Source organism: Streptomyces sp. SID8352 (assembly GCF_009862265.1).
In the GTDB taxonomy this organism is placed as follows: domain Bacteria; phylum Actinomycetota; class Actinomycetes; order Streptomycetales; family Streptomycetaceae; genus Streptomyces.
In genome coordinates this window covers 1-54,678 of record NZ_WWGX01000007.1, presented here as the reverse complement: position 1 = coordinate 54,678, position 54,678 = coordinate 1, and the positions used below count along the sequence as shown (strand labels likewise).

General features: G+C 74.7%; 44 protein-coding genes, 1 rRNA gene and 4 pseudogenes. 40 read left to right on the top strand and 9 right to left on the bottom strand.

Translation table 11 applies throughout. The features are described from left to right. Nucleotides 1-27 precede the first annotated feature (27 nt). The 10 genes and pseudogenes from rrf to GTY84_RS03005 all read left to right on the top strand — a co-directional run bounded on the left by rrf (nucleotide 28) and on the right by GTY84_RS03005 (nucleotide 8,277). Nucleotides 28-144, top strand: a 5S ribosomal RNA gene (gene rrf / locus GTY84_RS03050). Nucleotides 145-220: 76 nt separating this feature from the next. Then, entirely contained in the window at nucleotides 221-874 is a 654-nt protein-coding gene (locus GTY84_RS03045) for an HAD family hydrolase (protein WP_161224519.1), read from the top strand. A 93-nt stretch (nucleotides 875-967) separates the two neighbouring features. Beyond that, nucleotides 968-1,441, top strand: a pseudogene (locus GTY84_RS03040) (VC0807 family protein); the annotation flags it as partial. Nucleotides 1,442-1,464: 23 nt separating this feature from the next. Then, entirely contained in the window at nucleotides 1,465-2,820 is a 1,356-nt protein-coding gene (locus GTY84_RS03035; RefSeq protein ID WP_202549046.1) for an MFS transporter, read from the top strand. Beyond that, entirely contained in the window at nucleotides 2,771-3,943 is a 1,173-nt protein-coding gene (locus tag GTY84_RS03030; protein WP_161224518.1) for an acetoin utilization protein AcuC, read from the top strand. The genes GTY84_RS03035 and GTY84_RS03030 overlap by 50 nt, the downstream gene beginning before the upstream one ends. Before the next feature lie 528 nt (nucleotides 3,944-4,471). Next, nucleotides 4,472-5,278 (top strand): annotated as a pseudogene (locus tag GTY84_RS03025) (phosphatase); the annotation flags it as partial. Between the two features lie 137 nt (nucleotides 5,279-5,415). Continuing rightward, nucleotides 5,416-5,625, top strand: coding sequence for a helix-turn-helix domain-containing protein (locus GTY84_RS03020; protein ID WP_161224516.1), 210 nt, complete (start codon nucleotides 5,416-5,418; stop codon nucleotides 5,623-5,625). A gap of 111 nt (nucleotides 5,626-5,736) precedes the next feature. Next, nucleotides 5,737-5,835 (top strand): AURKAIP1/COX24 domain-containing protein, encoded by a 99-nt coding sequence (locus GTY84_RS03015; protein WP_003948845.1) that lies wholly within the window; start codon nucleotides 5,737-5,739, stop codon nucleotides 5,833-5,835. Between the two features lie 229 nt (nucleotides 5,836-6,064). Then, on the top strand, nucleotides 6,065-7,126 hold the full coding sequence (locus GTY84_RS03010; protein ID WP_161224515.1) for an NAD-dependent epimerase/dehydratase family protein: 1,062 nt from the start codon (nucleotides 6,065-6,067) through the stop codon (nucleotides 7,124-7,126). 14 nt (nucleotides 7,127-7,140) lie between these two features. Next, a complete protein-coding gene (locus tag GTY84_RS03005) occupies nucleotides 7,141-8,277 on the top strand; it encodes a lysophospholipid acyltransferase family protein (protein WP_161224514.1) in 1,137 nt (378 codons plus the stop codon). Between the two features lie 187 nt (nucleotides 8,278-8,464). Here the strand turns inward: GTY84_RS03005 and GTY84_RS03000 are convergent, their stop codons facing one another. From GTY84_RS03000 to GTY84_RS02990, 3 genes are all read right to left on the bottom strand, one after another. Beyond that, nucleotides 8,465-9,748, bottom strand: a complete 1,284-nt coding sequence (locus tag GTY84_RS03000) for a DUF5667 domain-containing protein (protein ID WP_161224513.1) — start codon at nucleotides 9,746-9,748, stop codon at nucleotides 8,465-8,467. Between the two features lie 373 nt (nucleotides 9,749-10,121). Continuing rightward, nucleotides 10,122-10,937, bottom strand: a complete 816-nt coding sequence (locus tag GTY84_RS02995) for an ECF subfamily RNA polymerase sigma factor, BldN family (protein WP_161224512.1) — start codon at nucleotides 10,935-10,937, stop codon at nucleotides 10,122-10,124. Between the two features lie 481 nt (nucleotides 10,938-11,418). Beyond that, nucleotides 11,419-12,375 carry an HAD-IB family hydrolase gene (locus GTY84_RS02990; protein ID WP_161224511.1) on the bottom strand — a complete coding sequence of 319 codons (957 nt, stop codon included), beginning with the start codon at nucleotides 12,373-12,375 and terminating at the stop codon, nucleotides 11,419-11,421. A gap of 75 nt (nucleotides 12,376-12,450) precedes the next feature. Between GTY84_RS02990 and GTY84_RS02985 the strand changes: the two genes are divergently transcribed. The 5 genes from GTY84_RS02985 (at nucleotide 12,451) to GTY84_RS02965 (ending at nucleotide 18,289) form a co-directional block, all read left to right on the top strand. Then, entirely contained in the window at nucleotides 12,451-12,801 is a 351-nt protein-coding gene (locus GTY84_RS02985; protein ID WP_161224510.1) for a glutaredoxin family protein, read from the top strand. 274 nt (nucleotides 12,802-13,075) lie between these two features. Next, entirely contained in the window at nucleotides 13,076-13,834 is a 759-nt protein-coding gene (locus GTY84_RS02980; protein ID WP_161224509.1) for a redox-sensing transcriptional repressor Rex, read from the top strand. Next, a complete protein-coding gene (locus tag GTY84_RS02975) occupies nucleotides 13,831-15,636 on the top strand; it encodes a glutamyl-tRNA reductase (RefSeq protein WP_161224508.1) in 1,806 nt (601 codons plus the stop codon). The genes GTY84_RS02980 and GTY84_RS02975 overlap by 4 nt, the downstream gene beginning before the upstream one ends. Next, the gene (gene hemC, locus GTY84_RS02970; protein WP_161224507.1) at nucleotides 15,633-16,592 is read left to right on the top strand and encodes a hydroxymethylbilane synthase; all 960 of its coding nucleotides are present in this window, start codon (nucleotides 15,633-15,635) and stop codon (nucleotides 16,590-16,592) included. The genes GTY84_RS02975 and hemC overlap by 4 nt, the downstream gene beginning before the upstream one ends. Then, nucleotides 16,589-18,289 carry a bifunctional uroporphyrinogen-III C-methyltransferase/uroporphyrinogen-III synthase gene (locus tag GTY84_RS02965; RefSeq protein ID WP_161224506.1) on the top strand — a complete coding sequence of 567 codons (1,701 nt, stop codon included), beginning with the start codon at nucleotides 16,589-16,591 and terminating at the stop codon, nucleotides 18,287-18,289. Before hemC ends, GTY84_RS02965 begins: the two co-directional genes overlap by 4 nt. Nucleotides 18,290-18,372: 83 nt before the next feature. Here GTY84_RS02965 and GTY84_RS02960 read toward each other — a convergent pair whose 3' ends face one another. Further along, nucleotides 18,373-18,618: a DUF397 domain-containing protein gene (locus GTY84_RS02960; protein ID WP_161224505.1), complete on the bottom strand. Its 246-nt coding sequence runs from the start codon at nucleotides 18,616-18,618 to the stop codon at nucleotides 18,373-18,375. Beyond that, nucleotides 18,615-19,448, bottom strand: a complete 834-nt coding sequence (locus GTY84_RS02955; RefSeq protein WP_161224504.1) for a helix-turn-helix transcriptional regulator — start codon at nucleotides 19,446-19,448, stop codon at nucleotides 18,615-18,617. The genes GTY84_RS02960 and GTY84_RS02955 overlap by 4 nt, the downstream gene beginning before the upstream one ends. Before the next feature lie 166 nt (nucleotides 19,449-19,614). On the opposite strand from GTY84_RS02955, the gene GTY84_RS02950 reads away from it, so the two are divergent. Next, on the top strand, nucleotides 19,615-20,070 hold the full coding sequence (locus tag GTY84_RS02950; protein ID WP_161224503.1) for an ATP-binding protein: 456 nt from the start codon (nucleotides 19,615-19,617) through the stop codon (nucleotides 20,068-20,070). Nucleotides 20,071-20,187: 117 nt separating this feature from the next. Here GTY84_RS02950 and GTY84_RS34480 read toward each other — a convergent pair whose 3' ends face one another. Both GTY84_RS34480 and GTY84_RS02940 read right to left on the bottom strand, forming a co-directional pair. Beyond that, nucleotides 20,188-20,979 carry a 4'-phosphopantetheinyl transferase superfamily protein gene (locus GTY84_RS34480; protein WP_161224502.1) on the bottom strand — a complete coding sequence of 264 codons (792 nt, stop codon included), beginning with the start codon at nucleotides 20,977-20,979 and terminating at the stop codon, nucleotides 20,188-20,190. Next, a complete protein-coding gene (locus GTY84_RS02940; protein WP_345943326.1) occupies nucleotides 20,976-21,755 on the bottom strand; it encodes an NAD(P)H-binding protein in 780 nt (259 codons plus the stop codon). Before GTY84_RS02940 ends, GTY84_RS34480 begins: the two co-directional genes overlap by 4 nt. A gap of 454 nt (nucleotides 21,756-22,209) precedes the next feature. Between GTY84_RS02940 and GTY84_RS02935 the strand changes: the two genes are divergently transcribed. The 16 genes and pseudogenes from GTY84_RS02935 (at nucleotide 22,210) to GTY84_RS02870 (ending at nucleotide 40,736) form a co-directional block, all read left to right on the top strand. Then, on the top strand, nucleotides 22,210-23,076 hold the full coding sequence (locus GTY84_RS02935; RefSeq protein ID WP_161224501.1) for an alpha/beta hydrolase: 867 nt from the start codon (nucleotides 22,210-22,212) through the stop codon (nucleotides 23,074-23,076). 323 nt (nucleotides 23,077-23,399) lie between these two features. Further along, nucleotides 23,400-24,290 carry an alpha/beta hydrolase gene (locus tag GTY84_RS02930; RefSeq protein ID WP_161224500.1) on the top strand — a complete coding sequence of 297 codons (891 nt, stop codon included), beginning with the start codon at nucleotides 23,400-23,402 and terminating at the stop codon, nucleotides 24,288-24,290. Nucleotides 24,291-24,324: 34 nt separating this feature from the next. Then, a complete protein-coding gene (locus tag GTY84_RS02925; RefSeq protein ID WP_161224499.1) occupies nucleotides 24,325-25,473 on the top strand; it encodes an SDR family oxidoreductase in 1,149 nt (382 codons plus the stop codon). Between the two features lie 22 nt (nucleotides 25,474-25,495). Beyond that, nucleotides 25,496-25,780 (top strand): phosphopantetheine-binding protein, encoded by a 285-nt coding sequence (locus GTY84_RS02920; protein WP_161224498.1) that lies wholly within the window; start codon nucleotides 25,496-25,498, stop codon nucleotides 25,778-25,780. Further along, nucleotides 25,780-27,426: a class I adenylate-forming enzyme family protein gene (locus GTY84_RS02915; RefSeq protein ID WP_161224497.1), complete on the top strand. Its 1,647-nt coding sequence runs from the start codon at nucleotides 25,780-25,782 to the stop codon at nucleotides 27,424-27,426. The genes GTY84_RS02920 and GTY84_RS02915 overlap by 1 nt, the downstream gene beginning before the upstream one ends. Further along, on the top strand, nucleotides 27,398-28,435 hold the full coding sequence (locus GTY84_RS34475) for a transglutaminase domain-containing protein (protein ID WP_161224496.1): 1,038 nt from the start codon (nucleotides 27,398-27,400) through the stop codon (nucleotides 28,433-28,435). Before GTY84_RS02915 ends, GTY84_RS34475 begins: the two co-directional genes overlap by 29 nt. A 155-nt stretch (nucleotides 28,436-28,590) precedes the next feature. Continuing rightward, nucleotides 28,591-30,891 carry an MMPL family transporter gene (locus GTY84_RS02905; RefSeq protein WP_161224495.1) on the top strand — a complete coding sequence of 767 codons (2,301 nt, stop codon included), beginning with the start codon at nucleotides 28,591-28,593 and terminating at the stop codon, nucleotides 30,889-30,891. A 35-nt stretch (nucleotides 30,892-30,926) separates the two neighbouring features. Continuing rightward, complete coding sequence (locus GTY84_RS02900) at nucleotides 30,927-31,184, top strand: phosphopantetheine-binding protein (protein ID WP_161224494.1); 258 nt, start codon at nucleotides 30,927-30,929, stop codon at nucleotides 31,182-31,184. Next, nucleotides 31,184-32,776, top strand: a complete 1,593-nt coding sequence (locus tag GTY84_RS02895) for an AMP-binding protein (protein ID WP_161224493.1) — start codon at nucleotides 31,184-31,186, stop codon at nucleotides 32,774-32,776. Before GTY84_RS02900 ends, GTY84_RS02895 begins: the two co-directional genes overlap by 1 nt. 5 nt (nucleotides 32,777-32,781) lie before the next feature. Continuing rightward, nucleotides 32,782-34,356, top strand: coding sequence for an FAD-dependent monooxygenase (locus tag GTY84_RS02890; protein WP_161224492.1), 1,575 nt, complete (start codon nucleotides 32,782-32,784; stop codon nucleotides 34,354-34,356). 514 nt (nucleotides 34,357-34,870) lie between these two features. Further along, entirely contained in the window at nucleotides 34,871-35,518 is a 648-nt protein-coding gene (locus GTY84_RS02885; protein ID WP_265295124.1) for a thermostable hemolysin, read from the top strand. Beyond that, nucleotides 35,508-36,266: pseudogene (locus tag GTY84_RS34470) on the top strand (AMP-binding protein); the annotation flags it as partial. The gene GTY84_RS02885 and the pseudogene GTY84_RS34470, both read left to right, overlap by 11 nt. 169 nt (nucleotides 36,267-36,435) lie before the next feature. Next, nucleotides 36,436-37,251 carry an AMP-binding protein gene (locus GTY84_RS34465; RefSeq protein ID WP_272919149.1) on the top strand — a complete coding sequence of 272 codons (816 nt, stop codon included), beginning with the start codon at nucleotides 36,436-36,438 and terminating at the stop codon, nucleotides 37,249-37,251. Beyond that, nucleotides 37,248-38,174 carry a TauD/TfdA family dioxygenase gene (locus GTY84_RS33345; protein ID WP_237532000.1) on the top strand — a complete coding sequence of 309 codons (927 nt, stop codon included), beginning with the start codon at nucleotides 37,248-37,250 and terminating at the stop codon, nucleotides 38,172-38,174. Before GTY84_RS34465 ends, GTY84_RS33345 begins: the two co-directional genes overlap by 4 nt. 532 nt (nucleotides 38,175-38,706) lie before the next feature. Next, nucleotides 38,707-40,185 (top strand): MFS transporter, encoded by a 1,479-nt coding sequence (locus GTY84_RS02875; protein ID WP_161224490.1) that lies wholly within the window; start codon nucleotides 38,707-38,709, stop codon nucleotides 40,183-40,185. Beyond that, nucleotides 40,185-40,736 (top strand): cupin domain-containing protein, encoded by a 552-nt coding sequence (locus GTY84_RS02870; RefSeq protein WP_161224489.1) that lies wholly within the window; start codon nucleotides 40,185-40,187, stop codon nucleotides 40,734-40,736. Before GTY84_RS02875 ends, GTY84_RS02870 begins: the two co-directional genes overlap by 1 nt. Nucleotides 40,737-40,998: 262 nt before the next feature. Here GTY84_RS02870 and GTY84_RS02865 read toward each other — a convergent pair whose 3' ends face one another. Continuing rightward, the gene (locus GTY84_RS02865; RefSeq protein WP_161224488.1) at nucleotides 40,999-41,649 is read right to left on the bottom strand and encodes a TetR/AcrR family transcriptional regulator; all 651 of its coding nucleotides are present in this window, start codon (nucleotides 41,647-41,649) and stop codon (nucleotides 40,999-41,001) included. 263 nt (nucleotides 41,650-41,912) lie between these two features. Here GTY84_RS02865 and GTY84_RS02860 point away from each other — a divergent pair, with 263 nt between their 5' ends. Continuing rightward, the gene (locus GTY84_RS02860) at nucleotides 41,913-43,067 is read left to right on the top strand and encodes a transposase (RefSeq protein ID WP_345943325.1); all 1,155 of its coding nucleotides are present in this window, start codon (nucleotides 41,913-41,915) and stop codon (nucleotides 43,065-43,067) included. A 335-nt stretch (nucleotides 43,068-43,402) separates the two neighbouring features. Here the strand turns inward: GTY84_RS02860 and GTY84_RS02855 are convergent. Continuing rightward, a pseudogene (locus GTY84_RS02855) lies at nucleotides 43,403-44,014 on the bottom strand (ScbR family autoregulator-binding transcription factor); the annotation flags it as partial. Between the two features lie 283 nt (nucleotides 44,015-44,297). Between GTY84_RS02855 and GTY84_RS02850 the strand changes: the two are divergent. The 7 genes from GTY84_RS02850 to GTY84_RS02820 all read left to right on the top strand — a co-directional run bounded on the left by GTY84_RS02850 (nucleotide 44,298) and on the right by GTY84_RS02820 (nucleotide 54,098). After that, nucleotides 44,298-45,275: a ScbA/BarX family gamma-butyrolactone biosynthesis protein gene (locus GTY84_RS02850; protein WP_161224486.1), complete on the top strand. Its 978-nt coding sequence runs from the start codon at nucleotides 44,298-44,300 to the stop codon at nucleotides 45,273-45,275. Continuing rightward, nucleotides 45,272-46,285 (top strand): NAD-dependent epimerase/dehydratase family protein, encoded by a 1,014-nt coding sequence (locus GTY84_RS02845; protein WP_345943324.1) that lies wholly within the window; start codon nucleotides 45,272-45,274, stop codon nucleotides 46,283-46,285. The genes GTY84_RS02850 and GTY84_RS02845 overlap by 4 nt, the downstream gene beginning before the upstream one ends. Before the next feature lie 552 nt (nucleotides 46,286-46,837). After that, complete coding sequence (locus GTY84_RS02840) at nucleotides 46,838-47,815, top strand: zinc-binding dehydrogenase (RefSeq protein WP_161224485.1); 978 nt, start codon at nucleotides 46,838-46,840, stop codon at nucleotides 47,813-47,815. Between the two features lie 527 nt (nucleotides 47,816-48,342). After that, the gene (locus tag GTY84_RS02835) at nucleotides 48,343-48,951 is read left to right on the top strand and encodes an SRPBCC family protein (RefSeq protein WP_161224484.1); all 609 of its coding nucleotides are present in this window, start codon (nucleotides 48,343-48,345) and stop codon (nucleotides 48,949-48,951) included. A 94-nt stretch (nucleotides 48,952-49,045) separates the two neighbouring features. Beyond that, nucleotides 49,046-50,674, top strand: coding sequence for an AMP-binding protein (locus GTY84_RS02830; protein ID WP_161224483.1), 1,629 nt, complete (start codon nucleotides 49,046-49,048; stop codon nucleotides 50,672-50,674). Further along, a complete protein-coding gene (locus GTY84_RS02825; protein WP_161224482.1) occupies nucleotides 50,671-52,653 on the top strand; it encodes an FAD/NAD(P)-binding protein in 1,983 nt (660 codons plus the stop codon). The genes GTY84_RS02830 and GTY84_RS02825 overlap by 4 nt, the downstream gene beginning before the upstream one ends. Then, nucleotides 52,650-54,098 (top strand): lyase family protein, encoded by a 1,449-nt coding sequence (locus GTY84_RS02820; protein WP_161224481.1) that lies wholly within the window; start codon nucleotides 52,650-52,652, stop codon nucleotides 54,096-54,098. Before GTY84_RS02825 ends, GTY84_RS02820 begins: the two co-directional genes overlap by 4 nt. The last annotated feature ends 580 nt before the right edge of the window (nucleotides 54,099-54,678 follow it).

Sequence of the window (54,678 nt, the reverse complement as noted above, 5' to 3'; positions counted from 1 at the left end):
GGGGTTGCGGGTTGTGTTTCATAGTGTTTCGGTGGTCATAGCGTAGGGGAAACGCCCGGTTACATTCCGAACCCGGAAGCTAAGCTCTACAGCGCCGATGGTACTGCAGGGGGGACCCTGTGGGAGAGTAGGACGCCGCCGAACAATTGTTGGGGAAAGCCCCGCACCTCATGGTGCGGGGCTTTTCTGCGTTCCAGGGGCAACCCATAGGGTCAAAGGCATGCGCTATGACCTGGTCATCTTCGACAACGACGGTGTGCTCGTCGACAGCGAGCCGATCTCCAACCGGCTCCTCGCCGGCTTCCTGACCGAGCTGGGACACCCCACGACCTACGAGGACTCGCTGCGGGACTACATGGGTGCCGCGCTGCACCGGGTGCACGACCTCGTCCTGGAGCGGACCGGGCGGCGGCTGCCCGAGGACTTCGACGACGCCTTCCACCAGCGGGTGTTCGCCGCCTTCGAACGGGACCTGGAGCCCGTCCCCGGAGCCGCCGAGGTGCTGGGGAAGCTGGCCGCGGACGGGGTGGCGTACTGCGTGGCCTCCTCCGGCAGCCACGAGCGGATCAGGGTGGGCCACCGCCGCACCGGGCTCGACCGGTGGTTCGACGACGGGCGGATCTTCAGTGCCGAGGACGTCGGCCGGGGCAAGCCCGCGCCGGATCTCTTCCTGCACGCCGCCGCGCGGATGGGCGTCGCCCCGGACCGGTGCGCCGTCGTCGAGGACAGCGCGCTCGGCGTCCGGGCCGCCGTCGCCGCCGGGATGGACGTGTTCGGGTTCACCGCCATGACCCCGCCCGCCGTACTGGACGGCGCCTCCCGCCTCTTCGCCGACATGGGGGAGCTGACCGGCCTGCTGGCCGGGGCCCGTTGACGGCGCGGTACCCGGCCCGACCTGACATCCGTCATGCCCGGCACCGGACGATCGTTCCTACCGGGCTGAGGGGCCCCGGCCGCGAAGCTGGAGACCGGTGACGCCCGGCTGATGCTGGTCAAGGACAGCGCCCTCAGCGGCGTCGTCGGGATCGTGCTGCTGGTCTCCGCCGCCCTGGGGCGGCCGATGATGACGGCGTCGCTCAAGCCCTGGCTGGTCAAGGGCGATCCGGGCCGGGACGCTGCCTGGGCCCGGCTGCGGCGGGAGTCGTCCGCCTTCCGGGCGGCGGAGCGGAGGTTCACCGTGGTGTGGGGGACGGCGTTCGTCGCGGAGTGCGCGGTGCGGACCGCGGGGGCGTACTCCGTGCCGGTCGACACCATGGTGTGGCTGGGCTCCGTCGTCCTGGTCGCCACGATGGTGCTCGGCTTCATGGTGAGCGGTGCCCTCGGAGCCGTCCCCATGGCGCACATGGTGGCCGCCGCCGCGGCGGCGGACCGGGCGGTGCCGGAGACCGACGTGCACACGACTGCGGGGAATCCGGTGCCGGCCGGATCTACCCACCGGTAGGTCGGGGCCCTACGCTCGCCGCCATGACCGATGTGCTGCGGCGCGGCAGGGCCTCGCTCGCCTTCTGCTTCTTCGCCCAGGGCGTCGCCTTCGCCCTGCTGGTCACGCGCATCCCGGCCGTCCAGAACCGGTACGGCATCTCCGACGCGCTGCTGCCGGTCTTCCTGGCCGCGGTGCCCGTCCTGGCCGGTGCCGGGAGCGTGGCCACCGAGCGGCTGGTGCGGCGGACGCCCCCGAGCCGGGTGCTGCGCTGGTCGCAGCCGCTGGCCCTGCTGGCGCTGCTGGGCGTCGGGGCCGGTGACCGGATGGCCCAGGTCGCCGTCGCGCTCGCGGTGTTCGGGGTGGCCGTCGGCGCGCTGGACGCGGCGATGAACATGCTCGGGGTGAGCCTGCAACGGGCGTACGGGCGGAGCATCATGCTCGGCTTCCACGCCGCGTACAGCCTGGGCGGCATCCTCGGGGCGTCGCTGGCGTGGGCGGGGGCGCACTGGGGGCCGGCGCTCTGGGTGTCGTATCTGCCGGTGGTGGGGGTGCTGGTGCCGGCGGTGCTGGTGGGGAGCCGCTGGTACGTCGACGCGCGGGACCGGGAGCGGGACGGGACCCCGGAGGCCGCCGGGGACACCGGAGCCGTCGGGACGGCGGGGGCCGTCGGGGGCGCCGGAGCCGTCGAGGATGCCGGAGCCGGAGCGGTAGCCGGAGCAGCGAGCGCGGTCGGCGCCGGGGACGCGGGGAAGGACGCGGCCGGCGGCATCGGCTTCCGGATGCTGCTGCCGCTGTGCCTGGTGATGACGTTCGCGTACATCGGGGACTCCACGGTCTCCAACTGGAGCGCGAAGTACGTCCAGGACGTGCTGGGCGGCTCCGAGCAGATGGCGACCGTGCCCTACAACGTCTACATGGTGACGACGCTGGTGGGCCGGGCCCTGGGGGACCACGGGGTGCGGCGGTTCGGTGCCGCGGCGGTGGTGCGGACCGGGGCGGTGACGGCGGCGGCCGGTTTCGCGGTGGTCGCGGCGGCACCGGGGGCGTGGGCGGGGATGCTCGGGTTCACGCTGCTGGGGCTCGGGCTGTGCGTGCTGGTGCCGCAGACCTTCGCGGCGGCGGGGCGGCTGGCCCACGAGCGGTACGGGCCCGGGGCGTCGGACGCGGCGGTGGCCCGGCTCAACGTCTTCAACTACGTCGGATTCCTGATCGGTTCGCCCCTGGTGGGGGCGCTCGGGGACGCCTGGAGCCACCGGGGGGCGATGCTCGTGCCGATGGCGCTGGTCCTGGTGACCCTGGTGCACGCCCGGTCGTTCGGGACCGGCGCGGACCGATACGGTGACCGTCATGAGCGGTCGCGCACGGTTGATGTGGGACGAGGCGGTCACGGGCTATGACTTCGGCCCGGACCACCCGATGGACCCGGTACGGCTCGCCCTGACGCGGCGGCTGGTCACGGCCCTGGGGCTCGACGCCGGGCTGGAGATCGTGGCCGCGAAGCCCGCCGGGGAGTCGACGCTGCGGCTGGTGCACCGCGAGGACTACATCGACGCCGTGCGGGCCGCCTCCGCCGATCCTGCGGCGGCGGACCCGTCGTACGGGCTGGGGACGGTCGACGACCCGGCCTTCGCGGGGATGCACGAGGTGTCGGCGCTGATCGCCGGGCAGTCGGTGGCCGCCGCGGAGGCCGTGTGGCAGGGGGAGGTGCTGCACGCGGTGAACTTCGCGGGCGGGCTGCACCATGCCATGCCGGGCGGCGCGGCCGGGTTCTGCGTCTACAACGACGCGGCGCTGGCCATCGCCCGGCTGCTGGAGCTGGGCGCCGAGCGGGTCGTCTACATCGATGTGGACGTGCACCACGGCGACGGGGTGCAGGCGGCGTTCTGGGAGGACCCGAGGGTCCTGACGATCTCGCTGCACGAGCATCCGCGGACGCTGTTCCCGCAGACCGGCTGGCCGCAGGAGACCGGCGCGGGCGGCGCGGAGGGGTCGGCCGCGAACATCGCGCTGCCGGCCGGGACGGGGGACGCGGGCTGGGTGCGGGCCTTCCACGCGGTGGTGCCCGAGCTGGTCGCCGACTTCCGGCCGCAGGTGCTGGTGACGCAGCACGGCGCCGACACGCACTTCGAGGACCCGCTCGCCCACCTCGCGGTGTCGCTGGACGCGCAGCGGGCGGTGCAGGAGGCGTGCCACGAGCTGGCGCACGAGTACGCCGACGGACGGTGGGTGGCGCTGGGCGGCGGCGGTTACGCCGTGGTCGAGGTGGTGCCGCGGTCGTGGACGCATCTGGTGGGCATCGCGGCGGGGCGTCCGGTGGCGCCGGAGACGGTGATCCCGGAGGGGTGGCGCCAGGAGGTGTTCGCCCGGACGCGGCAACTGGGGCCGATGCGGATGACCGACGGGCGGTCGCCGGTGGGGTGGTCGGAGTGGGACGCGGGGTACGACCCGGCGGACCGGCTGGACCAGGCCGTCCTGGCGGCGCGGCGGGCGGTGTTCCCGCTGCGCGGGCTGCTGGCGTAGCACCCGGGGCGGGGCCCCACCCCGGTGAACGGGTCCGGGGCACGGGCGCCCGGTCGCCCCGCCCGGGGTGCGGGTGCGGACGTCTCGCCGGGGCCCCGGAACGTGCCGCCGGGGGTCCGGAAAGTCCCGCCGGGGCCCCGGAGCATCCCGCCGGGGCCCCGGAGCATCCCGCCGCGGCTCCGGAGCATCCCGCCGGGGCACGGGTCCGGGGATGCACTGGGCCGGTGGTCGGCGGTGGCCGCCGCCGGTGGCGCCCGAGGCCCGATGGGGTCCGGTCCGTGGTTCGGCCCCCCGGCCGTGCGGTGCCCGGCGGCGGGAGCCGTATCCGGCCCTTCTGGACGTGGCCGTCCGGTCCGCCCCGGGCGGAGCCGTCCCGCTTCCACCGCCGGAGCCGTTCCGGACCGCTCCGGTGGAGCCGCCCCGCCCCCCGGCCGCCTCCCCCGCCCCGGAGCCTTTTCGGCCACTCGTCGGAGGGGCGGTCCGGGTGTTCTGCCGTGATCCGGGGGCGGGGTGCGGGAGGATCGGCGCGTGGTGGATCACGCGGGGCTTCGGGAGTATCTGGTGGCCGCCCGGCTGGCCGGGGTGGTGGGGACGAGCCGGGAGGCGGGTCTGCGCAGCTACCGGTTGTTCGCCGCGCGCGATCCCCGGGCGCTGATCGGTATCGACCCCCGGCGGGACTGGACGCAGCCGGAGCTGCTGCGGCTGATGGCCGACCGGTGCGGCGTCCCGGCCGACCCCCGGCACACCTCGGGACCGGACACGATCGACCCCGACCGCACGGTGGCCGCCCTGGACGCCTTCGCCGTCCGGCTCGCCGTCGCCGCCGAGCGCCGCGCCCCCGTCCTGCTCGGCACCGGCCACCCCGGTCCGCTGCTCGGTTTCTACGCCGCCGTGGCCGGGGCCCTGTCGGCGGCGGGATGTGCCGTCCTCACCCCGGCGCATGGTCGCCGTATCGACATATTGACCCGGTTCGGTCTACGCACCCATGTCCTGGAGTACGTCCGCGGTGTGGCGTCGGTGCGTGTGCCCGGTACGGAACGCTCCGGTGGTGAGCCGGGCGCGCACGCGCACTCGCCGCTGCCCGTGCGGACCGCGCTGGACGCGGCGGCGGAGGCCGGGGGGCCGCTCCCGGAGCTGGTGATCGGTGACCACGGCTGGGTCTGCGGCGCAGGTCAGCTCGGGTTCGAGGCGATGGGCCCGGCCGACACGGACGATCCGGCGCTGTTCGTCGGGGAGGAGGAGGGCGCGGTGGCCGTCGCCGTACCCCTGGAGGACGGGGCGCCGCCCGAGTGCTACCGGCCGCTGGCCCGGTATGTGCTCGCCCGCGCCGGGCTGCCGGTCGGGGACGGTCATGGGTGCACCTCTTCCCCATTCGCATCACCCGCCCCTACATTGGGGAGTGAGCACGCAGCGACGAAGAGTGACCGGAGGGGAAGCCGGTGCCCGTCGAGTGCGGAAGGTTCAGGTGTGTCATGGCTGCTGGCGAAAGGCCTCTGAACGAGGTCCAGTTCCTTACCGTGGCGGAGGTCGCCGCGGTGATGCGCGTGTCCAAGATGACCGTGTACCGGCTGGTGCACAGCGGTCATCTGCCCGCCATCCGCGTGGGGCGGTCCTTCCGTGTCCCGGAACAGGCGGTTCACGAGTACCTGCGGGAGAGCTACGTGGGGGTGGAAACGGCCTGACGCCGCCTCGATTACGACCTCGGCGCTCGGGCGGGTAGGCTGGCCCCTCGTAGGTCGTGTGGGCCCATGGCGCCCAAACAACCGAGTGATGAGAAGTGAGCGAGGGTAGTCGTGGGCTCTGTTATCAAGAAGCGGCGCAAGCGGATGGCCAAGAAGAAGCACCGCAAGCTGCTCAAGCGCACGCGCGTCCAGCGTCGCAACAAGAAGTAGGCGACGGGACGGCGCGAGAGCGTGGTCTGCGGCCCCCCACCGGAACCGGTGGGGGGCCGCAGTCGTTCCTCGGGGGCGGGCGCGGCGGCCGGCCTGCTGCATCCGGTGCGACCGGAGGGCGACACCGGCAGGCTGGGTTGGCGCCACCGGGGGGAAGACGGCAAGGTACGGCAGAGGCACGGGCGCGCGGCGGGCGCGGCCGGGGCAGTGCGGAAGGAAGGCGCTGATCTTGGGCAAGGTCGTGCTGGTGACCGGTGCGGCCCGGCGGCTCGGGGGCCGGTTCGTCCGGCGTCTGCTGCGGGAGCCGGGGGTGGACGGGGTCGTCGCGGTGGACGCGGTGGAGCCGGAGCACCGGCTGGGCGGCGCCGAGTTCGTCCGGGCCGACATCCGGCAGCCGGCCATCGGGCGGGTGCTGGCGGAGACGGGCGCGGACACGGTCGTCCACCTGGACGTGACGGGCATGCCGCTGGGCGGCGGGAGCCGGGCGTCGGTCAAGGAGACCAATGTCATCGGCACCATGCAACTGCTGGGCGCCTGCCAGAAGTCGCCGTCGGTGAAGCGGCTGGTGGTGAAGTCCAGCACCAGCGTCTACGGTTCCGCGCCGCGCGATCCGGCGGTCTGCGTGGAGACCACGCCGCCGAGGTCGCTGCCCACCGGTGGGTTCGCCAAGGACGCGGTGGAGGTCGAGGGCTATGTGCGCGGCTTCGCGCGGCGCCGGCCCGATGTCGCCGTCTGCGTGCTGCGGTTCGCCAACATCCTGGGCCCGAACGCGGAGACCCCGCTCACCTCGTACTTCGCGCTGCCGCTGCTGCCGACGGTGTTCGGCTACGATCCGCGGCTCCAGTTCGTGCACGAGGACGACGTGGTCGAGGTGCTGGGGATCGCCTCGCGCGAGCCGCGCCGGGGCACCCTCAACAGCGGCACCTTCAACGTCGCGGGGGACGGGGTGCTGCTGCTGTCCCAGTGCTCCCGGCGGCTGGGCCGCCCCACCGTGCCGCTGCCGCTGCCCGCGGTCACCTGGGCCGGATCGCTGGTGCGTACGCTGGGGGTGACGGACTTCTCACCGGAGCAGATCCGGCTGCTGACCCACGGCAGGGTGGTGGACACCCGGCAGATGCGGGAGACCCTCGGGTTCCGCCCGGTGTACTCGACGGCCGGGGCCTTCGCGGACTTCGCGCGGTCCCGCGGGCCGGGGCTGCTGCCGCCGGAGGCCCTGGCGGGGGCCGTCGACCGGATCGCCGCGCTGTCCCCGGGGGACGGCGGCCACCTCCCGACGCAGAGCGCCAACTGAGGAGCGCAGCAACGATGGCGGACGCCAAGGTCATTCCCTTCGACGACGACCGGTCGCGGGGCTCCGGCGCGCCCCGCCGCCGGAACGGACGCCGCCTGGACGCGGAGCCCGGGGGGCCGGGCGCGGTGCAGCCGCTGCCGGTGCGCGGCGGGGCCCGGGACGACGGCCCGGCGGACGGGACGGGGGAGCCGGTCCCGCCGTCCGCGGACTCGGCACCCGGCCCGGAGCCCGCGGAACCGGCCGGGTCCCCGGGACAGCCCGGGGCCGCGGGGCCGGCCGGGTCACCGGGCCCGGAGGGTGCGGGTGGGGCGGGCGGACTGGAGCGGCGCGTCGCGGGCGGGCTGGCCTTCCTGCGGCGGCGGCTGACCGGGGAGTACGAGGTCGACGACTTCGGCTACGACGCCGAGCTGACCGACCAGGTGCTGATGTCGCTGCTGCGCCCGCTGTACGAGAAGTACTTCCGGGTCGAGGTGAGGGGGGTGGAGAACATCCCCGCCGAGGGCGGGGCGCTGATCGTCGCCAACCACTCCGGGACGCTGCCGCTGGACGGGCTGATGGCGCAGGTCGCGGTGCACGACCACCATCCGGCGGGGCGGCACCTGCGGCTGCTGGCGGCGGATCTGGTCTTCGTGCTGCCGGTGGTGAACGAGCTGGCCCGCAAGCTGGGCCACACCCTGGCCTGCGCGGAGGACGCCGAACGGCTGCTGGCCCGGGGCGAGCTGGTCGGGGTGATGCCGGAGGGGTTCAAGGGGATCGGGAAGCCGTTCGGCGAGCGGTACAAGCTCCAGCGCTTCGGGCGCGGCGGGTTCGTGTCGACGGCGCTGCGGCAGCGGGTGCCGATCGTCCCGTGCTCGATCGTCGGCGCGGAGGAGATCTATCCGATGCTCGGCAACTCGCGCACGCTGGCGCGGGTGCTGGGCCTTCCGTACTTCCCGCTGACCCCGACGTTCCCCTGGCTGGGGCCGCTGGGGGCGGTGCCGCTGCCGACGAAGTGGACGATCCAGTTCGGTGAGCCGATCCGGACCGACGGCCATCCGCCGGAGGCGGCCGACGATCCGATGCTGATGTTCAACCTGACGGACCAGGTGCGGGAGCAGATCCAGCACACCCTGTACAAGCTGCTGGTCCAACGCCGGTCGGTCTTCTTCTGACGGTCTTCTTCCGACGGGGCGACCGGTCTTCGACGGGCTGGTGACGGGCCGACCGGCCTTCCTCCGGCACGGCGCCCCCCGCGCGCGGAGGGCCCCCGTCCGGTCGCTCCGCGCGCGGCACGGCGAGGGGGCGCCCCGTGCGGGAGCGCCCCCTCGCCGTGTCCACGGACCCGGGGGGACGGGTGGGTCAGCCGGTGTCCTTGGCGTCCTTGCCCTCGATGCCCAGGCCGGGCAGGAGACCCGGGAGCAGGGGCGGGAGGGTGACGTCGGGGGCGGCCGGCGGGGTGGGGCCGGTGGACGGCGCGGCGGGTCCGGCGGTGTCCGCGGGCGGGTCGAGCAGGCCGCCGGTGCCGCCGCCGAGCAGGCCCTCGCCCTCGTGGCCGAGGCCGGTGGACTCGCTGGGCCCGCTGCTGTGGCCCGGCCCCTCTTCGGTGGAGCCGTCGCCGGAGGTGCCGGTGCGGTCGCCGGGGGGCGCCGGGTGGCTGGCGCCCGGGGTGCCGGGGGCGGCCGGTCGGGAGGAGCCGGGGCGGCTGCCGGGGGTGGTGGAGCCGCTGTCGGCCGGGGGCCGGGGGAGCAGGGAGCGCAGCGGGGCGACGTCGTCCTCTATGGCGTCGAAGACCGAGGTCACCTCCTCGCTGACGTCCCCGAGCTGCATGGGCAGCCGGTCCCGCAGGGCTCCCCAGGCCTCCGCGTGGGAGCGGGAGAAGGAGGAGAGGGCCTGCATGGGGCCGAGGGAGTCGGGGTCGCGCGCGTAGACGGCGCTGAGCAGGCGGTGGCCCTCGGAGGCGTCGTGCCGCATGCCGGACAGGGCGCGGCGGATCTCGCCCAGCGATTCGTGGTCGAGGGGGCCGCTGCGCCCGCGCTCCATCAGCCGCCGGGCCTCGTTGAGCCGGGTGGAGGCCAGGTCCAGATAGGCGCGACCGCGTTCGTCGTCGCCGTCCGCGAGGCCGAGCCGGAAGTCCTCGATGCCGCGTTTGAGCCCGTAGAGCGAGTCGCCGGGCAGGGCGTCGGAACTGGCGGCGGCCACTCCGCCGAGGGCTCCGGCGGCGACGCCGACGCTGAGGCCGCCCGCGGTGAGGGTCTTGGCCAGCCGGGTGCGGGGCCGGAACCTCTTCAGCGGGGCGGCCCGGTGGGCGCCGCGGCCCTGGCGCTGCTCGGGCACGGTCGGGCCCGCCGCGGCACCCCTCGCCGTGCCCTCCTGGAGCATGGACTCGAACGCGGCCACGAGCCGGGCCCGCTGCACGGTCTTGACCTCGGGGTCCAGCACGGGCCGGGGCAGCGCCTCCAGACCGGCGGCGAGGGCCGGCAGCCCCCTCCGCTCGGACGCCCCGGCCTGCCCGGGCGGTTCCCCCGGGGGACCGGCGGCCGCCGGACCTCCGGACTCCTCGGCCGCCGCCCCGGGATCGGTCTGCTCCTCCAGAGCCTGGGCGAAGGCGTTCGCCCGCCGGTGCGCCGATACGTTCGCGATCACTGGCGGCACCTCCTCTCGTCATGACGGTCGACTCCCCAGGGGGTCCTGAGGGTTGCCCGCCCGGTCCGGGGCCACACGATCGTGTGAGCCGCGGGCGCCGGGGAGCGACCACAGGGAGCCTGCATCCCGCACAACGAATGGCGCGGCACTTGGGTTACGGACGACGGATGATCGGGCCGCCGTCCCAACGGAATCTCACCGATGGTGACTTGGGGATCGCGGTGGGTGGTGGCGGACGGTGCGGGATCGGCGCCGGGCTTCCGGGGTGCCGGGACGGCCGCGGGGGCGCGGGCGCGGGCGCGGGGTGTCGCGGGTGCGGGGGCGCCCGGGGTCCCGGCTGCTCGGGCTCCCGGGGCGGCGGGCCGTCGGGCGCTCAGCGGGCGTCGTCCGGCAGCAGCCGGGCCAGGGTGCGTACGGCGCGGTACTGGAGGGTCTTGATGGCCCCTTCGTTCTTGCCCATGACGCGGGCGGTCTCGGCGACCGAGAGGCCCTGGAGGAAGCGGAGGGTGACGCACTCCTGCTGCTGCGGGTTGAGCCGCCGCACGGCCTCCAGCAGGGTGGCGTTGGAGAGGGACTCCAGGACGGAGTCCTCGGGGGAGCGCTCGACCTCGTTGGCGTCGAGCATCTCGCCGGTGGTCACCTCCAGCCGGAAGCGGCTGGACTTGAAGTGGTCCGCGACGAGGTTGCGGGCGATGGTCACCAGCCAGGCGCCGAAGTCGCGGCCCTGCCAGGTGAAGGTGCCGATGCGGCGCAGGGCGCGCAGAAAGGTCTCGCTGGTGAGGTCCTCGGCGGTCGCCTTGCCGCCCACCCGGTAGTAGATGTAGCGGTAGACGGTGTCGCTGTACTGGTCGTAGAGCCTCCCGAAGGCTTCGGCCTCGCCGGCCTGGGCCCGCTCGACGAGGTCCATCATCCGGGCGCTGTCACTGTCGGCCGCGGGACGGCGGTGGGTGGTGGCGGCGCCGGACGAGCGGGCCCGTCTGCCGACGGCGGCGCCGCCGTCGGCCAGCGCGTAGCACGGACCGGCGGGGGCGGTCGCGGTGGCGAGGGCGTGGTGCGGGCCGGCGGCGGTGGCGAGGGCGGGGACGGCGTACGCGGTGGGGACGAAGCCGCGCAAGAGGTCTCGGGCCGATTTGACCGTTGCGCGCAGCGTAGCCAGGCCCGAGGCGTCAACCCCGACGTGTGGGTACACGGGACTCCCAGAGGCAGAGCTTCCATCACGTGCAGTACGGAACCTTTCACCCGTCGTAGCGACGGTGGTTACCGGAATGCGTCTGAGGAGAATAACGCTTCGTACTGGTGCTGCTACGCCCAGTTGCTCAAATCATCGATTACGTCGCTTCCGTGCCCGATTGACGGTCGTTCGCCCGCGACAGACTGATCGTTTGGTGACCGGATGGGTTCGGGTTCCGGATAAGTGCGGTGCGTCTTGTGCTCGATGTGGGAGAGGCGCGCGTGCGGGGGACTGGGGCGGGCGCGGTGCGGGTACGTCACCTGGATTGGCCCCCGCCCGGCGCGGGCGGGGCACTGGTGCGGAAGGGCGGGCCCGGGGCGCGGGGCCGGGCGCCGGCCCGGCGGGCGCCCGGCCCCGCGACCGCTCCGGTCCCGGCCGCGTCCCCCCACCCGCGGGGTCCGGTCGCGGGGTCCGGTCGCGGCCGCGCGGGCGGCGCGGGTCAGCGCCTGCGGCGGTGGAGGGCGATGGCGGCGGCGGTGCCGCCCGCGACCGCGCCGACGCCGGCGGCGGCCGGGATGCCGACCTTGGCGGCCTTGCGGCCGGTGCGGTAGTCGCGCAGCCGCCAGTCCCGCTCGCGGGCGTGCCGGCGCAGCTTGGCGTCCGGGTTGATCGCGTAGGGGTGGCCGACGAGCGAGAGCATCGGGATGTCGTTGTGGGAGTCGCTGTACGCGGCGCAGCGGGTGAGGTCCAGGCGCTCGGCGGCGGCCAGGGCCCGGACCGCCTCGGCCTTGGCGGGGCCGTGCAGCGGTTCGCCGACCAGGCGGCCGGTGTAGACGCCGGCGACGGACTCGGCGACGGTGCCGAGCGCGCCGGTCAGGCCCAGGCGGCGGGCGATGACCTGGGCGATCTCCACCGGTGCCGCCGTGACCAGCCAGACCTTCTGCCCGGCGTCCAGGTGGGCCTGGGCGAGCGCGCGGGTGCCGGGCCAGATGCGGCCGGCCATGTACTCGTCGTAGATCTCCTCGCCGATGGACCTCAGCTCGGAGACGCGGTGGCCCTTGACGATGGAGAGCGCCGAGTCGCGGGCGTCGCGCATGTGCTCGGGGTCCTCGGTGCCGGCCAGCCGGAACCACGCCTGCTGCCAGGCGAAGCGGGCCAGGTCGCGGGTCTCGAAGAACTGCCGCTTGTACAGCCCGCGGCCGAAGTGGAAGAGGGCGGCGCCCTGCATCACGGTGTTGTCGAGGTCGAAGAAGGCGGCGGCCCGGTCGTCGCCCCGGACCGGGAAGTCCGGGGTCCCGTTCCCGTCCTTCTCCTTCTTCCCGCTCCGGTCGTCGCGGTCCTGGTCCGTCGCGTCGCCGCCCGCCTTGCGGGCGGCCTCCGCCGAGGCCTCGCCCGCCAGCACGCTCCGCGCCGTGGCGGGGCGGCGGCGGGGGGTGAGCCATCCGAAAGCGGCCATGCCCGTGAGCATAGCCAGTCCGTCCGGAAGTTCCGGTGCCACGAGGTTGCGCCGCCGTGAACAGGGCGGGCGAGAATGGCCGCCATGAGTCCGCTGTTCGGCAGAAAGACCCCGCGGTCCCCGCGGCCCTCCGGGGCCCCGCAGGCGGGGTCGCCGCCCCCGCCCTCCGCGCGCCCGGAGGACCACCTCGTCACCCTCGTCCGCAAACCCGGCTGCCACCTGTGCGACGACGCGCAGCTCGTCGTCGAGAAGGTCTGCGGCGAGCTCGGCGTTCCCTGGGAGCAGAAGGACATCACCGAGGACGCGCGCCTCCACGACCAGTACTGGGAGCAGATCCCCGTGGTCCTCGTCGACGGGCGGCAGCACACCTTCTGGCGGGTGAACGAGGAGCGTCTGCGAAGGGCGCTGACCGATCGGTGCGCGTAATCCGGACGGTCGCCTAGGATCGATGGCGGCGGGGTCTCGGGGGCGTCGATCATGAGGAGTGTGTGCGGCTTTGCCCTCGAAGGGAGTGGAACGCGAGTGCGGGTGCGCCGGTTCCCTGTTCGAGCGCCGTGGTTGCGTGAGCCCGGTCACGTTCGATGGGCAAATCGGACACCATCTTTGTGCACGCGTTCACAAAGACATAGCCTGCATTCGACGGGGCGGTCATGTAGGGACGTATGACCGCCTACAGCCCCGCTCTACCCGCAGGAGCACCGTGGCAACTGGCCGAACACACCGACCGGCGACCCGCAGCCGAGGGATTCCCGAGGCCACCGTCGCCCGTCTTCCGCTGTACCTCCGAGCCCTGACCGCGCTGTCGGAGCGCTCGGTGCCCACGGTCTCCTCCGAGGAGCTGGCCGCGGCGGCGGGGGTCAATTCCGCGAAGCTGCGCAAGGACTTCTCCTACCTCGGCTCCTACGGGACCCGTGGCGTCGGCTACGACGTCGAGTACCTCGTCTACCAGATCTCCCGTGAGCTGGGCCTCACCCAGGACTGGCCGGTCGTCATCGTCGGCATCGGCAACCTGGGGGCCGCGCTCGCCAACTACGGCGGCTTCGCCTCGCGCGGTTTCCGGGTCGCGGCGCTCATCGACGCCGATCCCCAGATGGCCGGAAAGCCCGTGGCCGGCATCCCGGTGCAGCACTCCGACGAGCTGGAGGCGATCATCCGGGACAACGGCGTCTCCATCGGCGTCATCGCGACCCCGGCCGGAGCCGCCCAGCCCGTCTGCGACCGCCTCGTGGCCGCCGGCGTCACCTCCATCCTGAACTTCGCGCCGACGGTGCTGACCGTCCCCGACGGTGTCGACGTGCGCAAGGTCGACCTCTCCATCGAGCTCCAGATCCTCGCCTTCCACGAGCAGCGCAAGGCGGGCGAGGAGTCCGCGTCCGGCTCCGCCGCGCCCGCCGCCGCGGAGGAGCCCGGCGCCGGGCAGGGGCCCGACGGGGACGTCTCCGCGGTGATGCCCGCATGAGCCTTCTCGTCGTCGGGCTGAGCCACCGCAGCGCGCCGGTCAGCGTGCTGGAACGGGCCTCGCTGAACGCGGACGCCCAGTCGAAGCTGCTCCAGGACACGGTCGCCGCCGAACCGGCCACCGAGGCCGCGGTGCTGGCCACCTGCAACCGCATCGAGCTCTACGCCGACGTGGACAAGTTCCACGCCGGTGTCGCCGAGCTGTCCACCCTGCTCGCCCAGCACAGCGGCGTCGGGCTGGAGGAGCTGACGCCCCACCTCTACGTGCACTACGAGGACCGGGCCGTCCACCATCTGTTCTCGGTGGCGTGCGGGCTGGACTCGATGGTCGTCGGCGAGGGGCAGATCCTCGGCCAGATCAAGGACTCGCTGGCCCGCGCGCAGGACCTGCACAGCGCGGGCCGGCTGCTGAACGACCTGTTCCAGCAGTCGCTCCGGGTCGGCAAGCGCGCCCACTCCGAGACCGGCATCGACCGCGCCGGGCAGTCCCTGGTCACCTTCGGCCTGGAGCAGTTGGCCGGGGGCGAGGAGGTGCGCGGCTGGGCCGGCGGCCGGACGGCGCTGGTCATCGGCGCCGGGTCGATGTCCTCGCTGGCCGCCGCCACGCTCGCGCGGGCCGGGGTGACGGAGGTCGTCGTCGCCAACCGGACCTTGGAGCGGGCCGAGCGGCTCGCCCGCCTGCTGACCGAGAGCGGCGAGACGGACGTACGGGCCCGGGCCGTCCCGATGGACGCGGTGCCCGCCGAACTGACACGTGCCGACGTGGCCGTCTCCTGTACCGGCGCGACGGGGCTCGTCCTCACGGCGGAGGCCGTGGCCAGGACGCTGGAGGGCCGCGTCGCGACCCCCGCCGCCGCGCCCTCCGCGGTCGCCGTCTCCGCCCCGGCCGCCGCCGAAGGGGCCCGGCGGGGCCGTGCGGAAACGCCACTGCACCCGGTGGGCGGCACCGCCGGGACGTCCGGCGCCGCCGTGGCCACGGGCGCGGTCGGTGCCACCGGAGCCGCCGGTGAGGAGAGCTGTCCGCTCGACCTGTCCGCCGTGCCGTCCGGCTTCTCCGTCATGGGCGACGCCGCCGTGGCCGGGATGGACGCCGCGACGCTGGAGCAGCACGGTGCCTGGGCCGCCCCCGGCACCACCGCGGCCGACCGCGCCGCCGCCGACCGCCGCGAGGACCTCCGTACCGGGCCCGGCGCCGACCCCGAACTGATCACCGCGCTGGCCGCCACGGCCGCCACCGCCGGGCGCGTCCCCGAGCGGCGCCGCCCGGAGCCGGTGGCCCGGGTGCCGCGCCCCCGTCCGGCGCTGTTCCTGCTGGACCTCGCTATGCCGAGGGACATCGACGCCGCCGTGCACCGGCTGGCCGGGGTGCGCCTGGTCGACATCGAGTCGCTGGCCGAGGCCTCCGCGGACGCCCCGATGGCCGCCGACGTGGACCGGGTCCGCGGGATCGTCGCGGACGAGGTGGCCGCCTTCGGCGCCGCCCAGCGGGCCGCGCGCATCACGCCCACCGTGGTCGCGCTGCGCAGCATGGCCGCCGACGTCGTGGCCGGCGAGATCGCCCGGCTGGAAGGGCGGCTGCCCGCGCTGGACGCCAGGCACCGCGCCGAGATCACCCAGACCGTCAAGCGCGTCGTCGACAAGCTGCTGCACGCGCCGACGGTGCGGGTCAAGCAGCTCGCGGCCGAACCCGGCGGCGCCGGGTACGCGGACGCGCTGCGCACCCTGTTCGACCTCGACCCCGAGACGGTGGCCTCCGTCTCCCGCGCCGAGAACAGCACTGAGAAGAACCGAGGGCCGGCATGACTGAGAAGGCACTGAGGCTCGGGACCAGGCGGAGCAGGCTCGCCATGGCCCAGTCCGGGCAGGTGGCGGACGCCGTGAGCCAGGTGACCGGACGGCCTGTTGAGCTCGTCGAGATCACCACGTTCGGCGACACGTCCCGCGAGCACCTGGCACAGATCGGCGGCACGGGAGTGTTCGTGGCCGCGCTGCGCGAGGCGCTGCTGCGGGGTGAGGTGGACTTCGCGGTTCACTCGCTCAAGGACCTCCCCACCACACCGCACGAGGGGCTGGTCCTGGCCGCCGTACCGGTGCGCGAGGACCCGCGGGACGTGATGGTCGCCCGCGACGCGCTCAAGTTCACCGACCTGCCCCGCGGGGCGCGCGTCGGCACCGGGGCGCCGCGCCGCATGGCGCAGCTCAACGCGTACGCCCGTGCCCACGGGCTGGCGATCGAGACGGTCCCGATCCGGGGCAACGTCGACACCCGCATCGGGTACGTCCGCAGCGGGGAGCTGGACGCCGTCGTCCTGGCCGCCGCCGGGATGAACCGGGTGGGCCGCATCGACGAGGTGACCGACTTCCTGTCGGTCGACACGATTCTTCCGGCCCCCGGCCAGGGGGCCCTGGCGGTCGAATGCCCCACGCACGACGTGGAGCTGACCGCCGCGCTCGCCGAACTCGACGACCCCTTCACCCGGGTCGCCGTGACGGCCGAGCGGTCGTTGCTCGCCGCGCTGGAAGCCGGTTGCAGCGCCCCCGTGGGCGCGCTGGCCGACCTGCTGCCCGGTGAGCGCAATGTCAAGGAAATGCGCCTGCGCGGCGTCGTCGGCACGACCGACGGCGCGTCGCTGGTGCAGCTGTCCACCACCGGTCCCGTGCCCCTCACGCACGAGGCGGCGCTGGCATTCGGTCGCGAACTCGCCACCGAGATGCTCGCCCAGGGCGCGGCCGGTCTGATGGGGGAGCGAGCACAGTGAGCCCCACCGCCTTTTCCGCCGGTCCGGAGCACGGGCACGTCACCTTCCTCGGTGCCGGACCCGGGGATCCGGGATTGCTGACTCTGCGCGCCGTGGAGGCGCTGGCGCACGCGGACGTCCTCGTCGCCGAGCACGAGGTGCTCGACGTCGTACGTCCGCACGCGCGGCAGGGTGCGGCCGAGGTGCCGACGGATTCCGACGGGTCGGATCCGGGACCGGGCACACCCCAACTCACGGTCGTCGACGGCTCGTCGGCGCCCGCAGGGGTCCCCGTCGTGCGGGATGCCGCACATCTTGTCATGGAGGCAGCGAGGGCTGGCAGGCGGGTGGTGCGTGCGGTGACGGGCGACCCCGGCCTCGACACCTACGCCGCCGAGGAGATGCTGGCCTGCGCCTCGGCCGGGGTGCCGTTCGAGGTGGTCCCGGGCATCGCCAACGCGGTCGGGGTCCCGGCGTACGCCGGTGTCCCGCTGCGTGACGCCGAGGGCACCGACGTGCGGTTCGTGGACGCCCGTACCGCCTCCGAGCGCTGCTGGACCGAGGTGGGCGCCTCCGACGGCACGGTGGTGGTGTCGACGACGCTGGACTCGGTGGCCGCGGCTGCCGGGGAACTGGTGTCGGCGGGCCGCAAGCCGGACACCCCGCTGACGGTGACGGTGGCGGGGACGACGACCCGGCAGCGGACCTGGACGGCGACGCTGGGCACCGTCGCGCAGACGCTGAAGCAGGCGAAGGTGCTGCCGTCGCCGGAGGGCGGCCGGCCGGTGATAGCCGTGGTCGGTGAGCGCTCCGCCGCGGCCGCCCGGCGCGACCAGCTGTCCTGGTTCGAGTCCAAGCCGCTGTTCGGCTGGAAGGTCCTCGTGCCGCGGACGAAGGAGCAGGCGGCGTCGCTCTCCGACCGGTTGCGTTCCTACGGCGCGGTGCCGCACGAGGTGCCGACCATCGCCGTGGAGCCGCCGCGCACCCCGCAGCAGATGGAGCGGGCGGTCAAGGGCCTGGTGACGGGCCGCTACGAGTGGATCGCGTTCACATCGGTCAACGCGGTGAAGGCGGTCCGGGAGAAGTTCGAGGAGTACGGGCTGGACGCCCGCGCCTTCGCGGGCATCAAGGTCGCCGCGGTCGGTGAGCAGACCGCCCAGGCGCTGATCGCCTTCGGCGTGAAGCCGGACCTGGTGCCCAGCGGCGAGCAGTCGGCGGCGGGCCTGCTGGACGACTGGCCGCCGTACGACCCGGTCTTCGACCCGATCGACCGGGTGTTCCTGCCGCGGGCCGACATCGCCACCGAGACGCTGGTGGCGGGGCTGATCGAGCTGGGCTGGGAGGTCGACGACGTCACCGCGTACCGCACGGTGCGCGCCTCGCCGCCGCCGGCCGCGACGCGGGAGGCGATCAAGGGCGGCGGCTTCGACGCGGTCATGTTCACCTCGTCCTCGACGGTCCGCAATCTGGTCGGCATCGCGGGCAAGCCGCACAACGTGACGGTCATCGCCTGCATCGGCCCGGCCACCGCCAAGACGGCGGAGGAGCACGGGCTGCGGGTCGACGTGATGGCCCCGGAGCCGTCGGTGCTGAAGCTGGCGGAGGCGCTGGCGGACTTCGGCGCGCGGCGCCGGCTGGCGGCGCTGGAGGCGGGCGACCCGGTCACCCGCCCGAGCGAGCGGCGCCCGGGCGCGCGGAGACGCCGCTCGACGACCTGACCGGGTCCGGCGGCGTCCTCCCGGGACCTGTACGGCGGCGGAGCGTGCTCACGGGCACGCTCCGTCGCCGTGTGTCCGGACGATCAGTTCCCGGAGGCGTAGGGGAGGAAGGCCGTCCAGGTGGCGGGGGTGACGGCGAGGCGGGGGCCGCGGGGGTTCTTGGAGTCCCGTACGAGGATGTGCTCCGGCACGGCCGCGACCTCCACGCAGTCGGGGCCGTCACTGGTGCTGTAGCTGCTCTTGGTCCAGGCGACCTCCACGCAGTCGGGGCCCTGGGCCGTGCTGTGGCTGCTCTTGGTCCAGGTCGAGCTGTGCGGCTTGAGGGTCATGTCTCTCCCAGTACCTTCCTGATGAGGGCGGTCGACTCCCGTGGGCTGAGAGCCTGCGCCCGGATAATCCCATAGCGGATGTCGAGGAGTTGGGCCTCTTTCGGGTCGGCGATGACCCGGCTGGTGTGCTGGACCTCGACGTGGCCCACCGTGGACCCGTCCTTGAGCCTGAGCAACCTGAACGAGCCGTCCAGTCCGGAGTTCTCCTCCCTGCTCAGCGGGAGGATCTGGAGGTCGACATTGCCGAACTCCGCGACCTTCAAGAGGTGTTCGAGTTGTTCGCGCAGAACCATTGTGCCCCCGATGAGGCGGCGGAGCGTCGACTCGCACTGGACGAAGCTGAAGACCGGGCGCCCTCTCGGGGCGTCGATGATGGCCTGACGTGCCACACGGGCCACCAGCCGCTGCTCCTGCTCCTCGGCGGTGAAGGGTGGCCTCCGCTGGCTCAGGACAGCCCGCGCGTACCCCTTCGTCTGCAACAACCCGTGAATCACCGAGTTGTTGTAGGCGCACAGCTCCACCGCCTCCGCTTCCAGCTTCTTCAGGTCCCGCACCTTCTTCGGGTAGCGGACCTCCTCGACGTCCGCCTTCATCGCCGCGATGCGCCCGCCCGCCGACAGGACCTCGTCGGCCCGGTCCAGGTATTCGGGACGGGGGATGCGGCGGCCCCGCTCCACGGAGGAGACCTGTTCCTCGCCGTAGCCGATGGCGGAGCCCAGCTCGGCCTGGGTGAGGCCCTGAGCCTGACGCCACAGCCTCAACTGCCGCACCACCGTGCGCATCACGGCGCCGGCTTCCTCGTCGTCCGATCCCGCTTCCCACTCGCTCATGTCCTCGCCGGCCCTTCCGCCGTCTGCCCTTCCGGCTTCAACCTCCGGTGCCCCGGGTCCGTCACCCCGGGCAACCCGGACGGAACCCGGACGTCCCACGGACAGCCCCCGAACGCCCGGGCCGCCGTGCTTCACAGGGTAGGGAGCGTTCGCGACGCTGAGTAACATGAATCAGGAAATCGAGCCCATCGAGGTACCGGTGTCCGCCGTACCGGCACGCGGTCCCGTGGTCCTGCGCCAGTACGCGGTGCCGCTCTCCTCCACCCGCCGCGGTGCGCGACTGGCGCGGTTGCTCGCCGCGGAGCGTCTGGAGGACTGGGGGCTGCCGCTGGACCCGGCCCGGCTGATCGTGGCGGAGCTGGCGACGAACGCCGCCGTGCACGGGCGGGTCCCGGGGCGGAGCTTCCGGCTGGCGCTGTTCCTCACCGCGCCGCGCGTGCTGCGGATCGAGGTGACGGACACACGGGGGGACCGCCTGCCCGTACGCGGAAAGGAGGCCCGTCCGCTCGCCGAGTCGGGGTACGGGCTGGAACTGGTGGGGGAGTTGGCGGCGCGCTGGGGCGTGCGGGGCGGGCCGGTGCCGTGCAAGACCGTCTGGGCGGAACTGGACCTCGGCGCGTGACGCGGACCGGTGTACGGAGGCGGGCCCGGGCCGCGGCCGGTGGCTTCCGCGCGCACGGGCCCGGCGCGCCGGTGGTCCTCCGTACGCCCGCGCGGACCGTCACGACGGCCGGTTGGGTCAGGACCGGTCCGGCAGGGGCAGGAGCGCGGCGGAGAGGACGTGGCCGGGGGTGTGGACGGTGGTGACGCGGAGGGCCGGGGGGAGGCCCTCGGAGGCGTGGAAGCGGACCGTGGGGCCGGCGGCCGGGTCCCAGGCGAGGGCCGTGCCGCGGAAGGTCAGACGGGGCTGGAGGGCCGCGGGGGCGGCCTTGTACGCGGCCTCCTTCGCCGAGAAAAGGCGCAGCGCGGCCCGCTCCGCCCCGCCGGCCGGGGCCGCCGCGATGCGGGCCAGCTCCGGCGGGCGGGCGATCAGGTGCCGGGCGCGGTGCAGTCCCGGCGCGGAGGACAGGGGCTCCGCGTCCAGGCCGAGGCGCGCCCGGCAGCCGTCGGTGAGGGCGGCCACGCAGACGGCCGCCGTGGGGCTGTGCGTCAGCGAACCGCGGGTCCCCGGCGGCCAGCCGGGCGCGCCGGAGGCGGCGCGGCCGACCCAGTGGCCCCGGCCGGTCAGCTCCTCCAGCGCCCGGTACGCCGCCACCCGTCCCGCCGTGTACTCCGCCACCCGGCGGTCCGCCGCCCCCGACAGCCGCAGCGCGGGCGGGAGTTCACCCGGATGGTGCTCGCCCACCCGCACGACGGCGACGACGACGGGGAAGGGGGCGTAGAGCGCGGCCAGGCGGGCCGGGTCCCAGGGGTCCGACGGGGCCGCCGGGTCGGCCGGGGGCCAGGGACGCGACAGGGGTGCCGGGTCCGGCCGAGCCGCCGTGCCGTCCCGTGGTGTGCCGCCGCGGTGGGCCGGGCCGGGTCCGGTCACCGGGCGGCGGTGGCCTTCTCCGCGAGGTAGTCCTCGAAGGTGCCCTTGCCGACCGCGTGCGAGGCGGTCAGGTGGCCGCCGTCGCGGAAGGCGCGGAAGGTCTTGCCGGGCAGGCGCAGCGCGACCACCTTCTTGCTGCGACCCTGGGCCCGGAGGTAGACGCGGGCCATCTCGGTGGCCTCGCGGACCTCGGGGCCGCCCATGTCCGCGACCCGTCCGGCGGGGGCGCCGATGGCCAGCTCGGCCAGCCGCCCGGCCACCTCGGCGGCGGAGATGGTCTGGTAGCGGAAGCCGGGCGCGAGCATCAGCGGCAGCTTGGAGGTGCCGTCGAAGATGGCGCGGACGAAGTCGTGGAACTGCGTGGCCCTCAGGATCGTGTACGGGACGCCGCTCTCCTCCAGGAGCCGCTCCGACGCCTCCTTGCCCTTGAAGTAGCTGAACGGCACCTGGTCGCAGCCGACGATGGAGATGTACACGAGGTGCCGGGTGCCGGCCTCCTTCGCCGCCGCCAGCAGCTTCGCCATGGCGGCGACGTCCTTCTTGCCGTTGCTGGCGGTCGCGCAGTGCACCACCGTGCCCGCGCCGCGCAGCGCCTCGGCGACGCCGGTGCCGGCCTCCAGGTCGCCCACGGCCCACTGGCGGGTGTCCGGGGCGGTGTCCGACGGGGGCGCGTGCCGGCTCAGCACGCGTACCGTCCGGCCCGCGTCGAGCAGGCGCGCGACCACGAAGCGTCCGAGCGTGCCGGTTCCGCCGGTCACCAGAATCGGTTCGTCCACTTGAATCCCCTTAGTCGTGCCCGTGTGTTCGTACCCGCCGTAAGACGCGCGACCGCACAGCGCGGCCACAGTGGAATCCTGCCGTGGGAGGGGCGGCCGGACCAGGGAGGAAAAGGGAGTCTGTCAGGTCAGGTGGCCTGTTTCCGCCGTTCGTCCGGGGTTTCCCGGGCCTTCCGCGCCGTCCTCTCCGCGGCCCGCCCGGCTTTCTCTGTCATCTTCTCCGTCACCTTCTCCGTCAGGTCGTCCGGTGGGCCGTACCCCACCTTCGGTGGCGGCCCCCGGGGGGTGCCGTTACCCGGGTGCAATGGGGTGGGCGGGGTGTTCCCGGAGTGCTTCCGGCGGGACCTGACACACTCCCTCCCGACATGCGGCATTGTCGCGATCTGTGGCACACCATCATTCCCGTCGGCTGCCGATCGAGGGCGGCTCACGACGCGGGAGATTGGTGGCCAACATGTCGCGCACAAAATCCATCCCCACCAAAGTCGGGGACCTTTTCGTGGAAATAGCCGGAAGCGGCCCCCCGGTCCTGCTGTGGCACAGCATGCTGGTGGACCGGTTCCAGTGGCAGCGCATGTCCGGTCCGCTCGCCGGTGAGCGCACCCTCGTCCTGATCGACGGCCCGGGCCACGGCCGCAGCGGACGCCCGCCCGCCGGGTACACCCTGGAGGACTGCGCGGACGCCGCCGCCGAGGTGCTCACCGAGCTGGGCATCGGCTCCGTCGACTGGCTCGGCAGCGCGTGGGGCGGCCACATCGGCCTGGTCTTCGCCGCCCGGCACCCGGAGCGGTGCCGCAGCGTCGTCACCATCGCCACCCCGATCGCCCCGCTGGAGACCGCCGAACGCCTCCAGACCCGCCTGCTGGCCGGGGTCTACGGGCGGTTCGGGCCCATCGCGCCGCTGTCGAACGGGGTCGCCGACGCCCTGCTCACCACGCGGTCCAAGCGCACCGACCCCGAGGCCCGCCGGATCGTGCGGGACGGCCTCGCCACCGCCGACCGGGTCGGGATGCACCGCTCGATGCACGCCATGATGCTGCGCCGCCCGGACATCAGCGGCCTGCTGCCGGGCATCACCGCGCCGGTCCTGGTCATCGCCGGCAGCGAGGACGCGATGTGGCTCCCCGGGCCCGCCCGGCGCTCCGCCGACACCATCCCGCGGGGGCGCTGCGCCGTCGTCGAGGGCGCCCACCGGCTGCCCGCGCTGGAGCGGCCCGAGGCGGTCCTCACCCATGTCCGCGCCTTCTGGCGGCAGAACGCGGACGGGGCGGAGCCCTCCGCGGGGGCCGGCGCCGCGCGGGCCGCCGGTTCCGCCGGGTAGCCGGTCCCGCACCGGGCCGGCCGCCCTTCCGCCGGCCGTGCCCGCTCCGGCGCTTCCCCTTCCGCACGGAATCCGGTGGCCGGCCGCCGCCACCGGGCGGCGGGAATTCCGGCCCGCCGGGCGAAAGGAAAAGGGAACCCGGTGAACGTGCCACGGGACGCCCGGTCCGGAACACCGGAATCCACTCGGTTCCCCGAATTCCGGTTCCAGTGGTTCCGGTCCCGTCCCCGGTTCCCGGAATTCCGCCGTCCGGCGCCGTGTTCCGGCCCGCTATCCGTACGCCCCCCCATTTCGACCCGCACGCAACGACAGGGAGAACGGTCATGTCCAACACTTTCGGTGTCCTCGACGTCCGCTACAAGAACCACGAGGCCATCGCCCTTCCCGACGGCGGCGAGCTGTACTACGAGGACAGCGGCGAGGGCGCTCCGCTGACCTTCATCAACAACTTCTACATCCTGAGCCCCGTCTGGGGGAACTTCACCCAGGACCTGGCCAAGGAATTCCGCCTGATCAACTACGACCTGCGCAACCAGGGCGCCTCCTCCCCCGGCCCGAACCCGACCACCTTCGACGACCACGTCGAGGACCTGCGGCGGCTGCTGGACCACCGGGGCATCGAGAAGACCTACCTCGTCGCCACCTCCATCTCCACGCTGATCGCCCGGGAGTTCACCTACAAGTACCCCGAGCGCGTGGCCGGCCTGGTCCTCATCGGCCCGGCGTTCTCCCCGAACGGCACGCTGCGCCGCATCCTGCTGAGCAAGCACTGGCTGGCGACGCTGGAGCACGGCGGCACCACCGCCCTGTTCGACATGCTCTACCCGCTGGTCTTCCCGGACCAGCTCGTGCACGCCGGCGGCAAGCCCGCCTACCTGGCGCTGCGCGACAACTTCATGTCCCTGCTGTCGAAGACCGGCATCGCGGACAGCCTGAAGGCGTCCCTGGACGTCGACGACGACCCCGAGAAGCTGTCCACCCTCACCCAGCCCACGCTGCTGATCAACGGCGACGGCGACTTCGCCTGGAGCCGCTCCGTCATCGAGGACGCCCTGCAGCGCATCCCCAACAGCCAGGAAGTCACCCTCGCCCGCGCCGGGCACGTGCCGTTCTTCGACGACCCGGACGGTTTCCAGAAGGCCACCGCCGAGTTCGTCCGCGGCTGCGAGGCCGCCAGGTCCGAGGACGGCGCCCGCGAGCCGGCCGCCGCGTGATCCGCGCGGAGCGAGGACCAAGGGAGGGAACACCATGACCACACGTCTGCTCACCGGTGCCACCGGTTTCGTCGGCGGCGCCGTCGTCCTGGAACTCCTCGACCGCACCGAGGGCGAGATCTACGCCCTGGTCCGCGGCGAGGACTCCGCGGACGCCCGGCGGCGGCTGCACGAGGCCCTGATCGGCATGGCCCGCGGATACGGCCGCGCCGATCTGGAGACGGCCATCGTCACCCGCACCAGGGCGATCCGCGGCGACATGGCGCGGCCCGGCTGCGGGGTCGACCCGGCCGAGCTGCCGGCCGTCGACGAGCTGTGGCACGCCGCCGCCTCGCTGCGCTTCGAGGAGGAGTACCGCGAGGAGATCGAGGCGCTCAACGTCGGCGGCACCCGCAACGTGCTGGAGCTGGCCCGCCGGACGGGGGCCCGCACCTTCAACTACGTGAGCACCGCCTACGTCGCCGGATCGCGGAAGGGCGACATCGCGGAGGGGCCCGCCGTGGACCCGTCCGTCGCCAACAACTGCTACGAGGAGACCAAGGTCCACGCCGAGGCCCTGGTGAGCGGCGCCGCCGACGGCTTCGACCGGGTCCGGATCATGCGGCCCACCATCGTCATCGGGCACAGCCTGACCCGGCACGGCCTCAACTGGTCGGGGATGTACGGCTTCGCGCGCCAGATGATGACGATCGAGAAGCTCGCCCGCCGCAAGCTGGGCACCCTCCTCGCGCACGCCCGGCTGAACCTGATCGCCGACCCGCACTGCCCGGTGAACCTGGTGCCGGTCGACATCGTGGCCCGCAACGCGGTCAGCATCGCGCTCTCCGACTCCGAGGAGACCTACTTCCACCTCGGCAACTCCGCCACCGTGCCGGTGCACGTGGCCCTCGACCGGATCATGGAACTGGTCGGGCTGCGGCCCCCGCACTACGTCACCGACCCCGACTGCTTCACCGCCCTGGACGAACAGCTCGACAAGGGCATGGTCTTCTACGGCTCGTACCTCAAGAACCCCAAGCGGTTCGACCTCACCCACACCGAGGCCGTGTGCGGCACCGGCTCCTGCCACGCCCCGCTCGACCTCGACGAGGTCACCGAGTACGTCCTCTACTACCTGCGCCGCCAGCGCGCGTACGTCGAGAAGTCGGGCCCCATCCGCACCCTGCACCCGGTCGTGGCCTGACCGCGACCGCGACGGAGGAATCATGCACGACAACGACGCGGTGCGAGCCGCCCTGACCGACGTGTGGAACCGGGTCACCGGGGAGGAACTGCCCTCCGGCCCGGAGGCGCGCACCACCTCGCTGTGGAGCCTCGGGCTGACCTCGGCCGGCTTCATCCAGCTCCTCGCCGCCGTCGAGGACGACTTCGGCTTCGAGTGGGACCTGGACGACGAGTCGGCCGAGGCCATCTCGTCCTTCGACAACCTGACCGCCTACGTCGTGGCCCACGCCACGCGGCTGCCGGCCGCGCTGCCCGGGGGCCGGTGATGGCCGGCGGCCGCATCCGCGAGGAGCTGGCGCTGCCCTCGGCGCCCGCTCTGGCCGCCCGCCGGCACGGGCGGGTGCCGATCCACCTGGACGTGCCGCTCGACCTGTTCCCCGAGGCGGGAACGGAGCTGGACTACGTCACCTTCGCGGACCTGGTGGACCGCGCGGCCCGGCTGCTCGTCTCGGCGGGCGCCGGGCCGGGCCACCGGGTGATGGTCGTCAAGCGGCCCAACTTCGACATCCCGCTGCTGGCCTTCGCCTGCGCCCGGATCGGCGCCGTGCCGGTGCTGGTCCACCCGACGGTGGGGGCGGCGAACCTGCCGGTGCTGGTGGCGCGGGCCCGGCCGGCGGTGCTGGTCACCGACGCCCACGCGGCCTCCCTCGGGGTGCTGGAGGGGCTGGACGCGGCCGGGGAGGGGCCCGCGCGCTGGTACACCGGGTCCGCCCCGGTGGCCGGGGCCCGGCCGCTGCTCGGGGCGCCCCCCGCCGAGCTGCCCGAACGGCCCGTGCCCGGCCCGGGGGACGAGCAGTTGGTCACCCACACCTCCGGCACGACCGGGGTGCCCAAGCTGGTGCTCCAGACGGCCCTCACCTTCGCCGGGCAGGCCCGTCCCCAGACGGTCGTCGGGCGGCTGCTGCGGGTCCGCGACCCGTACCTGGTCTGCATCTCCCCGGTGCACGTGCGGACCGTGGCGGCGATCGTGTCGACGCTCGCGGTGGGGCTGCCGCTGGGCTTCATGACGGAGCCGGACCCGCACAACGCGGCGCTGATGCTGCGCCGGGTGCGGCCCGGGGTCGTGGAGACGGTGCCGAACGCGTTCATCCGCTGGGAGGAGATCGCTGATGAGCAGCCCCGACTGCTGGCCTCCGTACGGCTGTTCGTCAGCACCTTCGACGCGGCGCATCCGCGGACCATTCGGACGCTGCTGCGCGCGGGCCGTCGTGGCGCACGGTACGTCCAGGTGTACGGCCAGTCGGAGACCGGGCCGGTGGCGATGAAGTTCTACCGGCGCGAGCCGGGCCGCCGCTGCGCCGACGGGCGCTGCGTGGGCCGTCCGCTGATCGGCCACTCCAAGGTGCGCATCGGCGGCCTGGAGGGCGGGGCGGGCGCGGTGGGGCGCGGGACGACCGGCGCCATCATGACCCGCACCTCGGCGGTCACCCCGACCTACCTCGGCACGCCCGACCAGCGGGTGGACGGCTGGTGGGCGATGGGCGACGTGGGTGTCGTCACCGGCCGCGGGTGCCTGCACCTGTTCGACCGGATCGTCGACCGGCGGCCGGGCACGGAGAGCCTGCTGGCGCTGGAGGACACGATCCTGGAGCGCGTGCCGGAGCTGACCGAGGCGGTGCTCGTCCCGATGGAGGACGGCCGCCCGCCCGTGCCGCTGATCTGCACCCGGGGCGACCGCCCGCTGCCCGGGCGGGCCTGGGAGGCGGCCGTCGCCGGTCTGCCGCCCGTCGCCCCGCCGGTCCACCTGACCTGGGACGAGATCCCGCACACCGCCACCTGGAAGGTGCGCCGCCCCGAGGCGGCCCTGCTCCTCGGTTCCTTCGCCGGGGGTCCGCCGCCGAACGCGGCCGGTGCCGTACGGCCGCACGAGAGGAAGACCAGCGATGACACCCCTGTCCCCGCCCACCGCTGAGGCGGCCGGAGCACCCGCGCGGGCCGCCTCGGCCCCGGCCGGGACCCGCGCCCCCGCTCCCGGCGCGCTGCCGGACGCCTGGCGGGACGGGCTGGCCCGGCTGCGGAAGGTGCCCGGGGAGTTCTTCCGGGGGACCCTCGGCGTGGACGAGGCCGCCCGGCAGCTCGGTACCGACGCCGGGACCGTGGCGGCGCTGGTCGAGGCGGGGCTGCCCGCGGAGCGGGGCGAGGACGGGCCCCTGCTGGACTACCACGACGTCGCCAACCTCGGGCTCGCCGCGCGGCAGGGCCGCTCGCTGGCCGAGCTGGCCGAGGCGCGGATGCTGCGGATGGCGGCGGGGCCGCGCGAGGGCTGGCTCAAGGAGCGCACCTGGCACGTCCGCCTCGCCGCCCCCTGCGACGCCCCCGGCTGCCCCGGCGAGGTGCCGCCCGTCCCCGCGCCGGACCTGCTCGGCGGGACCCTGGTGGACGTCCGCCCGGCCGCCGGTCCCGGGGGCGAGACGACCGCCACCGTGGTCACCCGGGGCACCGCCGCCGAGCCCCGCACGGAGGCGGTGCGCGCCGTCTACGACGGGCTGCTCGCCGCCCTCGACGACGGCTCCCACCAGTTCGGCTGGCTGCCGGACCGGCTGCGGGCCGACCCCGCGCGGGCCGCCGAACTCCGCATGGTGGACTGCCAGGTGGCCGCCTGGATCATGGCGCGGGACGCCCGCGGGGCCGGCCTCGCGGCCCGCACCCGCAAGGGGTACGTCCTCGGCATGGTGGGCGTGGAGCACGCCTGGACCGAGGTCCTGGAGGACGGCCGCTGGCTGGTCCTCGACCCCGTCCTCGCCTTCCTGGCCCGCCGCCACAGGGCCAGCAACCCCGAGTTCACCGACTTCTGCCGGGGCTCGGTGCACAACCGGCTGCTGGCCTGGCCGGCCGCCTCCGAGGAGCCGGTCGTCGCGCACGACTGCGACCGCGGCGGCCGGTGCGCCCTGTCCTGCAACCAGGTCCTCGGGGGCGCCTGACCCCGCCCGCGAGCCCGCCGCACCACGGCTCCCGCCCGCACCACGGCTCCCGGGCACCGCCCGGTCCGCCGCCCGCCGATCCGCCCGACCCGTCTCCCGCCGGCCGCCCGCAGCCCCCGGGAGCCCCCTGCCATCCCGACCCTGGAAGGGTTCCCATGCTTGAGAAGCTCGCCGCCCTGGCCGCGGGCCGCCGCAAACTCGTCCTCGTCCTGACGCTGCTGTTCTGCGTCGTCGGCGGGGCCCTGGGCGGCGGCGTCAACGACAAACTGTCCGCCGGCGGCTACGAGGTGCCCGACTCCGCGTCCAGCGCCGCGCAGAAGGCGCTGTCCAAGGAGTTCCGCGCGGGCTCCCCGAACCTCGTCATCCTCGTCGAGACCCCCGACGGGGTGGACGACCCCGGCACCACCCGGGCCGGACTGGCGCTGACCCGCGCCCTCGCCGACGAACCCGGCGTCAGCCAGGCCCTGTCGTACTGGACGCAGGACCGCGCCCCGCTGCTGCACAGCGAGAAGGGCGACTCGGCGCTGGTCATGGCGCACCTCACCGGTGACGAGGACGAGGTCGCCGAGCACCTGAAGAAGCTGCTGCCGCACTACCAGGACGGCTACCAGGGGCTCGACCTGAAGTTCGGCGGCCTGGCCGAGGCCAACCGCGAGCTGACCGAGCAGACCCAGAAGGACCTGGCGCTGGCCGAGGCCGTGGTGCTGCCGCTGACGCTGATCCTGCTGGTCTTCGTCTTCCGCGGGGTGATCGCCGCACTGCTGCCGCTGGCCCTCGGCGTCGTCGCCGTGATGGGCGCGCTGGCGGTGCTGCGGGTACTGGTGGTCTTCACCGACGTGTCCGTCTTCGCGATGAACATCTCGACGGCACTGGGGCTCGGACTCGGCATCGACTACGCCCTGTTCGTGGTGAGCAGATTCAGGGAGGAGCTGCGCAAGGGCGCCACCGTCGAGCAGGCGGTCGGCATCACCCTGCGCACGGCCGGCCGCACCGTGCTCTTCTCCGCCCTCACCGTCGGCCTGTCGCTGTCCGCGCTGCTGATCTTCCCGATGTACTTCCTGCGGTCCTTCGCCTACGCCGGGATCGCCGTCGTCGCCTTCGCGGTGGTGGCCGCCCTGGTGGTGCTGCCCGCGCTGCTCGCGGTCCTCGGCCACCGGGTCAACAAGTGGTCCTTCGGACGGCACCGCGAGAAGCCGGCCGACACCGGCTTCTGGCACCGGCTGTCCCTCCTGGTGATGCGCAGGCCGCTGCCGCTGGCCACCGGCGTGGTGGTGCTGATGGCGCTGCTGCTCACCCCGTTCCTCGGGGTCCGCTTCGGCCTCTCCGACGAGCGCGCCCTGCCCCAGCACGCGCAGGCCCACGAGGTCGGCACCCGCATCGCCGAGGACTACCCGGCCCGTGCCATGTCCCCGCTGCTGGTGGTGGCCGACGGCACCGGTGACCCGAGGTCCCGCACCACCGACATCGCGGAGTACTCGCAGCGCCTGTCCGAACTGCCGGACGTGGCCCGGGTCGACGGACTCGCCGGCTCCTACACCGACGGACAGCGGGTCGCGAAGCCGGGCAGGCTGTACGAGCAGTTCGCCGGGGAGAACGGCACCTGGCTGATGGTGGTGCCCGAGGTCGACCCGTACACCGACGAGGGCCAGGACCTGGTGACCGAGGTGCGGGAGATGTCCGCGCCGTTCCCGGTCCAGGTGGGCGGCACCGCGGCCTCGTTCAAGGACACCATGGCCTCGCTGGGCGACCGGCTGCCGTACGGGCTGCTGATCATCGCCGCCAGCATCTTCGTCCTGCTGTTCCTGCTCAGCGGCAGCGTGCTGATGCCGGTCAAGGCGCTGGTGCTCAACCTGTTCAGCCTGACCGCCACCTTCGGCTCCATGGTGTGGGTGTTCCAGGACGGCCACCTCAAGTGGCTGGTGGGCGACTTCACCACCACCGGGATGACGGTGGCCACCAACCCGATCATGATGTTCTGCGTGGCCTTCGGGCTCTCCATGGACTACGAGGTCTTCCTGCTCTCCCGCATCAAGGAGGAGTACGACCGCACCGGCGACAACAGGCTCTCCGTCGCCCGCGGCCTGGAGCGCACCGGCGGCATCGTCACCGCGGCGGCGCTGCTGATGGCCCTGGTGTTCCTCTCCTTCCTCCTGTCCGGCATCACCCACATGAAGATGCTCGGCTTCGGGCTGGCCCTCGCCGTCCTGATGGACGCCACCCTGGTCCGCGGCATCCTCGTACCGGCCTTCATGCGGATGGCCGGCCGCTTCAACTGGTGGGCGCCCGCCCCGCTGGCCCGTCTGCACCGGCGGATCGGCCTGCGCGACGGCGACGACGACCCCGCCCCCGCCGCGGGACCGGCGGCCCCCGCGGAGGCCGCCCCGGCCGCCTCCGCCGCCCCCGGCCCCTCCGACCCGTCCGCCGGCGAGCGCAGCCCCGCGAAGGTCGGCCGCTGACCCCGTCGCACGCCGACACCCGAAAGGAAACCGCCATGAGCGACGCCACCACCGCCACCTCGCCCGGCCGGCGACTGCTGCTGGAACTCGTCGATGTGCCCGGTCTGTTCGACGACCTGGCCGACGACGCCGACCTGCTGACCGTCGGCATCAACTCCGGGGAGCTGATCCGGCTCGCCCTCGCCATCGAGGAGCGCACCGGAGTCCCCCTGGAGGACGAGGAGATGGCCACCCTCTACACCATCGACGGCATCGACCGCGTCCTGGCCGCGGCCCCGGAGGTGAACGCCTGATGTGGCTCGCCCACGCCGTCCGGCGGCGGCGCCTGCTCGCCCCCGGCGCACCGGCCCTGGCCGACGAGACCCGCACCCTGACCTGGCGCGAGCTGGACGACCGCACCGACGCCCTGGCCTGCGGACTGCTCGGCCGGGGCCTGGTCCCCGGGGACCGGTTCGCCCTGCTCTCCCGCAACCGCCTGGAGGTCATCGAGCTGTACGTGGCCGCCGCCAAGGCCGGCCTCGTCGTCTGCCCCGTCAACCCGACCTTCCCGGCCCCCGAGGTCGAGCACATCGTCGCCAACGTCTCCCCGGCCTGTGTGATCGCGGACGCGGCGGCGGCCCGGCGGCTCGGCGACGCGCTGGGCGGGGGCACGCGGATCGCCCTGGACTCCCCGGAGTTCGAGGAGCTGTACGCCGCCGCGCCGCGCCCGCTGCCGCTGCCGGACCGGGACGACGTGTTCGCCGTGGTGCACACCTCCGCGACCTCCGGCCGGGCCAAGGGCGTCGCCCTCACCCACCGGGCCATCGCGGCGGGCTACACGGCGACCGTCGCGGACTTCGGCTTCACCGCCGACGACGTGATGCTCTACCCCTGCCCCCTCTTCCACGGCAGCATGGTGGTGAGCCTGGCGCTGCTCGCCGCGGGCGGGACCCTGGTCGTCCAGGGCGACTTCACCCCGCAGCGGTTCCTCGCCTGCGTGGAGCGGTTCGGGGTCACGACGACCTTCATGGTCCCGTCCATGATCCGCTTCACCCTCCAGGCCAAGGCGTTCGGCACCACGGACCTGTCCAGCCTGCGGGAGATCGTCTTCGGCGGCTCCCCGATGCCGGAGCCCCTGCTGCGCGAGACGGTGCGCCGCTTCGGCGTCCCGGTCCGCAACTCCTACGGACTGTCCGAGGGCGGCCCCATCGGCACCGCCCTCTACACCGCCGACGGCGGGGACCCCGTCTCCTCCTCCGGGCGCATGCTGCCCGGCTGCCACATCGAGATCCTCGACGAGCGCGGCGAACGCCTGCCGTACGGCGAGACCGGCGAGGTGTGCGTCCGGGGCGACGGCACCATGCGCGGCTACTGGAACGACCCGGAGGCCACCACCCGCTCCCTGCGCGACGGCTGGCTGCGCACCGGCGACCTCGGCCGCATGACCGAGGACGGGCTGATCCACCTGGTCGACCGGGTCGGGGACGTCATCATCCGGGGCGGGCAGAACGTCTACCCCGCGGAGATCGAGCGGGTCCTCGCCACCGTCCCCGGCGTCCGGGACGTGGCCGTCGTCGCCGCGCCCTCCGAGGAGTGGGGCCAGGTGCCGGTGGCGTTCGTCGTCGCCGACCCGGAGCGGACCCCGACCCTGCCCGAGCTGATCTCCGCCTGCGCCGCCCAGCTCGGCAGCTACAAGCGGCCCGCCGCGGTGCGCTTCACCGAGGAGATCCCGCGCAACGCGGCCGGCAAGATCCTGCGCCGCGTCCTCAAGGAGCTGCTGCCGGGCGCCGGTCCCGCCCACCCGGCGCCCGCGGACCCGGCGTCCGAGGACCGGGCGGCCGCGGACCCGGCGTCCGCGGACCGGGTGCCCGCCGCCGCGCGGCCGGTCGCCGCGGCCGGGGTGTGAGGGCGATGAGGGTCGCGTGCGTCGGCGGCGGACCCGCCGGACTCTTCTTCGCGCTCCTGATGCGCCGGGCCGGCGACCACCGGGTCGACGTCTTCGAACGCAGCGCCCCGGACGCCACGTTCGGCTTCGGCGTGGTCTTCTCCCGGCTCAGCCTGATGCGGCTGCGCCGCACCGCCCCCGAGGTCGTCACCGGCATCCTGGACGGCGGCGCCCGCTGGGAGCAGGTCGAGGTCCGGCGCGGCGGCGAGTCCTTGAGCACCTCCGGCCACGGCTTCGCCGCGGTGGAGCGCCGGGAGATGCTGGCCATGCTGCGCCGGCACGCCGAGGAGGCCGGGGTCGGGCTGCACTACCGCACCGAGGCCGACGCCGCCTCCCTGCTCGACCGCTACGACGTGGTGGTCGCCGCCGACGGCGCGGGCAGCCGCAGCCGGGGCGCCTTCCCGGACGGGTTCGGCGCGAGGGTCACCCCGGGCGGCAGCCGGTACGCCTGGTTCGCCTCCGACCGGGTCTTCGAGGACATGACCTTCCTCTTCGAGGACAGCCCCCACGGGCCGGTCGCCGCCCACGCCTACCCGTACTCCCGGGACCGCTGCACCTTCCTGGTGGAGATGGACGGCGGGAGCTGGGAGCGCGCCGGGTTCACCGACGGGCACACCCGGGGCGCCGACTGGACCGACGAACGGGCCATGGCCTTCGCGAGCGAGGTCTTCGCCGGCCATCTGCGCGGCGGTCGGCTGCACGGCAACGGCTCGCGCTGGCTGCGCTTCCCGCAGGTCTCGGCCGAGCACTGGCACCACAAGAACCTCGTCGGCATCGGCGACGCCGTTCACACCGCCCACTTCTCCATGGGCTCCGGCACCACCCTGGCCCTGGAGGACGCCGCCGAACTGGTGCGCGCCCTGACCGCCGGGGACGTCCTCGACGTACCGGCCGCGCTCGCCGCGTACGAGGAGGTGCGCCGTCCCGTGGTGGCGGGCGTCCAGGAGTCCGCGTGGGCCAGCCGGAGGCTCTGGGAGGCCCCCGAGGGGCACCGGGACGCCTCCCTCAGGGAGCTGACGCTGCGCCTGCTGACCCGGGCCGGACAGCTCTCGGTGCGCCAGATGCAGCGCCTGGACCGGGACTTCGAGCGGACCGCAGGAAGCGGCTTCACCGCCCTGCCCGGGGCGCCGGTGCGGGACCTGGCCGAGCTGGACGGCTCGCTGGTGGAGGTCGCCGCGCCCGGTGGCGGGGCGCAGGACGCCGCGGTCCTCGTCGAACGGGTGCGCGCGCTGCGGCGCGCCCGCCCGGAGGCTGAGGTCGGCCTGGTGGTCCCGGCGCCCGCCGCCGACGGCGCCGCGGTGCGGCACCTCGCGGAGCTGGTCGCGGAGGTGGTGTGCCGGGCACCGGTGGACATCGTGCTGGCCGCCCCGCGCCCGGACGACACCGGCGCGGGCCGGGTCGCCCAGATGGTGCTCGCCGAGGAACTGCGCCTGCGCACGGGCACCCGCACCGGGTACGCCTGCCGGCCGCAGGAGCTGGAGCACGGCTGGACCCATGTCCAGGCGGGCCGGGTCGACGAGGTGTGGACGACCGGGGCGTGAGCCCGGTCGGCCCGGCGGACCCGCCGCCGCGCGGCCTGCGGCGACTCTCCCGGGGGACGCCGGGACGCCGGGGACGCCGGGGGACCGGCGCTCCTGATACGCCCCGGGGCCCGACGGCCTCCGTAGCCCCCGAGCGCCCGAGCACCGTAGCCCCGGAGGGCCCGGCGCCGGGCCCTCGGCCTCTCGGCGCTCCCGGGGCCGAACCGGCGCGGCACGGCGGTGGGGGAGCCGGGACGGACACGGAGGGGACGGGCCCGGAAAGGGTGCGGAAACCCCCGGACACCATGGTGGCCGGGGGTTTCCGCTTTTCCTCGGGGGCTGTTTTGGGGATGCGTTCCTGGTGGCGTGAACATTCCTTCCGGACGCTTTTCCCGAATTCTCGGCGGACCTGACGGAGAACATGACGGACGCCGCTCCATTCCATTGTCCCGGAGGATCGTCCGGCGAATGATGAGGGAACGCAGACATGTGAACGGCACGCAAGAATCCCGGAACGGACGAAGGGGCGCCATACGTGCGGATATCACTTGCCGAGCGGGGGACGCCGGGCTGGAGGGAATCCGCGGCCATGGTCAGCATGGTCTTCGCGGAATCCTTCGGCGCCGAAGTGTCGCCCGACCCGGACCTGTTCATCCGGTACATCGAACACGACGCGACGGGTCGCGAGGAGATCCAGGCATGTGCCGGGATCTCCTACCCGGAGAACGGCGAGGTATTTCTGGAGCAGTATCTCGACGCGCCCGTCGAGGAAATCCTGTCGGCGCATGCGGGTGAATTCGTGGACCGCCGCGACATTCTCCAGGTCAGCAGCATCGCCTCCGTCAGGCCCAGCGCCGGAATGGAATTGATCCAGGCTTTCCCCCTGGTGTTCGCCTGCCTGGGCCGCCCCTACGCGGCCATGACCATGACGGGCCGGCTCGCCGCCGTCATGCAGCGGGTGGGCGTGGTCCTCCACCCCGTCTGCCAGGCCGACGGCTCCCGGCTCCCGGCGGCCGAACTGGCCCGCTGGGGCAGGTACTACGCCACCCGGCCCGTCGTCGGCTACGGGCACATCTCCGAGCAGACGGACCTGCTGCTGCGCGGCGTCGGACGGTACGTCCTCGACGCGCTCGACATCCGTCTCGTCCCCTCCCAGCGAGAGGAGCTGGCCCATGCGGCCTGACACCCCGGGCACCCCGGACCCCGGCACCCCGGACCCCGATGGTCCGGCCGCCGCGGCCGGGCACGTCATCGCCCCGCCCGCCACCGGCACCCGCGTCGACCTGATCGGCGGTCTGCTCGCGCGGGCCGCCAGCGACGCGGTGATGGTCAGGGTGCTCTCGCCCACCGGCGGCCCCGCCACCGAGTGGAGCTACCGCGACCTCATCGGCGCCGCCGGTGCGCTGGCCGGCTCCCTCACGGGCCGCGCCGCCGCGCCGGGCCGCCCGGTGCGGGTCGGCCTGGTCGCCGCCAACTCCCCGGAATGGGTCACCGCCGACCTCGCCACCCTGTTCGCCCGCGCCGTCCAGGTCCCGGTGCCCACCGCGTTCAGCGCGGCGCAGGCCGCCTCCCTGCTGGAGGGCGCCGACGTCTGCCTGGTCGACGCCCAGGGCGCGGCCCGGCTGGAGGACTGGGCCCGGGAGTCCGGCGCCCCGGTGCTGCCCGGGGGGTGCGAGGTCGTCCGGGTGGACGCCGCCGCCCTGGCCGGGCGGGCCGGCGGGGCCCTCCCGCCCGCGCCCGGCCCGGACGCCGGGGACGCCGTCGTCAAGGTCATCCACACCTCCGGGACGACCTCCGCCCCCAAGGGCGTGCGCATCCGGCTGCACGGCATCGAGTCGCTGATCACCTCGCTGATCGGGCACGTCGACCGGACGGCCTTTGCCCGCTACCTCTCCGTCGTCCCGCTGAGCCTGCTCATCGAGCAGGTCGCCGGCCTCTACATGCCCTTCCTGGCCGGGGGCAGCGTCACCTTCCTGCCGCCGGGCGCCGCCCTGGTCGGCACCGCCGCCGACGCCGCCGGGCCCCGGCTGCGTCGGCACCGCCGCCGACGCCGCCGGGCCCCGGCTGCGGGCGCTGCTGCGGCAGGCCGGGCCCACCGCCATGGTGGTGCCGCCGACCATCGCCGGGCTGCTGCTCGCCCTGTGCGAGGAGCGGCCGGAGGAGACCGTGGCCGAGCGCCACCGGCGGATCTTCGGCCACGACGGCCCCGTCTTCATCGCCTGCGGCGGGGCGCCCGTGCCGGTCGAGGTGCTGCGCCGCCTGGACGGATACGGCATCACCCTCTACGAGGGGTACGGGCTGAGCGAGAACAGCTCCGTGGTCTCCTGGAACTTCCCCGGCCAGACCCGCTTCGGCACCGCCGGGCGGCCCCTCGCCCACGTCCACGCCGAACTGGCCGAGGACGGCGAGCTGCTGATCCGCAGCGACTCCCTGTTCGCCGGGTACACCCGAGAGGACCCCTCCAGCGTCGTCGTCGACGAGCGGGGCCTGCTGCACACCGGCGACCTGGCCGTCATCGACGAGGACGGCTACATCCGGATCACCGGGCGCAAGAAGAACGTCGTGATCACCGCCGGGGGCCGCAACCTCTCGCCCGAGTGGATCGAGGCGCAGTACCGCGAACTCGGCTTCGTCCGGGAGGCCGCCATCGTGGCCGACGGGCTGGACGCGGTGCACGGGCTGTTCGTCGTCGACGCCGACGTGGACCACGAGGAGGCCCGCGCCCGGATCGAGGCGTTCGGCCGGGAGCGGCTCTCCGGCATCGAACGCGCCTCCGTCGTCCGGCTGATGGCCGCCGACGACCCCGACTACACCGTCTGCTTCACCGTCACCGGCCGTCCGCGCCGGGACGTCGTCCGCGCCCGGCTGACCGGCGCCGACGGGACCGCCCGAGCACTCGAAGGAGCCCTCGCATGAGCACCGCCACCCTCTCCGCGCCCCGCACGGTGACCGCCGTCCCGTACGGCACCGGCAGCGGTCTCCTGCTGACCCCGGCCGAGCCGGGCGCGGGCCTCGACGGCGTCGACACGGCGGAGCTGCTCGGGCTGCTGGGCACCGCCGGGTTCCTGCTGCTGCGCGGCTTCGGCGCCGGGATGGACTCCTTCACGGCCCTGGTGCAGCGCGCCTCCACCTCCACCACCCTCGACCCGGCGCGCGACTTCTACTCCGAGGTCGCCCAGAAGGTCGACGCGGGCTACGACGAGGTCGGGCTGCACACCGAGAACGGCAACAGCCCCTTCCGATCCCACCTGGCCTGGTTCTTCTGCGAGAAGGCCGCCGCGTCCGGCTCGCAGACCACCGTCTGCGACGGCCACCGGGTGTGGGACGCGCTGTCGGAGCCGGCCCGCGCGGCCTTCGCCGCGCAGGACATCGTCTACAGCCGCTACGTCGCCGAGCCGCAGTGGCGCGCCATGGCCCACCACCTGCTGGACCGGCCCGCCGAGGAGATCGAGGTCGGGGAACTGGTGCGGCTCGCCGCGGCGATGCCGGGCACCGAGGTGGAGCCGCAGGAGGACGGCGGTGTGCGCTACGCCTTCCGCACCCCCGCCGCGGACGCCACCCTGTTCGGCACCCGCCCGGCGTTCGCCAACAGCATCCTGGGCCCGTCGAACAACTACGAGACGCCCCGGATCACCTTCGCGGACGGCACCGAGTTCGGCGCCGCGCTGCTCGACGAGGTCCGCGAGGTCTCCGGCGCCCTGACGGAGAACCTGGAGTGGGCCGACGGGGACGTCGCCCTGATCGACAACACCCGGGTGATGCACGGCCGACGGGCGATCACCGACCCGGACCGCACCATCTACAACGCGCTCAGCTACATCGAGTGGCCGGAGCGCTGACGGCCCGGCCGTCACCCGGGGCCGTCCTTCCGGGTGACGGCGGCCGGGTCCGGGCTCCCCTCTCCCGGGCCCCGGCCCGCCCCGGCGTCCCGGACGCCCCCGTGCCCGAGTCCGGGCCCGCGCGCGGGCCACGGCGCGGTGCGCGGCGGTGCGGGGCCCCGGGGCCAGGCGGGCCCGTCTTCTCGGCGGAGCCGTCCGCCTTCCGTCCGCGCGCCGGGTCCTGGCCGGACACCGGGTTCGGCCGTGTACCGGGTTCCGCCGTGCGCCAGCCGCCCTGCCGGACACCGCGTCCGCGCCGGACGTCCGTCCCGGCCCAGGCCCGTCCGTCCCGGCCCAGGCCCGTCCGTCCCGGCCCAGGCCCGTCCGTCCCCGCTCCGTCCCCGCTCCGTTCCCCGCCCGTGCCCCCCCCGTTCCGTCCCGGCGTGTCCCGGCCCCGCCCCCGGCGTCCCGGCCCGCCCCGGGCCGCTCCGGCGCGTGGGCCATCCGTTCCCGTGTCCGCTCCCGTTCCGTACCCGCCCCGGAGGGCGCTCAGATGACCATCGGCCTGGAGTCCGCCGCGCCCCCGGCGGCGCCCCCGCATCCGCACCGGCGGCGGCTGCTCGTCCTCGTGGCGCTGGCGCAGTTCATGGTGCTGCTCGACACCACCGCCGTGAACCTCGCGCTGCCGCGGATCAGGACCGACCTGGGCATGGGGGTGGGCGGCAGCCAGTGGGTGCTCACCGGGTACGTGCTCTGCTTCGGCGGGCTGATGCTGCCCGGCGGGCGGCTCGCGGACCGCTGGGGCCGCCGGGCCACCTTCCTGACGGGGGCGCTGGTCTTCGCCGCCGCCTCGCTGGCCTGCGGGTTCGCCCCCGGTACCGGCTGGCTGGTGGCCGCCCGCGCGGTGCAGGGCTGCGGGGCGGCGCTGCTGTCGCCGGCCGCCATGTCCATCGTGACGACGAGCTTCCCGGCGGGCCGCGAGCGCACCGCGGCGCTCGGCGTCTGGGCGGCGCTCGCCGGGCTCGGCGGCACCGCCGGGGTCGTCCTGGGCGGCCTGATCACCGACCGGCTCGACTGGCGCTGGGTGTTCCACGTCAACCTGCCGGTCTGCGCGGTCGCGGCGGCGGGCGTGTGGCTGCTGCTGGCGGACCGGCCCCCGGCACCCGCCCGGGGCGGCGGCCGCGCGGACCTGCCGGGCGCGCTCACCGCCACCCTGGGCGTCGCCCTGCTGGTGTACGCCGTCGTCGGCGTCGGGACGGCGGGCGCGGCCTCGGCCCGGGCGGCGGTGCCGGGAGCCGCGGCGGTCCTGCTGCTGGTGTCGTTCGTGCTGGTGGAGCGGCGGGCCGCCGATCCGCTGGTCCCGCTCGGGCTGTTCGCGAAGCGGTCGCTGTCCGCGGCCGGGGTGGGCCGGGTGCTGACGAGCGGTGTCCAGGCGGCGGCCCTGTTCCTGCTCAGCTACTACGTCCAGGGCAGCCTCGGCTACAGCGCGCTGCGGGCGGGGTTCGCCTTCCTGCCGCTGGGGCTCGCCGCGGTCGCCGTGACGCCGCCGGTCACCCGGCTGCTGCGCACGGCGGGACCCCGCGCGGTCTACCTGACCGGGGCGGTGCTCACCCTCGGTGCCCTGCTGTGGCTGACCGGGCTGCCCCGGGACGGCGCCTACGCCACCGATCTGCTGCCGGCGCTGCTGGCGCTCGGCGCGGCCCTCCAGTGCTGCACCCTGCCGGTCAACGTGCACGGCGTCTCGGAGGTGCCCGAGCGGCAGCAGGGCATCGCCTCGGGGCTGCTGACCGCCTGCTTCCAGGTCGGCGCCTCGCTGGGGCTGGCCGTCGTCGCCACCGGCGCGGCCGGGCGCACCGGGGACCGCGTCGCCGACGGCGTGCCGTGGGCGGACGCCTGGCTGGACGGGCTGCGCCTGGGCTTCTGGATCGCTGCGGTCCTCGCCGCGCTGAACGTCCTCAACGCGGCGATCGGATTCCGCTCCCCGGGGCGCGACACCGCGCCCGACACCCACTCCCACGGAAGGACCGACTGATGGCACGCGCGGGGGACACCCTGAAGCTCGGGGAGGACCGGCTGACCTTCCTCACCACCGCCCGGGACACCGGCGGCGCCCATGTGGAGGTGGAGGTCGAGTACGCCCCGGCGGTGACGCGGCCGCCGGTGCACTACCACCCGCGCCAGCGGGAGCACATGCGGCTGGTGGACGGGGAGTTGCGGGTCGACCTGGACGGACGGCCGCGCGCCTACGGGCCCGGTGAGGAGTTCCACGTCCCGTCCGGCGTGCCGCACACCCTGTGGAACCCGGGGCCGGGCCGGACCACGGTGGTGTGGCGGACGGCGCCCGCCCTGGACACCGAGAAGGTCTTCGAGACGCTGTGGGGGCTGGCCGACGAGGGCCGCATCGCCACCGGCAAGCCCCTGCTGCACACGGCGCTGCTGGCGCTGCGGTTCCGCAACGAGTACCGCCTCGTCACCGGCCGCCCCTTCGCCCTCGACATGGCGATGTGCGGTCTGCTCGCGCCGTTGGGCCTGGCCTGCGGCTACCGGCCCACCTACCGTCCGCCGCACCTGACGGCCCGGTAGTCCGCCGCGGGGCGGGCCCCGGTCCGGGCGGGCGCGGCGCGGGCCTCCGGCGGGGCGGCGGGCGCGGCCCCCGGGCGGGGCCGCGCGCGGTCACGGTCCCGGCGGGGCCATGGTCACGGGCGGGGCGTGGTCACGGTGATGGGCACGGGTGCTGTCACGGGCACGGGCACGGGCGTCGGCGCGGGCGCCCCTCCCCGCACTGCTCCGGGCGGGTTCCTCCGGTCGTCCGACCGGCGGGGCCCGCCTTCCGGCGTGTCCGGGGTCAGGTGGCGGCCAGGGTGGGCCGGACGAGGTCGAGCATGCGGGTCAGCCACTGGGGGCCGCCGCGCAGCCCGCCGAGCGGCCCGTACTCGCCCGGGGGGCCGCTGGGCAGCCGGGACATGGCGGCGGCGCTGACGACCAGGGACATCAGCAGCGCGGTGGCGGCGCCGACCTCCGCGTCCTCGGTCAGGGTGCCGTCGACCCGGGCCCGGTGCAGGGCCTGGAACAGGGCGCCGAGCCAGTTGACGTGGCAGTGCAGCGAGGGGTCGCCCGGGGTGTCGATCTCCTGGGCGAGCCGGGCCCCGGCGCGCACGACGACATCGGTGTCCATCAGCCGGACGAGGTCGTGCGTCATGGCGATGGCGAGGTCGAGCCCCGGGCCCTCCTGCCGCGCCAGCTCCGCGAGCCGGGCCCCGGAGACCGCGCAGGCCTCGGCCTGCACGGCGCGGGCGAGGTCGGCCTTGGCCGCGAAGTGGAAGGACAGCGCGCCCTTGCTCACCTCCGCGAGGTCGCTGATGGCGGTGAGGGCCGCGCGTTCGTACCCCACCGCGTCGAACACCGTCGAGGACGCGCGGATGAGGCGTGCCCGGGTCCGCTCGGACCGCTCCTGCCTCACCACGGTGGTCCCACCGCTCCGTCGGGCATCGTCCACCGGCTCCTCATTCCCCATCGGTCATCCCGAACGACGGTAGAAACCTACCCCCCGGTTTGTCAAAGGGGGGTCACTCAAGGGGATGGGGGCCGCAGAAGCGGAAGATCATCTTCATTAAATCCTCACAACCTGCGGTTTTGCCTCCCGCGTCAACGACCGAGCGAAGTCGGCCATTTCAGGATTGACAAACCGCGCGCCCGGTTTTTACAGTCTGGCTTGTTCTTGAGCGTTGGCTGCAGAACACACCTCTAGGGGGACCCACCGTGACCACTGCTGTCCTGAGACCGGAAGCGCCTGCGGTGTCCGAGCTGGCGGACCTGTTGTTCGCCTCGCTGCGCAGGCGGGATCAGCGCGAGAGGGGGGAGCAGTATCTGCGCGGACTGCTGGCGGCGGAGGGGCGCAAATCCATCCGCAACATCGCCAGCGTGATCGGCGGATCGGCCACCGAGCAGAGCCTGCACCACTTCGTCTCCTGCTCGCCGTGGGAGTGGGCGCCGATGCGGCGGGCACTGGCGGCGTACGTGCACCGGGCCGTGGAGCCGCAGGCCTGGGTCGTGCAGTCGATGCAGATCCCGAAGGTCGGCGAGCACTCGGTCGGCGTGGACCGGCACTTCGTGCCGCACCTCGGCCAGACGGTCAACGGCCAGCAGGTGTTCGGCGTCTGGCTGGCCTCCCCGCGGCTGAGCGCGCCGGTCAACTGGCGGATGTTCCTGCCGGGCTCCTGGCTGGAGGACACCGACCGGCGGCGCCGGGCGGAGATCCCCGAGGGCCTGCCCGAGGAGACCATGGCGGCCTGCGCGGCGTCGGTGGTGATGGAGGCCGCGGCCTGGGGGCTGCCGCCCCGGGCGGTCCTGCTGGACGCCCGTGACCCCGAGCTGCGCGGCGCCCTCGACACGTTCACGGCGCTGGGCATCCCGTTCCTGGCCCGGATCGACGGCGGCGACCGGCTGGCGGTGGCGGACCCGTCGCTGCCCGGCTACGGGGCCGGGGCGCTGTCGGCGCAGCAGATCATGCGCTCCGTCAGCGGGCTGCGGCGGCCGGTGGAGTGGCTGGACCCGAGTGCCCCCACCCCGGCGGTGCGGACCTCGCTGGTGGCCGGCATCCGGGTGGAGCCGGTGCGCGCCCCGTACCGGGCGCGGCCCGCCGAGGCCGGCCGGGACGCCACGATGCTGATCGGGGAGTGGCGCGATCCGCAGCGCCCCCCGGCCGAGCTGTGGCTGACCGGCATGGCCTCCTCGGCCCCCGCCGGGCTGCTGCGGCTGAGCAAGCTGACCCGGCGGGTGGCGCGGGACCACCGGGAGTTCGGCGAGCCGAGCGGGCTCGGGGAGTTCGCGGGCCGCTCCTTCCAGGGCTGGCACCGCCACGTCACGCTGGCCTCCGCCGCGCACACCGCGGCCCTGCTGGGAGCGCAGCGGTGACCGCGGCGCCGGTGCCCGCGGTGCTGATCCCCCGGGGCCTGGCCCTCCTCCTCCCGCCGGAGGCGGGGGCGGGCCCGTGCCCGGCGGTGGACACGGGACGCGGCGGCGCGGCCGGTGCGGACACCGGGCTCGCGGACAGCGCGTGTGCGGACGGCGCGTGCGCGGACGCCGGAGGCACGGCCCCGGGCCCCGCGGACTCCGTACGGACCGGGTGCGGGGGCCGCGCGGAGACGGCGGCGGTGCCGGCCGCGGGCCGCCGGACGGCACCGGCCGGGGCGTCAGGCCGCGCCGCTGCCGGCTTCGAGGGCGTCCTGGGCATCGTCCTGGGACGGGCCCGCGAGCGCCGCAGGGTCGGAGACGCCCTCCGGGCGCAGCCGGGCGATGGCGCTCGGCTGGGCCACCGAGGGCAGGATGTGCCGCCACATCACGGTGACCCGCTCGTGCAGGTCGGCCCGGCCGCAGATGGCCTCCGCGATGAGCTGGACACCGGTGAAGCTGGCGACGAAGAACTCTGCGGTCTCCCGGGTGTCGAGCTGGGGGAGGACCTCGCCCGCCTGCTGCCCCTCGACGAGCAGCCGGGTGGTGAGGTCGAACCACGCGCCCCAGGGGTGGGAGCCCTGGACGAAGACGCCCTCTATCGAGAGCCGGGTGCCCGCGCGGGCGATCGGGTCGTTGCGCAGGGCGTGGGCGAACCGGTGCGTCATGTCGATCAGTGACTGGAGCGGCGAGCTGTTCGCCACGCCGACCACCGCGGTCTGCTCGTCCATGATCGCCTGTGCGAGCGACTCCTTGGACGGGAAGTGGAAGTACATCGCGCCCTTGGTGACGCCCGCCCGGCGCAGGATCTCGGACGTGGCCGAGCGCTCATAACCATGGTCGGCGAAGACGCTCGCCGCGGCTTCCACAATCGTGCGGCGGGTCTGCACCGCGCGCGCCTGCTTGGCCATCTCTCGCTCCGAGTCTTCAGAGTCGTACCGGGGCGGACGATCTTTGTCCGCCGTTCAACCAGTCTTTCCTCCACTCTACCCGACCCGACGGTCTGTTTATGGGGTCCCACCAGAGCGTATGCGGCTGGAATGCGACCCTCCGGGCTGCCCAGGGGCCCGATAATGTGATGCAGATCACGTCCGTCGAGAGAAAGTTCGACGCAGAAAGAAACCGCTCAGGCTGTTTTTTTGGCAGACTGCACCCCGAGGGCCACACGGGCTGCTCGTGAAGGGGGATTCACTCGTGACCGTGCTCATCGCCGCTCCGATCATGTCCGCGCACGCCCGGCCGGACACCGCGCAGAACCGGAATGAGGGAGTCCGCGTCCCGCGCGAGCTCGTCCACCGGGCCGATGCGTCAGATGTCCTGATCACGCACTTCCAGCAGCTCTCCGGACCGGGCGCCGGGGCTGACGGAACGTTTCGCACGTCCGTCCAGTGGCCCCGTGCCCACGCCCTGTTCTCCCCGGTCGCGGACGGCCGGGAGAATCCGATGCTGATCGCCGAAACGATCCGCCAGGCGGGCACGGCCGTGGCGCACCTCGCCTACGACGCCCCCACGGACCTGCACTTCCTGATGTGGGACCTGCGTTACGCGGTACCGGCCGAGGTGCTGCGGAGCGGCCGGTCCCTGGCCCCCACCAGCGCGGTCGTGCGTGCCCTCGACGTCCGCCGGCGCGGACGCCGCCTGGCCTCCTTCCACATCCAGGCCGACCTGTACCGCGACGACGTCCTCGTCGGCCACGGCGGTGCCTCCGCCACCCTGGTCACCGACGCCGCCTACCGCAGGCTGCGCCCGGCCCGGCCCGCGGCGGCCCGCGTGCCGCTGCCCGACCCGGTGCCGCCCGTCCTGGTCGGCCGCACCGGCGCCCGGGACGTGCTGCTCGCCGCCTCCGGCACCCCCGGCAGCTGGCTGCTCCGCGCCGACCTCGGCCATCCCGTGATCTTCGACGGCCAGAGCGACCACATGCCCGGCCGGGGCCTGCTGGAGGCGATGCGCCAGGCCGCCCAGCTCGCCACCGGGTACGACCACGTCGTCGTCCCGTCGGTGGACGCGGAGTTCTGCCGCTACGTCGAACTGGACCGCCCCTGCCTCGTCACCGCCGAGGTGCGCGCCCCGCTCCCGGACGGCTCCCTGCCGACCTGGGTGACCCTGACCCAGGACGACGAGGTCGCCGCCGTCGGCGTCCTGCTGGTGCGCCCGTCCGGCGCCGCCTCGTGACCGGCCGGGTCCTGGTCACCGGCGGCACCGGCTTCATCGGCTCCGCCGTGCTGCGCGCCCTGGCCGCCGAGGGGCGGTGCGGCCGGGGCGAGGTCCGGGCCCTGGTCCGGCGCGCGCCGGCCGCCGCCGGGACGGGCGGCGCGGCGCCGGGCGGCCCGGTTCCGGCGGGCGGGGCGGTGCCCGGCACCGAGTACGCCGAGGCCGACCTCACCGACCCCCGTTCCCTGCGGGGCGTCTGCGACGGCGTCGGCACGGTGCTGCACTGCGCCTCCTTCATCGGCTCCGACGAGGAGCGCTGCCGGGCGGTCAACGCCGACGGCACCCGCGCCCTGCTCGCGGAGGCCGCCCGGGCCGGCGCCCGCACGGTGCTGGTCAGCACCACCGCCGTCTACGGGGACGGACCGCACCGGGGGCTCACCGAGGACGAGCGGGAGCCCGCCCCGGTGTCGCCCACCAGCCGCAGCCGCCGGGAGGCGGAGCGGGAGGTGCTGGCCGGGGGCGGCACGGTGCTGCGCCCGCCGCTGATGCTCGGGCCCGGCGACGTGTGGCTGGTCCCCGCGCTCGCCCGGCTGTTCTGCCGGACACCCCTGCTGCCGGACGGCGGCAGGGCCCGGCTGTCGCTGGTCGCCGTGGACGACCTGGCCCGGCTGCTGGCCGTCCTCGCCCGCACCCCCGGCGCCCTGCCGCCCGGCACCGTTCACCACGCCGCCCACCCCGACACGGTCACCCTGCGCGGCCTGGCGGGGCTGCTCGCCGCCGTGCTCGGGGTGCCGGAGCCGGGCGCGGGGGTGTCGTGCGACGCCTATCTCGCGCTGCTGCGGGGCACCCCGGAGGGGGAGCGGATCGGCTCCCGCCGGATCCGCCTGATCGCCGAGGACCACTGGTACCGGTCCCCGGTCTGGGCCCGCACCGGCTGCCCGGCCGGGCCCGGCCACGCCGTCCGGCTGCGGGAGGCGGCGCCGTGGTACCGCTCGCACCTGGCGGGCGACGCGGTCACCGCCCCCGCCTGACGCCCTGCCCGCCGCCGGCCACGTCGGGACACCCGCCTCGCGACGCCCGCCCGCCGTGATGCCCGCCCGTCGCGACACCGCCCGTCGTGACGCCCGCTCCTGGCGCGCCGACCGTAGCCGTCCCGTCCGCCGTCCGGAGCCGTCTGCCGCCCGAAGCCGTTCGGGGCCGGAAGCCGTCCGGGGCCCGGAGCCGTCCTGGCCCGGCATCCGCGGTCCCGTGCCGGTGTGCCGTTGCCGTCCGGCACGGGTCCGGCGGTTCGCCGGGGGTACCCGCCGGTCCAACGCCCGCCGTACGGGGTGGACGCCGGAGGGTGCGCCGATCCGTACGGTGGCCGCCGGAGCCGGAGCCGGAGCCGGAGCCGGAGCCGGAGCCGGAGCCGGAGCCGGAGCCGGTCCGCCGTTCGCTGTCGGCTGTCCGCCGTTCACCGTCCGCCCCGGCGCCCCCGTCCGTTCCGTATCCGTCCGTTCCGTATCCGTCCGCCCCGTCCGATCCCGCCGTATCCGACCGATCCGACCGCCCGCAACGACACCGAACCGGGAAGAGCCCCACCCATGCACGCTGCGTACATCGAACAGTTCGGCCCGCCCGAGGCGATCCGCTACGGGGAGCTTCCCGATCCGGAGCCGGGGCCCACCGACGTCCTGGTGGCCGTCGACGCGGTCGCCGTCAACAACGTCGACACCTTCGTCCGGTCCGGCGCCTGGCGCACCCCCGTGCCGCTGCCCTTCGTGGTCGGCCGGGATCTGGTCGGCACGGTGCTCTCGGCGGGTCCGGGCGCCCACCGCTTCCGGCCCGGCGACCGGGTCTGGTGCAACAGCCTGGGGCACGACGGCCGCCAGGGCGCCGCCGCAGAGCGCGCGGTGGTCCCCGCCGAGCGGCTCTACCCGCTGGCGCCGGGCGCCGACCCGCTGGAGGTGGTGGCGGTGGCGCACGGCGCGGCCACCGCGCACCTGGGGCTGTTCCCGCACGGGCGGCTGCGCGCGGGCGAGACCGTCGTCGTGATCGGTGCCGCCGGGAACGTGGGCGGCGCGGCGGTGGTGCTGGCCGCACGGGCCGGGGCGCGGGTGGTCGCGGTCGCCGCGGGGCGGGACGCCGGGTACTGCCGGACGCTGGGCGCCGCCGAGGCCGTCGACCGGGACGGCGGGGACCTGGCGGAGGCCCTCCGTGCCGCCGCCCCCGACGGGGTGGGGCTGTGGCTGGACGCGGCGGGCGTCAACGACCTCGGCCTCGCGGTGGACCTGATGGCCCGGCGCGGCCGGGCGGTGCTGCTCGCCGGGATGCGCACCCGGCCCGAACTGCCCGTCGGGCCGCTGTACCTGAAGGACTGCTCGGTGCACGGCTTCGCCATCTCGCACGCCGGTACGGCGGAACTGGCCGGGGCCGCCGCCGCGATCAACCGGCTGACCGCCGAGAAGGCGCTGAGCGTCCGCGCCGTCGAGACGCTGCCCCTGCGGGAGGCCGCGGCGGCGCACCGGCGGCTGGAGGACGGAGGGGTGCGGGGCAAGCTCGTCCTGCGCACGGACACCTGACCCGGACGGGACGCCCGGGACGGGTCCGGAAACCGGGAGGGGCCCGGAAACCGGGAGGGGCCCGGAAACCGGGAGGGGCCCGGAACCCGGGACGGGCGCGGAACCCGGGACGGCTCCCGCCGGGTGGGGCGGCGAGTGCCGCCCACCCGGCGGGAGCGGGTCCCGCCCGCCACCGGACACCGGCCGGGTTCCCGGGCGGGTGCGGGTCCGTCCGCCATCGGATACCCGCCGGGTTCCGGGCGGACCCCGCCCCGCCCCGCCCCGAGTCGCCCGTTCACCCGCTCCGGCGACGCGGGAGCCGGGGGAGCGCTCATTTCCGGCGGGGTCGCGTTTGGGTGAGCTGACATATTCGGTGAATCCGGCGGGTGCCGCGTCCGGACCCGTCGCGTCCGCCTTCCCGGAACATGACGTTCCCGCTCCCGGGACCTGACATATTCGGGGCCGGACCCGGCCCTTCCCGGCCGGAACTTGACGCACCCGCAGAAGCGTCGTTGACCGCCCTCCGACGGGTCACCAGGATTCCCGGCATGGCGATCGAAACCACTGTCACCACCGCACCGGAGGACGCGTCGGAAGACACGTCGAATTCCGGGTCCGTCATCGACTCCCCCTCCCTCTTCGGCTCCCGCGCGGAAATCCAGGTGGCGGCCTCCCCGGAATCCGTCTATTCCGTCGTCAGCGATCTCGCCCGCAGCGGCGAATGGAGCCCGGAATGCCGGGGCGGCGAGTGGGTCGGCGGGCCGCCCTCGGCCGTCGGCACCGTCTTCCGGGGCCGCAACGAGCGCGCCGACGACGTGGTCGGCTGGGCCCCCGTGGTCCGCGGCACCTGGTACACCGAGGCCGAGGTCGTCGCCGCCGAGCCGGGCCGCACCTTCCGCTGGGCGATGCGCACCGCCGACGGCCGCCGCCAGGAGAGCGTCTGGGGATTCGACGTCGCGCCGGGCGGCGCGGAGGGCACCGCCACCCTCGTCCACCACTTCCGCATGGGCCGGGCCACCGAGGGAATCCGCTCGATCACCGCGGAACTCGACGAGCCCGCCCGCCGCCGTTTCGTCGCGGAATGGGGCGCGAAGGTCGAGGCGGATCTCGCCGCCACGGTGCGGCGCGTCAAGAGGGTCATCGAACAGCAGGGCTGATTCACCCCCGCCGGTCCTCGAATTACCGGATGCGGATCGCTCGCTCCTTCGGAAACCGGCGGAACGGTGTCTTCGGCCCCGGGAGGGAAGACAGATGTTTCTGCAGCGCATAGCGAACAACGGAATCCGGCTGGGCACGCTCCTCGACCGGGCGGCGGCCGGATTCCCGGCGAACTTCGTGGTGTCCGACCACGACCTGGACATCGCCCCCGGTCTGGGCCGGCGCGCCACCATCACCGAACTCGCGGGACTCGTCGACGACTTCGCCTCCCGTCTCTGGGCGGTGCGGGTCCGGCCCGGCGACCGGGTGGTCATCCACAAGTCCGACGGCTTCGACATCACCCTGCTCGCCCTGGCCGTGGCGCGCATCGGCGCCACGGCCGTCCTGCTGTCGCCGAAGCTCGACGGGGACACCGTCGCCGAGCTGGTGCGGCGCGTGAACAGGCCGTACCTGATCACCGACCAGGACAAGCTCGAACACCGGCTGCCCGCGGAGATCACCGACCTCACCGAGCGCGTCCTGCTCGCCACCGGCGACCACCCGGCGGCCACCCGTCTCGCGGACCTCGCCGGGTCCCCGAGGACCCTGCCGGTGGAGATGTCCCCGGACCACCCGGTGCTCATCACCCACACCTCCGGCACCACCGGCATCCCCAAGCTGGCCGTCCACACCAACCGCACCTTCCAGGCGCGCTACCGTCCGCAGGCGGGCGTCGTCGCCCTCGTCGGCCGACGCGAGCCCATCGCGATGCACATGTCGTTCGTGCACTCCCGGCTGTTCACGGCCATGCCCATCTCGCTGCTCCAGGGCCACCCGCTGATCGTGCTGCGCGACGACGAACCGGCCGCCGTGGCCGAGCTGTTCACCCGAACCCGCCCCGGCATCATCGAGACCCACCCCAACACCCTGCTGCGCTGGGAGGTGCTGGCCGACGACCCGCGCGGCCCGCTCGCCCACGTCAAGTACTTCTCCAGCACCTTCGACGCCATCCACCCGCGGACCGTCGCCACCATGCTCGGCGCCTCCCGCCGCCGCAACCCGCGCTACGCCCAGATCTACGGCCAGAGCGAGGTCGGCCCCATCGCGGCCCGCACCTACACCGCCGCCCGCCCCTTCGACGGACGGTGCGTCGGGATGCCGTTCCCCGGCATGACCGGCGTCCGGGTGGTCAGCCGCGACGGCAAGCCGGTCAGCAAGACCAACCCCGGCTTCATCGAGGTCCGGTCCGACGGCCGCATCCTCACCTACCTGGGGGAGCGGCAGCGCTGGGAGCACCAGGTCAACGACGGCTGGTGGCGGATGGGCGACCTCGGCTACCGCACCCGCTGGGGCTGTCTGCACCTGATGGACCGCGAGGTCGACAGCATCCCCGGCATCGACAGCACCCTGGAGATCGAGGACAAGCTGCTCACCCGCCTCCCCGAGCTGGTCGAACTGATCATCGTGCCCGACCCGGACGGCGTCCCCGTGCCGGTGGTGTGCACCCGCGACGACCGGCCGCTGGAGCCGGCCCGGTGGCGGGCGGCGCTGAAGGGGCTGCCCGTGCTGGGCGACCCGGTGCAGTGGCGGCGGGAGGACCTGCCGCAGACGGCGACCACCAAGATCAAGCGGCTGGAGCTGGCCCGGCTGCTCATCGCGGGCGCCCCCGTCCGCGAACCGGCGGCGACAGCCGCACCGGCCCACGAGTCCGTGCGCGCGCACGGAGAGGAGACGGCGGCATGACGGTCACCCGCAGCGAGATCTGCGTCGTCGGGGCGGGCCCCCGCGGCCTGTCCGTACTGGAACGCCTGCTCGCCAACGAGCGCCACGCCCGCTCGCACGACGAGGTCGTCGTGCACGTCGTCGACCCGGCCGCGCCCGGCGCCGGGACGGTCTGGCGCACCGAGCAGTCCCGGCACCTGCTGATGAACACGGTGGCCTCCCAGATCACCGTCTACACCGACGAGTCGGTCACCATCGACGGCCCCGTCGAGTGCGGGCCGTCGCTGTTCGAGTGGGCCACCAGCCTTTCCGTCCTCGGCCAGTTCGGGGACTACGACACCGACACCCTCGACGAGGCCGCCCGGCTCGGCCCCGACGACTACCCCACCCGCGCCTTCTACGGCCGCTACCTGCGCGACTGCTTCCAGCAGGTGGTCACCGGCGCCCCCGACCACGTCACCGTGCTGGTGCACCGCAGCCGCGCCGTCGCCATGGCCGACACCCAGGGCGTGCCCGGCGGCCCGCAGGGCGTGCGCCTGGAGGACGGCACCCGGCTGAACAGCCTCAACGCCATCGTCCTCGCCCAGGGCCACGTGCCGGCCCGGCTCACCGCGCGCGAGGCCCGCACCGCCAGCCTCGCCCGCATCCACTTCCTCAGCTACATCACCCCGGCCAACCCCGCCGACCTCGACCTCAGCGGCGTCGAGCCCGGACAGGGCGTGCTGCTGCGCGGGCTCGGGCTGAACTTCTTCGACCACATGGCCCTGTTCACCGCCGGCCGCGGCGGCACCTTCACCCGCCGCGAGGACGGCACCCTCGCCTACCGCCCCTCCGGTCGCGAGCCCCGGCTCTACGCCTTCTCGCGGCGCGGGGTGCCCTACCACTCGCGCGGCGAGAACGAGAAGGGCGCCACCGGCCGCTACGAACCCCGCCTGCTCACACCGGAGTTCGTCGCCACGCTGCGCGCCCGCGCCGGGCGGGGGCCGCGCCTGGACTTCGGCGAGGACCTCTGGCCGCTGATCCGCAAGGAGGCCGAGAGCGTCTACTACGGCACCCTGCTGCGCTCGCGCGGCCGGGGCGCCGAGGAGGAGGGCTTCGTCGAGGCGTACCTCGCGCTGCCCGAGGACGAGGAGGCGGAGCTGCTCGACACGTACGGCTTCGCCCCCGGCGACCGCTGGGACTGGCAGCGCCTCTCCCGTCCTTACGGCGACCGCGAGTTCACCGGGCGGGACGACTTCCACGACTGGCTCCTCGGCCATCTGCGCGAGGACGTGCGCCAGGCCCGCGAGGGCAACGTCAGCGGCCCGCTGAAGGCCGCCCTGGACGTGCTGCGGGACCTGCGCAACGAGATCCGGCTCGCCGTCGACCACAGCGGGCTGGAGGGCGCCTCGCACCGCGACGACCTGGAGGGCTGGTACACCCCGCTCAACGCCTTCCTGTCCATCGGGCCGCCGGTCTGCCGCATCGAGGAGATGATCGCGCTGATCGAGGCCGGGGTGCTCACCGTCACCGGGCCCGGCACCCGGGTGCGGATCGACACCGGGTCCCCGTCCTCCTTCGTCGCCGACTCCGAGGTGGTGCCCGGGCCGCCGGTGCGGGCCCACGTCCTGATCGAGGCCCGGCTGCCCGAGCCCGACCTGCGGCGCACCGACGACCCGCTGCTCCAGCACCTGCTCATCACCGAGCAGGCCGCGCCGTACCGGATCCCCGGCTCCGGCGGCGGCGGGTACGAGACCGGGGGCCTCGCCGTCACCGAACGCCCCTACCGGCTGCTGGACGCCCGGGGCCGCGCGCATCCCCGCCGGTTCGCCTACGGCGTCCCCACCGAGTCCGTGCACTGGGTCACCGCCGCCGGCATCCGCCCCGGCGTCGACTCCGTCACCCTCGGCGACTCCGACGCCATCGCCCGCGCCGCGCTGGCCCTGCCGCCGCTGGCGCAGCCGCCGTCCGGCATCCACCCGGTGGCGACGGACACCGATCTGACCGGGGTGATCGTATGACCGCCCTCGCCGCGGACCCGGCCACGGACGCCGGGACCGGACTCGCGGACACCGGGCTGCTGTCCCCGGTGCGCGCCGGGACGCCGGTGGAGGCGGCCGTCGGCGACCACGCCTGGCTGCGGGCCATGCTGGACGCCGAGGCTGCCCTCGCCCGCGCCCAGGCCCGGCTCGGCACCCTGCCCCGGCGCGCCGCCGAGGTGATCGGGGAGGTCGCCCGCGCCGGGCGGCTGGACCCCCGGGAGCTGGCGCTGGCCGCGCGGGAGACCGCCAACCCGGTCGTCGGACTCGTCCGGGCCTTCGGCCGGGCCGTCGCGGAGGTCGACCCGATGGCCGCCGAGTACGTCCACCGGGGCTCCACCAGCCAGGACATCTTCGACACCGGCGCCATGCTGGTCGCGGCCCGCGCCCGGCGGCTGATCACCGCCGATCTGCGGCGGGCCGCCGCGGCCTGCGCCGAACTGGCCCGCGCCCACCGCGACACCGCCATGGCGGGCCGCACCCTCGCCCTGCACGCCGTGCCGACCACCTTCGGGTTAAAGGCGGCCGGCTGGCGCGGACTGCTGCTCGACGCCGAGCAGCGGCTGAACGCCGTCCGGCTGCCGGTGTCGCTCGGCGGCGCCGCCGGGACGCTCGCCGGATACCTGGAGTACGCGGCGGTCGACGGCACCGGCGAGGTCGACCCCGGCGTCTACCTGGACCGGCTGGTCGACGCCTACGCCGCCGAGACCGGGCTGGACCGGTCCGTGCTGCCCTGGCACGCGCTGCGCACCCCCGTCGCCGACCTCGCGGCGGCGCTGGCCTTCGCCGCCGGGGCGTTCGGCAAGGTCGCCGCGGACGTGCAGGTGCTGGTGCGCACGGAGGTCGGCGAGGTCGCGGAGCCGGGCGGCGCGGGGCGCGGCGGCTCCTCCGCCATGCCGCACAAGCGGAACCCGGTGCTGGCCACGCTGCTGCGCAGCGCCGCGCTCCAGGTGCCGGTGATGGCGGCCGGGCTGACCCAGTGCCTCACCACGGAGGACGAGCGGTCGGCCGGCGTCTGGCACGCCGAGTGGCTGCTGCTGCGCGAGTGCCTCCGGCTGGTCGGGGGCGCCGCGCACACCGCTGTCGAGCTGACCGAGGGGCTCCAGGTCCGGGCCGACCGGATGCGCGAGAACCTCGGTCTGACCGGCAGCGCCATCGCCTCCGAGCGGATCGCCGCGGTGCTCGCGCCGCGGCTGGGCAAGTCCTCGGCCAAGCAGCTCCTGACCGAGGTCACCGCCGAGGCGGCCCGCACCGGGCGGCCCCTGGCCGAGGTGCTCGCCGAGGTGCCCGGCATCGGCATCACCCCCGCCGACCTGGCCGACCTGTGCGACCCGGGCGCGTACACCGGGGCGGCGGCGGCTCTGGTCGACCGGGCGCTGCGGGACCGCCCGTCGGCCCCGCGCCGCACCGGCGGCCCGCGCGGATGACCTCCGGCGGCGGGAGCGGACCCCCGCGCCCGCCGCCGCCCGTCGGCGCCCCGCCCCAACGGGCGCGCCCCCAACGGCGGCGTTCCGGCCCCTCACCAGGAGCCCGGGGCGCCGCCGTGGCGTTCCCGGAGGGGCGGGAACGGGGCCCGGCGGCCCCCCTGGGCTCCTCTTCGGGGCCTGAGCCGGCCTCTGGCGGAGCCCGGGTGGGCCCTGGCGGAGCCTGGGCAGATTCCGGCCGGGTCCCTGCGGTCCCTGCGGTGCCTGACGGAGCCTGCGGAGCCTGCGGTGCCTGCGGTGCCTGCGGTGCCTGCGGTGCCTGCGGTGCCTGCGGTGCCTGCGGTCCCTGGCGGTCCCTGCGGTCCCTGGCGGTCCCTGCGGTCCCTGGCGGTCCCTGCGGTCCCTGGCGGTCCCTGCGGTCCCTGGCGGTGCCTGGGCTGGCTGGGCGGGCCTCGTCGTGCCCTGGCGGAGCCCGACGGACCTCGGCGGGGCGCCCCGCCGCCGGGAGTGCCGGGAACGCGCGTCCCCCCCGGTCCCGGAAGTGGGGCCGGGGCTTCACCGCGTGCGACGGCGGGTCGGACCG

Coding starts and splice junctions, on each gene's coding strand:
- GTY84_RS02975 (WP_161224508.1), top strand. CDS start 13,831: ATGAGCCTTCTCGTCGTCGGGCTGAGCCACCGCAGCGCGCCGGTCAGC.
- GTY84_RS34475 (WP_161224496.1), top strand. CDS start 27,398: ATGACACCCCTGTCCCCGCCCACCGCTGAGGCGGCCGGAGCACCCGCG.
- GTY84_RS33345 (WP_237532000.1), top strand. CDS start 37,248: ATGAGCACCGCCACCCTCTCCGCGCCCCGCACGGTGACCGCCGTCCCG.
- GTY84_RS03035 (WP_202549046.1), top strand. CDS start 1,465: ATGACCGATGTGCTGCGGCGCGGCAGGGCCTCGCTCGCCTTCTGCTTC.
- GTY84_RS02835 (WP_161224484.1), top strand. CDS start 48,343: ATGGCGATCGAAACCACTGTCACCACCGCACCGGAGGACGCGTCGGAA.
- GTY84_RS02820 (WP_161224481.1), top strand. CDS start 52,650: ATGACCGCCCTCGCCGCGGACCCGGCCACGGACGCCGGGACCGGACTC.
- GTY84_RS02960 (WP_161224505.1), bottom strand. CDS start 18,618: ATGACCCTCAAGCCGCACAGCTCGACCTGGACCAAGAGCAGCCACAGC.
- hemC (WP_161224507.1), top strand. CDS start 15,633: ATGACTGAGAAGGCACTGAGGCTCGGGACCAGGCGGAGCAGGCTCGCC.
- GTY84_RS02925 (WP_161224499.1), top strand. CDS start 24,325: ATGACCACACGTCTGCTCACCGGTGCCACCGGTTTCGTCGGCGGCGCC.
- GTY84_RS03005 (WP_161224514.1), top strand. CDS start 7,141: ATGGCGGACGCCAAGGTCATTCCCTTCGACGACGACCGGTCGCGGGGC.
- GTY84_RS02985 (WP_161224510.1), top strand. CDS start 12,451: ATGGCCGCCATGAGTCCGCTGTTCGGCAGAAAGACCCCGCGGTCCCCG.
- GTY84_RS02895 (WP_161224493.1), top strand. CDS start 31,184: ATGTGGCTCGCCCACGCCGTCCGGCGGCGGCGCCTGCTCGCCCCCGGC.
- GTY84_RS02905 (WP_161224495.1), top strand. CDS start 28,591: ATGCTTGAGAAGCTCGCCGCCCTGGCCGCGGGCCGCCGCAAACTCGTC.
- GTY84_RS02875 (WP_161224490.1), top strand. CDS start 38,707: ATGACCATCGGCCTGGAGTCCGCCGCGCCCCCGGCGGCGCCCCCGCAT.
- GTY84_RS03030 (WP_161224518.1), top strand. CDS start 2,771: ATGAGCGGTCGCGCACGGTTGATGTGGGACGAGGCGGTCACGGGCTAT.
- GTY84_RS02935 (WP_161224501.1), top strand. CDS start 22,210: ATGTCGCGCACAAAATCCATCCCCACCAAAGTCGGGGACCTTTTCGTG.
- GTY84_RS02870 (WP_161224489.1), top strand. CDS start 40,185: ATGGCACGCGCGGGGGACACCCTGAAGCTCGGGGAGGACCGGCTGACC.
- GTY84_RS02920 (WP_161224498.1), top strand. CDS start 25,496: ATGCACGACAACGACGCGGTGCGAGCCGCCCTGACCGACGTGTGGAAC.
- GTY84_RS02955 (WP_161224504.1), bottom strand. CDS start 19,448: ATGAGCGAGTGGGAAGCGGGATCGGACGACGAGGAAGCCGGCGCCGTG.
- GTY84_RS02990 (WP_161224511.1), bottom strand. CDS start 12,375: ATGGCCGCTTTCGGATGGCTCACCCCCCGCCGCCGCCCCGCCACGGCG.
- GTY84_RS02830 (WP_161224483.1), top strand. CDS start 49,046: ATGTTTCTGCAGCGCATAGCGAACAACGGAATCCGGCTGGGCACGCTC.
- GTY84_RS02930 (WP_161224500.1), top strand. CDS start 23,400: ATGTCCAACACTTTCGGTGTCCTCGACGTCCGCTACAAGAACCACGAG.
- GTY84_RS02950 (WP_161224503.1), top strand. CDS start 19,615: ATGAATCAGGAAATCGAGCCCATCGAGGTACCGGTGTCCGCCGTACCG.
- GTY84_RS34465 (WP_272919149.1), top strand. CDS start 36,436: ATGGTGGTGCCGCCGACCATCGCCGGGCTGCTGCTCGCCCTGTGCGAG.
- GTY84_RS03045 (WP_161224519.1), top strand. CDS start 221: ATGCGCTATGACCTGGTCATCTTCGACAACGACGGTGTGCTCGTCGAC.
- GTY84_RS02915 (WP_161224497.1), top strand. CDS start 25,780: ATGGCCGGCGGCCGCATCCGCGAGGAGCTGGCGCTGCCCTCGGCGCCC.
- GTY84_RS02840 (WP_161224485.1), top strand. CDS start 46,838: ATGCACGCTGCGTACATCGAACAGTTCGGCCCGCCCGAGGCGATCCGC.
- GTY84_RS02900 (WP_161224494.1), top strand. CDS start 30,927: ATGAGCGACGCCACCACCGCCACCTCGCCCGGCCGGCGACTGCTGCTG.
- GTY84_RS03020 (WP_161224516.1), top strand. CDS start 5,416: ATGGCTGCTGGCGAAAGGCCTCTGAACGAGGTCCAGTTCCTTACCGTG.
- GTY84_RS02890 (WP_161224492.1), top strand. CDS start 32,782: ATGAGGGTCGCGTGCGTCGGCGGCGGACCCGCCGGACTCTTCTTCGCG.
- GTY84_RS02825 (WP_161224482.1), top strand. CDS start 50,671: ATGACGGTCACCCGCAGCGAGATCTGCGTCGTCGGGGCGGGCCCCCGC.